We start from the raw sequence: 45,908 nt of genomic DNA, 5'->3' as shown, positions 1-45,908 counted from the left end.
CGCCCCCCCCCCCCCTCCCCCCCCCCCCCCCCCCCCCCCCCCCCCCCCCCCCCCCCCCCCCCCCCCCCCCCCCCCGCCGGACTCACGTCAGCGCTTGCCGAACGACTGCCAGGTACCCGCGAGGCCCTGCTGCCCGGCCCCGGGCGCGCTCCAGTCGCAGGTCCCGCCGGGGAAGATCTTCCGCAGCCGGTCGAGCTGGGGCTTCGTCAGGGGTGTCCCGTACTCGGCGGGATCGATCGGCCGCAGCCGGCACTTGACGATGTCGTTCGCCATCGTGCCGCCCGCGACGAGCCGCGGCGAGGTCCACACCGGGTACAGCGTGTTGCAGGTGGTCGTGCCGTTGCCCGCGACCTGCGGTTCGGTGATCTTCCGGGGTTCGGGGTCACGGGTCCAGCAGGCGTCCGTGAGCTCGCGCGGCTTGTTCCGCACCACCCTGTCGGCAGGGCGGCCGGCGCCGTGATCGGCGGCGATCGCGGTGAGCCACCGGTCCATCTGCGTCAGCGCGTCCAGGAGGACGGGGCTGTTGAGCGAGAACCCGCCGTACCGGTTGTCCTCGACGAGCATGACCTGGTTGTCGAACGTGCCGTTCGCCTTCAGCAGCCGCTCCCGGGTCGAGAACGACTGGAACCGCATGTGGATGTCCCCGCCCGGCGCGTCGTCGGTGTAGGCGCGGTAGTCGATCATCGGCATGCGCGCCAGGCCGGCGCCCGCGTTGAGCAGCCGCCCGCTCCGGTACGCCGCGCGCGTCGCGGCCAGGTCGGCCCGCGTCCGCTCCGGCACGTGGTTCGCGTCGGCGTCGAAGCCGCCGATCCGCTCATTGAGGTCCAGGAACTGCTCGACCGTGATCGCCTTGTCCCGCAGGGCGCCCAGCCCGTACTGGATGCCGGTGTTGTCCAGCGGCCGCCGGGCGAACCCGGTCCGCGGGTCGCGGCCGTAGACGTTCACGGTGTGGTCGTACACGTCGCACCGGGCGCCGGTCGGGTTGCTCTCCGGGTGGTAGCGCAACGGCGCGGGCAGCTGGCCGGGGCAGAAGATCCGCGGGTCGATCCGGCCGCCGCCCCGGCCGAGGTTCGCGATGCTCTCCCAGCGCCCGAAGCCGGAGACCGCCTGCTGCTGCTCCCGGCTGAAGGCGTCGGGCGCGATCTCGCGGAAGTAGTGGTCGAGCAGGCGCGCGTCGGTGATCGTGTTGACCGTGCCGAAGCCGACCTCGGGGAAGCTGCATCCCGAGACGATGCCGTCGAGCAGGCCGGGATAGTTGTCGCCGATCTGGTGCGTCTGGTACGACCCGCCCGAGCAGCCCCAGCCGATCGTGAACGCCGGGGCGCCGTACGCCTCGACGAAGCGTTCCTTGACCATGCTCGTCGTCTCGGCGGCCAGGAGATCGTTGCAGTTGTTGCCGAAGACGTTGAGCGAGGACGACGCCACGGCATACCCCTGGCGCAACATCCTGTCGTCCATCACGTGGCCGGTGTTGCGGCCCTGGACGTACCATCCGCTGGAGCAGCCGCCGCCGAAGGTGTAGATCAGCCGGCCGTTCCAGCCGGGCGAGCGCCGCCACGGATCCGGCTCCTCGGCGGCGGGATCGGCCAGCATCGACATCTCGTAGACGGCCCGGTTGACGGTGCCGGTCTCCACCCGCACGATGTACGGCACCCGGCGGCCCTCGCTCGTCGTCGTCCAGGCGAGGTCGGCCGGACGGGTCTGGCCCGCGGGCAGCGGTGCGAACTTCCCGGCCGTGGTGCGGTACACGTGGTCGACCCGGGTGGCGATCGAGCAGTCATCGTCCGCCGGCGGGCCGAGCTTGCTTCCGGTCACCGTGGTGAACTCGGCCGTGTCGCAGATGAACGGCTGCTCGTGCGGCCCCGAGAACACCGGTCCCGTCACCGGGTGGTCGTCGAGAACGATCCGCGCCGGCCGGACGCCGCGCGCCGACGCGGTGAGAACGTTGCGCCCGGCCCGCAGGTCCGTCACCAGCCCTTCCAGCGCCCTGCCGCCGTCGACGGGCCGGAAGCTCGAGGTCACGTCCGTCCCGTCGCGTGTCACCCGTACCTTCTGGGCGGATCCGTCCGGGACGTCGAGCCGGACCAGGGCGTTACCGGCTGAGACGACCTGCGGGCGCGACGAGAGCACGGTGAAGCGCAGGCCGTCGCCCCCTTCGGGGGTCGTGGCGGCCACCGGGCCCGAGGCGAGGGTCACTGCGACGACCCCGGCGGCCGACAGGGAAGATAAACGACGCGCAAACGATCTCATATGGGCTTTTTACGCCATAAACGATCTCCACGCCAGAGACCGTCCAGCCGCGGCCGGTTCAGCGCCGTGGGTCGATGTGTATCTTCGGGCCGGGGCCTGCGCCGGGAGGACGGTGGCCGGCGAGGACTCCGGCGGTCTCGGCGAGGCCGACCGTGGCCGCCACGAGCGGGCGGGCGTCCACCGAGCCGCGGGCGTAGGCGGCGATGGCTCCCTCCAGCCCGGCTGAGCCGCCCAGGATGCCGACGGCGGTGACGTCCTTGAGCACCAGCTCGCGGGTGTCGATCGTGGACGGGGCGCCGGCCAGCCCGATGCAGACCACGCGCCGCGCGGGTTCGACCAGCCGCGCCGCGAGGCCGGGCGACCCGGCCGCGTTGGAGGCGTCGACGACGGCGTCCCAGCGCAGCGACGGAAGCGAGGGGCGGGTCCAGACGTTGGCGAAGCCGAGCCGCCGGGCCGGAGACAGGGCCTCCTCGTCGCGGCCCATCAGGTGAACGTCGACTCCCTCAGCGCGCGCGAACAACGCCACGAGCAGGCCGATCGTGCCCGTGCCCAGGACCAGCAGCCGCTCGCCCGAGCCGAGCTCGGCGGCGCGGACGGCCCGTAGCGCGTTGCCTCCCGGCTCGACGAGCGCGCCGAGCGTGGGATCCACGGTGTCCGGCAGGGGATGCAGGGCCGTGACGGGGACCGCGAGCCGTTCGGCCAGCGCGCCCGGGCGGCCCCGGCTGATGCCGATCTCGGCCGAGTCGGCGCAGACGTGATGGCGGCCGCCGCGGCAGCGTTCGCAACGTCCGCAACCGAGCATGGTGTCGCCCGTGACGCGGCGGCCGAGCCAGTCGCCGTCCACGCCCTGCCCGGCCGCGGCGACGCGCCCGCACCACTCGTGGCCGGGGCGTAGCGGATACCAGGACCGGCCGCTGCGCAGGTAGCTCATCCCGCCGGTGAACAGCTCGACGTCCGTCCCGCACACGCCGACCCGCTCGACGTCCACGATCACTTCCCCAGGTGCCGCGGCCGGCGGCTCGACCTCGTGGACGTCGGCCTGGCCCGGGCCGGTCAGCACCAGCGCGCGCACCGGCGTGGCCTCCCACCCGATGTCCGAGCTTTCATGCCGCCTCAGGAGAGAGCGCCTGGTGCCAGCGGGCGGTGCCCCGGTAGTGCCCGGACCGCTCGACCACAGCGGTCGTCGTGGACATGTCATCCCCTTTCTAGTAGCGACATTCTAGAATCTGTCAACTCATATCCGCGCAGCAGCCGCCCCGCGCCTCGCGCTCGCCCCTGGTGTCCGCCTGCCGCGCCGTGCTCACGTAGGTCCACGGAAGCCAGGACCGTGGCGGCGGCGCTTCACGCCTACCGCCGCCTTGATCACCGGTCGCCGGCCGGCCGTTGGATGACACACAAGGAGCTTTCCCGCGGAAAGGGACTTTGGTCCCTGTTCTCCGCCGCGGCCGGGGCGGCAGGGTGGTGGGGTGACGTACCACTCCGGCGAACGGCTCGACGGCGCGAGCGCTCGGCGCCTGCGGGAACTGTCTGAGGGCGAGGCGATGCGCCTGCTGGCGGGCGTGCCGTTCGGCCGGATCGTCTTCACCCGCCACGCCCTGCCCGCGGTCCGGCCGGTGAACCACCTCGTGGTGGACGGGCGGATCGTCATCCGGTCCAACCCGGGCACGATCGTGAGCACCCATGTGGCGCCCGCGCAGGCCGTGGTGGCCTTCGAAGCCGACGAGCTGGACGGGCACGAGCGCCTGGGCTGGAGCGTGATCGTCACCGGGGTGGCGCGCCTCGTGACCGATCCCCGGGAGGCCACCCGGCTCAAGGCCATGCTGCTCCCGTGGGTGGCGGGCGAGATGGACCAGGTGATCCGCATCGAGCCGGAGATCGTCACGGGGTTCATGCTGGTTCCCGCCGCGGCTCTCGCGGACCGGAGGGCCGACGGCCCTCCAGGCCGGGACCTTCGGCCCTGACCGGGCACCCCTCCCGCGTGATGCGCTGAGCCTGACCCCCCTATGGAGGTGAGAGTCATGGCCATCCCTTCGGCGAAGCGGGTGCTTGACGCCGCGGTGGAGGCGGCGCGCTGGGCACCGTCCGTGCACAACACGCAACCTTGGACCTTCTCGGTGTCGGAGGAGACGATCAGCCTGCGGGCCGACCCGGACAGGAGACTGCGCGTCAGCGACACCACGGGCCGCGAGGTGCTGATCAGCTGCGGGGCTGCCCTGTTCACGATGCGTACGGTGCTGCGCCACGAAGGTTTCGAGCCCGTCGTACGCGTCCTGCCGGACCCGGACCGCCCGTCGTTGCTCGCCACGCTCCGGCCGGGCGCCGGGATCCAGCCCGACGAGTCCACCGCGGTGCTGGCCGGCGAGATCCGGCACCGCCGTACCCACCGGGCGGGCTTCGCCGACGTGCCGGTGCCCGACAGGCTCATCGACCGGCTGAGCGCGGCGGCACTGAGCGAAGGGGCCAAGCTGACGCCCGTCCGCGCCCCGGAGGCGGTCGACGTGCTCGCCGCGCTCACCCAGGCCGCCCAGGGCGTCCAGGCGCAGGACCGGCGCTTCAGCCTTGAGGTGATCCGCTGGGCCAGGCCACCCGGCAGCAGCCGCACCGACGGGGTGCCCGCGGACGGCTACCCCCGCGCGGCGGCGCCGACCGAGCCGCGCTTCCCCCAGCGGGACTACGCCTGGCGGCATGACTGGGGCTACGACGCCGACCCGCGCGGCGCGGCGGCCGTCGGAGTCGTGGCGCTGCTCACCACGCGGGGTGACGGCCGCCAGGAGTGGATCGCCGCAGGGCAGGCGCTGCAGCACGTTCTGCTGCGTGCTTCGGCGTACGGCGTCAGCGCCGCCTTCCACACCCAGGCGTTGGAGATGGGCCTGCTGCGCGAGTTCATGAGGCAGGGGCTCTGCTCGGGCGAGCACCCGCAGATGCTCATGAGGTTGGGCGTCACCTTCGACGAGAAGGGCTCGGTGCGCCGTCCCCTGTCCGAGGTCGTGTGGTGAGGGCCGAGCGGGGCTGACCCCGGGGATCCTCAGAGGCCGTGGATGCGGCGGCCGGTGACCTGGTGCGGGACGACGCGGATGTACAGGTGGCGCTCGCCGCCCGCCCACGGGGTGATGTCGGCATCCGGCGTCTCGTCGTGCGGCACATGGTGGGCCGGACCCTGGATGAGGACGCTCCAGCCCTCCCGCCGGGCCACGTCGATCTGGTCCACCTGGAAACCGATCTTGATGTCCACGCCCTCCAGGCCCGTGCGCAGGTCCTGGTCCATCGGCCCGCCGTAGGAGGTGCGGAAGACGATGGCGCCGTCGTGGACCGTGTAGTTGACGGGCAGCACCGTCGGCCCCTGCGAGCCGGTGAACGCCACGCGGCCGATGCCGCCGGGCGCCACCAGTCGCAGGCACTCCTCGCGATCGAGCACTTCCGGTGGGGATCCGGCCGTACCCGTGCGCGACGTCCCGAAGTCGCCACTGCTTGTCATGCGGGTGTCTCCCTTCCGGTGGTGGTCACGACGATGACGCTACCCACGTGCCCCCGCGGCAGACAGGGTCCTTCGGCCCGGGGAAAGCCGACCTCCGGCCCTGCACCCTGCCGGGGCGGGCGGGTTCCGATGGAGGTGCGACGAAGGAGGACACGTCATGATCATCGTGGGAGTGGACGGCTCCGTGGCCGCACGAGCCGCCGTGGAATGGGCGGCGGGCGACGCCTTCCGCATGGGGGTGCCGCTCCGGATCGTGTACGCGGTCGACCGCAGCCCGTACCAGATCGGCAAATATGCGAGCATCGGCCTGCCCGATCTGCTGCTGCGCGAAGGGTTGACGATCCTGCGCGAGGCGGAGGAGCTCGTTCACGAGCGCCGGCCCACCGTCGAGGTGACCATCCGGCACGTCGAGGGCAGGCCCGCCGCGGTCCTGCGCGAGCAGGCCGCAGGCGCCACCGAGGTCGTGGTGGGCAGCCGCGGTCTCGGCGGATTCGCCGGCGCCCTGGTGGGCTCGGTCGGCACGCACGTGGCCGGGCACGCCCACTGCCCCGTCGTGGTCGTGCGCGGCGAGAACCGCCCGGTGCACGGGGAGGTCGTCGTGGGCGTGGACGACACACCCGAATGCGAGCCCGCGCTCGCCTACGCCTTCCAGCAGGCGGAACTGCGGGGAGCCGCCCTGCGCACGGTGCACGCCTGGCAGCTCCCGGTGCACGTCTACGCGCCGGAGCTCGTCTACGACATGGACGAGATCCGTACGGCGCAGCACCAGGTCGTGCGCGTCCGGCTGGCAGCCTTCGCCGAGAGCCATCCGCACGTGAAGACCATCGAGGACGTTCCCTCCGCGCATCCCGTGGACGCGCTCACCGACGCCTCCGAACGAGCGGACCTGCTGGTGGTGGGCTCGCACGGACGCGGCGCACTGAGCGCGATGTTGCTCGGCTCGGTCAGCAGGGGCGTCCTGCACCACGCCCGATGCCCGGTGGCGGTCGTCCGCGCCTGACCTCGCCGCCCAGCCCGTGGCCCGCGGTGGGCGACGTGCCGTCCAGGTGCGAAACTGAGCGGTATGTCGGAGAGCGAGCAGCATCCGCTGCTCCCCCAGATGCGGCTCGACGAGTTGCTGGCCGAGCTGCAGACGAGGCTGAACGCCGTGCTGGCCACGCGCGATCGGGTGCACGCCCTCCTGGAGGCGGTCGTGTCCGTGGGCAGCGACCTGGACCTGGAGACCGTGCTGCGGCGGATCGTGGAGACCGCGACCAGGCTGGTCGACGCCGGCTACGGAGCGCTGGGGGTGATCGGGGAGGAACGCACGCTCATCCAGTTCATCCCGGTCGGACTGAGCGAGGAGGAGATCGCGAGGATCGAGCACTGGCCGCACGGGCTCGGCCTGCTCGGTCTGCTGATCAAGGACGCGCGGCCGCTGCGGCTCGGCCGCATCTCGGACCACCCGGAGTCGTACGGCTTCCCGCCGGGCCATCCGCCGATGGGCACGTTCCTCGGAGTGCCGGTACGCGTGCGGGACGAGGTGTTCGGCAACCTCTACCTGACCGAGAAGCGCGGCGGCGGCGAGTTCGACGAGGAGGACGAGGCCGTCGTCGTCGCGCTGGCGGCCGCCGCGGGCGTCGCGGTGGAGAACGCCCGCCTGTACGAGGAGTCGCGCAGGCGCGAGACCTGGCTGCAGGCGTCCACGGAGATCACCACGAGCCTGCTGTCCGGCGTCGGCTCCCGCGAGGTGCTCACCACCATGGCGGCGCGCGCCCGCCGGATGTGCGACGCGGACCTGGTCCAGCTCCTGCTTCCCGAGCCGTCCGGCCAGGCACTGACCGTGGACGTGGCGGAGGGCGAGGGAGCGGACGAGTCGCTGGCGATGAGATTCGAGGTCGGCGCGACGCTGGCCGGCGAGGCTTTCACCCGGGGCGAGCCGAGGTCCGATCCGGATCTGGCCGCCTACCCCGACTCGCCGCTGCGACGGCCGGGATACGGGCCCGGCCTCGCGGTGCCGCTGGGGACGCCGCCGCGGGTGCGAGGCGTCCTCATGCTGGCCAAGCGGAGCGGACGGCTGCCGTTCAGCAGGGCCGACCAGCAGATGGTCGAGTCGTTCGCGGGCCAGGCGGCGCTCGCGCTGGAGCTGGCCGAGGCCCGCCAGGACGCCGAACGGCTCGGCCTGCTGGAAGACCGGGACCGCATCGCCAAGGACCTCCACGACGTGGTCATCCAGCGGCTGTTCGCGACCGCGATGACGCTGATGAGCACCGTCCGGCTGGTGGAACGGCCGGAGGCGGCCAAGCGGCTGCAGCACGCGATCGACGAGCTGGACGAGACGATCCGGCAGATCCGCTCGTCCATCTTCGCCCTGCAGACTCCGCGCGAGGAGGCGGCTCCGAGCCTGCGTGCGCGGATCGTCGACCTGGTGGAGGGAGCGAGCGGCCACCTGGGTTTCATGCCGGGGCTGCGCATGGAGGGCCAGATCGACGCCCTGGTGCCCGATACCGTGGCCGAGCACCTGCTCGCCGTGCTCCGCGAAGCCCTGTCCAACGTCGTGCGCCATTCCCACGCCACCCGCGCGGAGGTCTCAGTCGAAACCTCCAAGGGCCGGCTCGCCCTCGTGGTCACCGACAACGGCGTCGGCCTGGGAGACAGCGCTCGCCGCAGCGGCCTGCGCAACATCGGCGAACGGGCCGGCCGCCTGGGCGGGACCGCGGAGCTGGAAGCTCCGGACGACGGCGGCACCAGGCTGCGCTGGCACGTCCCCCTCCCTTGACGCGTGCCGGGCCGGCGCCCAGTGAGGCAACGCAGTGAGGCAACCAGTGAGGTGCTGAGCACGGCGCCAGGCTCATTCGCGCTTGCCGGCCCGCAGCCGGGCCGACAACGCGGCCGCCTGGGTGCGGCGCTGCATGTTGAGCTTGGACAGCAGGTTGGACACGTAGTTCTTGACCGTCTTCTCGGCCAGGAACAGCCGCTCGCCGATCTGCCGGTTGGTCAGCCCTTCGCCGATGAGGTCGAGGATGTGGCGTTCCTGTTCGGTCAGTTCGGCCAGCGGGTCCTTCCTGGCGGCCTGCTCGCGTAGCCGTTGCAACATCGCCGCGGTGGTCTGCGGGTCGAGCAGGGACTGCCCGGAGGCGACCGTGCGGACCGCGCCGACCAGGTCGGAGCCGTGGATCTGCTTGAGCACGTAGCCGGAGGCGCCGGCCATCACCGCGTCGAACAGAGCGTCGTCGTCGGCGAACGAGGTGAGCATCAGGCAGGCCAGCCCGGGCAACTGCGAGCGGACCTCCCGGCACACGTCGACGCCGTTGCCGTCGGGCAGGCGCACATCCAGCACCGCCACGTCCGGCCGGAGCGCGGGAATGCGGGCGGTGGCCGACTCGGCGGTTCCTGCCTCGCCGACGACCTCGATGTCGTCCTCGGACTCCAGCAGGGCGGCCACCCCGCGTCGTACGACCTCGTGGTCGTCAAGGAGGAACACACGAATCATGCCTCCGACACTAGTCAAAGACGCGGGACCGCCCAAGCTTCACGTCAACCCGCCTGCCGGGGCCACGGCGGGACGAAGGTCCTTCGTCCCCGGGGCCTACGGCACTGCTTCGCGAGGGCCGCCAACGGTGTGATGGAGGTGCGACAGGGACGACGAGTCAGCACCGAAAGGGGACCGCCATGGCCGCCGCCGACACCAGGCCCATCGGGGAGACGGGCGCCACCACCGCCGCACGCCGGCCGGTCGACCACGTCTGGGCGATCGCCCGGATCTCGATCGGCTGGATCTTCCTCTGGGCGTTTCTGGACAAGACCTTCGGCTGGGGGTTAGCCACCCCGGCCGGACGCGCCTGGATCGCGGGCGGCAGCCCCACGACCGGCTTCCTCAAGGGCACCGGCGACCACGCGCTCGGCGGCTTCTTCTCGATCCTCGCCGGACAGGCGTGGGTGGACTGGCTGTTCATGGCCGGCCTGCTCGGAGTCGGCCTGGCGCTCGTCCTGGGCGCCGGCACCCGCATCGCCGCCGGCGCGGGCAGCCTCATGCTCGTGCTGATGTGGGCGGCGGAGCTGCCCCTGGCCACCAACCCCTTCATGGACGACCACATCGTCTACTCGATCGTCCTCGTCGGCCTCGCCCTCGCCGACGCGGGCACCACGCTCGGACTCGGCAACCTGCCGATCATCCGGCGCAACCCCTACCTGAAGTAGGGCGAACGCCCGCGCGCCACCTCCGGCGACCGGAGGTGGGCGCCGGTCCGTGCACCGGGTGCGCCGCGGGCGGCCGGTGAGGACCAATGGCCCTGCTGGTCGGGGACCTCGTGCTCCTGCGCCGGGCGCCGGCGCCGCGCGAGGCTGGAGGAAAGCGGAGGAGGTGCGTGATGGCCGGACACATCGTGGCAGGCGTGGACGGGTCCGTACCGGCGAGGGCGGCCGTGGAATGGGCCGCCGCCGACGCCCAGCGCAGAGGGCTGGGCCTGCGGATCGTGCACGTGTGCGAGCAGTGGCGCTACGGGGATGAGGGGACGAAGTACTGTGCCGGGACGCTGGCCGCGGCCGCCGACCGGGCACGGGGCCTGACGCGCGACGTCGAGGTCACCACGGAACTGCTGCCCGGCAACGTGATCGACACCCTGATCGGTGAGTCGGTGTCCGCGGACAGCGTGGTGCTGGGCAGCCGGGGACTCGGGGGGTTCGCCGGGCTCGTGCTCGGCTCGGTCGGCCTGGGGGTCGCCGGGCACGCCACCGGACCGCTCGTGCTCGTCCGCGGGCCGTCCGTCGTGCAGTACGGGCGGGTGGTCGTCGGGGACGACGGCTCCGACGACTCCGAGGCCGCCATGAAGTACGCCGTCGACCAGGCCCGCGTCCGCGGCCTGCCGCTGCACGTCGTGTTCGCCTGGCAGATCCCGATCGCCCCGCCGCTGGTGGCCGGATACGGCATGCTCATCGAGAGCAGCCGCGAGGAGGACATCCGCAGGGCGGCCGAGCGCGTGGCGCCCTGGCAGGAGAAGAACCCGGACGTCGCGATCGTCGGCGAGCAGGTGGTCGGCCATCCGGCCGACGTCCTGATCCGGGCGGGCGGGACGGCGGATCTGCTGGTGGTGGGCTCGCGCGGCCGGGGCGGCTTCGCCTCCGCGGTGCTCGGCTCGGTCAGCCACGCGGTGCTGCACCACGTGACCTGCCCGGTGGCCGTGGTACGCCCCCGGACGCGCCAGGCGTGAGCCGCCGGTGGCGGTTGCCGCCCGGCGGTCATCAGGTCCGTTGCGGCGCATGAGGCGTCCGCGGCCTGGTCGACGGCCCGGCGAGTCTCGCAGAGAGTAACGAAAGGCTGCCTGTAGTGTCGATCGCCGGCACCTCCACCATGCCGGAGGTCTTCGTCACGGACCGGACCCAGCTGTCGGCGGTGGGCGTGGTCGACACGGCCAGAGGTGAGAGACGACATGAGCGCGACGATCGCGGCTCTCGGGGGCGCGTTCACATCCGTCGACCAGGACTACCTGTTCGAGGCGCGGCAGATGCAGGCGCTGTCGCTCGCCGTGCACATCCCGCTGGTGTGCTTCGGGATCGCCTTTCCCGCGATGGTCCTGTTCTGCGAGTGGCGTTACCTGCGGACCGGGGACATGCTCTTCCGCACGCTCGCCAGGCGCTGGTCGAAGGTGATGCTGGCGCTGTTCGCCATCGGCGTCGTGACCGGGACGATCCTCAGCTTCGAGCTGGGGCTGCTGTGGCCGGGTTTCATGGCCGGCTTCGGCGACGTGTTCGGGCTGGGGTTCACGCTGGAGGGGTTCTCGTTCTTCACCGAGGCGATCTTCATCGCCATCTACGTGTACGGCTGGGACCGCCTGCGGCCACTGCCGCACTTCCTGGCGGGCATCCCCGTGGCGATCGCCGGGGTCATGGGGTCACTGTTCGTGATCTCCGTCAACGGCTGGATGAACCACCCGGTGGGGTTCAGGATGCAGGACGGTCGCGCCGTCGACGCGCACCCGTGGTCGGCGTTGTTCGCCAACGGCTATTTCTGGCACGAGTTCGTCCACATGTATTTCGCGGGCTTCATCGTCGCGGGGTTTCTCGTTGCCGTCCCGTACGCGTGGGGTTTCCTGCGCGGACGCCGGGACCGTTACCGCCGCACGGCCCTGACGGTCGCGCTGTCGGCCGCGGCGGTGGCCGCGCCGCTGCAGGTGATCATCGGTGACTGGGCCGCGCGGGAGGTCGCGCGGCACCAGCCGGTGAAGCTGGCCGCGCTGGAAGGGCTGGGGCAGACCACCCGCGGTGCGCCCGAGCACCTGCTGGGCTGGTACGACGGCAAGGAGGTCGACTACGGCATCGCGATCCCGCGCCTGCTGTCGCTGCTGGCCTTCCACGACCCGGACGCGACGGTTCAGGGCCTCAACGCGGTGCCGGTCGAGGACCAGCCGCCGGTCAACGTCGTACGCCTGGCCTTCCAGGGCATGGTCGGCATCGGGACGCTGCTCGCCCTGCTCAGCCTCGTCTACCTCTATGTCCGGTTGCGTCACAAACGGCTGCCCCGCTCACGCTGGTTCTTCCGCGCGGTCGTCCTGGCCGGCCCGCTGTCGGTCGTCGCGCTCATCTGCGGGTGGATCACCACCGAGGTCGGGCGCCAGCCCTGGATCGTGTACGGGATCATGCGAACCAGCCAGGCGGTCACCGACGCGTCCGGGATACCCGTCGGCTACGGCACCCTGATCGTGGTCTACCTGGGACTCGCCGGCGGCGTCGCATGGCTGCTGCACCGCTTCAGCCGCGTGCCGATCGAGGACCACGATGGCTGAGATCCCCATGGTGTTCATCCTCGCCGGCCTTGCCGCCTATACCGTGCTGGCCGGCGCGGACTTCGGCGCGGGGCTGTGGACGCTGCTGGCCGGCCGGGGAGAGGCCGGTCACCAGGCGATCCGGCACCACGCGCGCCACGCGATGGGACCCGTGTGGGAGGCCAACCACGTCTGGCTGATCTTCGTGCTGGTCGTGTGCTGGACGGCATATCCCGTGGCCTTCGGCTCGATCACGTCCACGCTGGCGGTGCCGCTGTTCGCCGCCGCGGTCGGGATCATCCTCCGGGGCGCCTCATACGCGCTGCGCGGCCAGTTGGAGGGCGCCGCCGGCGAGCGGCCGATCGAGTACCTGTTCGCCCTCTCCTCGATCCTGACGCCGTTCGCGCTGGGCACGGTCGCGGGCGCGATCGCCTCCGGCCGCGTCCCGGTGGGCAACGCCGCGGGGAACCTCGTCACCAGCTGGCTGAACCCCACCTCACTGCTCATCGGCGGGCTCGCGGTCGCCGCCGGGGGATATCTCGCCGCCGTCTACCTCGCCGCCGACGCGCGCCGGTTCGGTTCCAGACGCCTGGAGCACGACTTCCGCGCCCGCGCCCTCGTGTCGGGCGGGTGCGCGGGCGCGTTCGCGCTGGCCGGTCTCATCGTCGCCAGGTACGACGCCCCGCTGCTGTTCGCCGGCCTGACCAGCGACGGCGGCGCCGTGATGGTCGCCGTCTCGGGCGTGGCCGGGATCGCGACCCTGCTGCTCGTCTGGCGCGAGCGCTTCGGCCTGGCCCGGGCCTCGGCTGCGGTCGCCGTGGCCGCGATCGTGGCGGGCTGGGCGATGGCGCAGAGGCCGCGCTTCCTGCCCGGTCTCACGGTCGAGCAGGCAGCCGCCGGCCCGTCGACGCTGCTCGCCGTCGTCGTCGCCGTCGCCGGCGGAGCGATCGTGCTGGTTCCCTCGCTCGTCCTGCTGTTCCGCCTCTTCCTCCGCGGCACCCTGGACCCCGGCGCCGCCACCGACACCGGAACCCCCTCCCCGCCCGCCGCCGCCCGCCGAGCCGGACGCCGCCGGCTCGCGGGCTTCGCCCTCGCCACCCTGCTCGTCGGCGCGGGCGCGACCGTGCTCGCCGAACCCGGCTGGCTCTTCGCTCTCGGCGTCATCTGCCTGTTCGCCTGCGCGGTGGCGACCTTCGCCCTCGTGACGGCGGAGCCGGACCAGCGGGCCTGACGGCCGTACCGGCCGTCAGGCGACGGGGGATCGAGGCCACCGCGTGGCGATCTCGCGCGCCGGCGGGCGAGCCGTACCGGTCATTCCGCGACGATCTCGCGCACGACCCGCACGAACTCGCCCACCAGCGGGTTCACCGTGCCGGGCGGCCACGCCAGCGCGATCCGGAGCGGCTCCACGTCGGTGATGGGCAGCCACGTCAGCTCGGGATGCGCGTAGTACTCCGCCATCGAGCGGGCGCCGATGCACACCGCCGCTCCTGCGGCCACGTGCTCGAGCATCTCGTCGACGTTGTCGTTCTTGGGCCCCCAGACCGGCGCGGACCCGTCCGGCCGGGGGTTCACCGCCCACCAGTCGACCCACGCGGCCGGCGCCACCTCGGTCCACCCGATCGGCTCGTCACGCAGGTCGGCCATGTCCACGGACTCCCGCCCCGCCAGCCGGTGGTCCGCGGCCACCGCCACCCACCTGCGCTCCCTGGCGACCACCTCGCTGCGCAGCCCGGACAGGTCGGCCGGCAGCCACACGAAGGCGACGTCCACCTGCCCGTCCCGCAGCGCCCGCGTCTCACCCGCCCACTCGAACCGCTTCGGCTCGACGGCGGCCTCCGGGCGGCGGACGGCGAACGCGGCCCGCGCCCGCCGGGCGAGTGGGCCGCCGCCCGCGACGACGAACCCGACCCGCAGCACGTTCCGCGTGGCCGCGGCGGTGGTCCGTACGAGCCTCGTCGTCTCCTGCCACTCGGCGATGTGGCGGCGTGCCGCGGTCAGCAACTGCTCGCCGGCGGGGGTGAGCCGGACCTCGGGCCGGGTGAACAGGTCGGCGCCGAGCCGCTCCTCCAGCTGCCGGATCTGCCGGGACAGCGACGGCTGCGCCACGAACAGCTCCTTCGCGGCCTGCGTGAAGCTCAGCCGCTCGGCGACCGTGACGAAGTAGCGCAGCACCCGCGTGTCCACGTCCATGCCTGAAATGTATGGGCACAGGTATTGGCCCGTGGAGTCCCCCGGCTGGTTGCCTGTCGGCATGACCACGCGCAAGCCAGACCTCCGCACGCCGTCGAGAAGGGCCCTGCTCACCGCGGGCGCCACCGCGGCGGCGGCCACAGCCCTCACCCCCGGCGCCGCCGCCCGCACGCTCCAGCAGCCACGTGACCGGTTCGCCGGCAAGGTCGTCCTGATCACGGGCGCCACGTCCGGTATCGGAGAGGCCACCGCCCGCGCGTTCGCGGCCGAGGGGGCGGCGGTGTTCTTCTGCGGCCGGCGCGAGGCGCTCGGCGACAAGGTCGCCGCGAGCATCCGTGCCGCGGGCGGCAGGGCCACCTTCCGGCGGGCCGACGTCCGCGAGGAGGGCCAGGTGCGCGACTTCGTCGAAGCCTGCGTACGCCGCCACGGCCGGATCGACATCGCCGTCAACAACGCCGGGATCGAAAGCCCCCGCGCGGTCCGCGTGCACGAGCAGACCCTCGCCGACATGGAGGCCGTGTGGCGCACCAACGCCGCGGGCGTCTTCCTCGCCATGAAGTACGAGGTCCCGAGGATGCTGGAGCGGGGCCGCGGCGCCATCGTGAACACCGCGTCGGTCTCCGCCGAGGTCGGGTGGGCCACGATCGCGCCGTACAACGCCAGCAAGCACGCCGTCGCGTCGCTGACGAAGGTGGCGGCCCTGGAGTACGCGGCCGACGGCATCCGGGTGAACGCGCTGGCGCCGGGCGCCGTGGACACGCCCATGTTGCGGCGTGCGGCCGAGGCGTTCGGGGTGACGTACGAGCAGATCGCCCAGGACTACCCCGTCAAGCGGATCGTCGCGGCCGAGGAGATCGCCAGGGTCGTCATGTTCCTCGCCTCGGACGACTCGAGCGCCGTCGTCGGTCACGACCTCGACGCCGCCGGCGGCTACCTCGCCGGCTAGGCCGAACCCCTGCCGCGCTGGTGACGCCGCGCCCGGCGCCGGCTTCCTTGCCGCGCCGGAGGGGTGAGAGCTAGCTTAACCATCTAAGACGGTTAAGAGGGACGGGGGCACCATGGGCGGCGCCGTGACGACGACGGGCGTGGCTTTCGTGAACGGAATCCGCGTGCACTACACCCGAGCGGGTTCCGGCCCGCTGATCCTGTTGCTCCACGGGTGGCCGCAGACGAGCCACTGCTGGCGGGCGGTGCTCGGGCCGCTGGCCGCCGATCACACGGTCGTCGCGCCCGACCTGCGCGGATACGGGCTCAGCGACAAACCGGCCACCGGCTACGACAAGCGCCAGATGGCCGCCGACATGGCCGCGCTCGTCCAGGAGCTCGGCTTCGAGCGGGCCGTCGTCGTGGGGCACGACCGTGGTGCCCGCGTCGCGCATCGCTGGGCGCTCGACCACCCCGGGCAGGTGGAGCGGCTGGTCGTGCTGGACGTGGTCCCGACGCGGGAGATGTTCCGGCGGCTGGACGCCTCGGTGGCCTCCGGTTACTGGCACTGGCTGTTCCACATGCAGCCGGACCTGCCGGAACGCCTCGTGGCCAACGACGTACGCGGATATCTGGAGTACTTCTTCGAACGCTGGACGTACAACCGTCACGGCCTGGACCCCGATGCCGTGGACGCCTACGTCCGCGCGTTCTCCCGGCCGGGCGCCCTGCGGGCCGGCTTCGACGACTACCGCGCCCAGGAGCAGGACCTCGTGGACGACGACGCCGACGCGGCCATGGGGCGCAGGCTCGCCATGCCCGTGCTGGCCCTGTGGGGCTCCGCCGGGTTGCCCGCCCGCCTTCCGACGCTGGAGATCTGGCGCGAGTACGCCGACGACGTGACGGGTGGCCAGATCCCCGCCTGCGGTCACTTCATCCCCGAGGAGCGACCGGACATCCTCCTCGACCACCTTCGCGGATTCCTCACCCGGGGGAGTCACCCGTGAGCGCAGGACGCTCGCCCGTCCCGGCGTGCGTCCCCAGACCGGGAGGAAGAGGATGCGCCTTCGTGAAAGGCCTCGTGGTCCCACGCGTGGGCGATCAGGATCGTGTCCCGGAGAGGACACGGTGCGCCTCCGTCGATCTGGTGGACAGGAGGCACAGGTGACCGCGGACGACGAGTGGCTCTGGCACGGCGGCAGCGTGTGCCTCGACTTCGTCAACACCCTGCGCGACCGCTGGAAGGAACCTCGTGAGACGCTCCGGGAGCCCGGAGACGTGCTGCGCTGGCTGTACACCGCGGGAGTGGCCGGCGAACCGGCCCTGCCCCACGCGGAGCCCGAGGGCGTGCTCGTACTCGCCCGGCGACTGCGCGAGGCCATCGACCGGGCGGTCATGGCGGCCGCGAGCGGCGAGCTTCCCCACGCGGGAGACCTGTCCCTGATCAACGAAGCGGCCATGGCGGCCCTCCGTCCGGCACCCCAGGTCGCCATCGTGGACGGGCGCCTGGCGCCGGGGGAGTCGCGCGACAGGGCCGAGGGCGCCGCGGCAGGGCTGGGCCTGGTCGCGCATGACGCGGTGGACCTGCTGGTGTCGGACGAGGTCCGCCGGGTCCGCCTCTGCGGCGCGGACCGCTGCGCCCTGCGCTTCGTCGACCGTTCACCCGCGCACAACCGGCGCTGGTGCGCGATGGCGCGCTGCGGCAACCGGACCAAGGTGCGCGCCCACCAGCGCCGGCAGCGCGAACAGCCTCCCCCGGGCCCTCGCGGAAGAGCGTGACGGCGTAGAACTCCGGCTGCCCGAACCGGGGGCGGAACTCCGTCGGTGTCAACGCCCGACGGCCACGGTGAGCCCTTCGACCGGGCAGGCGGGCGCCGCCGTTCCCGCGCGCTCACGCCGTCCGGAGATCGGACGATCACATGCGCATATCAGGTGTGCCGTCACCCTTGCCCCCGCCCCGCCGGGCCCCGAAGGTCTAAACATCGGGGAAGGAGAGAGGAATGCGGGGGCCGCTGGTCGTCAAGCGGGCGCTCGGCGAGCCGCTGCTCCTCCTGGCCGCGCTCTGCTCGATCCTGCTGACGACGACCACGCTGGTGGCGCTGACGATGTACGCCTCCTCCATCGCCGGCGCGGGTGTGCGCAGGGCGATGGAGACGGCCTCGTACCGCCAGACGACCACCACGATCACCGCCCAGGTCAACGCCGGGACCTTCCCGGAGTACGACCGGATGGTGCGCGACGAGCTCGCCGCGGCCCACGGGGCCCCACCGGCTGCCCCACCGGCTGCCTCACCGGCCGTCACCACCAGCCTGCGCTCCGACTCGTACGTCATGCCGGGCCAGGACGGCGAGGAGCGGCCCGAGCTGCTGCGGTTCGGCAGCCACGACGGGCTCGACCGGCACGCCCGGCTGGCCGCGGGCAGGTGGCCGCGGGCCGGCGGGCCGGCCGTCGAGGCGGCGATCTCGGAGCCGGCCGCCGCCGCCACCGGGTTCGAGATCGGCGAGGAGCTCGTCACGAAGGCGCGGCTCGACGGGCGCCCGGTCGAGGTCCACGTCGTCGGCGTCTTCCGGCTCGACGACCCCGTGGGCGAGCGGTGGGCCGGTGAGGAGCTGCTGAGCAGGGGAGTGGAGCGTGGCGAGTACACCACGTACGGGCCCCTGATGGTGACGCAGGAGACGTTCGTCGCGCGCTTCGCCACCGGCGTGCGGGCCGTGTGGGCGGCCGAGCCGGAGCTCGGCGCGCTGACGCCCGAACGGCTGCGCCCGCTGGCCGAGGCCGTCGGCCGGGTGGGCGAGCGGCTGGCGGCGGCCGGATGCGTGAACTGCCTGACCGCCGGCGACCTGCCCGAACTCCTCACCCAGCTCGACACCGCGTCCCTGGTGGCCCGCTCCACGGTGCTGATCCCGGTGTTGCAGCTGCTGGTGCTGGCCGCGTACGCGCTGATGCTCACCGCGCGGCTGCTCGCCGACCACCGGCGCATGGAGATGGCGCTGCTGCGCTCGCGCGGCGCGGGCACGACGCGGCTGGCGAGCCTGGCCGGGGGCGAGGCGCTGCTGGTGGCGGTGCCGTGCGCGATCGTGGCGCCGTTCCTCGGGCCGCCGCTGCTCGCGCTGATCGGCCTGCTGCCCTGGATCAGCGCCTCGGGAGTGCGGCTGGCGCCGCGGGTTGACGCGGGCACGTTCCTCGTGTCGTCCGGGGTGGCGCTGGCCGCGGCCGCGCTGCTGGCGCTGCCGGCCGTGGCGGGCGCGCGGCGCACGTACGTGGAGGAGCAGTCGGCGCGCGGGCGCGGCGGCCGGCGCGGGCTGGTCCAGGGGGCGGGCGCGGACCTGGCGCTGCTGGTCGTGGCCGGGCTGGCGATCTGGCAGCTCCAGCGTTACGGCGCGCCGGTCACCGCGACGGCGGCGGGCGGGCTCGGCATCGACCCGCTGATCGTCTCCGGCCCGGCCCTGGCCCTGCTCGCGGGCGGCCTGCTGGGGCTGCGGCTGGTGCCGCGCGTGTCGCGGCTGGCCGAGCGGCTGACCTCGCGCCGGCCTGACCTCGCGCCCGCTCTGGGGGCCTGGCAGGTCAGCAGGCGGCCGCTCACGTACGCCGGCCCCGCGCTGCTGCTGACCCTGGCGATCGCCATCGGCGTCGTCTCCATGGCCACCACCGCCACCTGGCAGGCCTCGCAGCGCGACCAGGCCGACCACCGGGCGGCGGCCGACCTGCGCCTGTCGGGCCCGTCCGAGGGGCCCGAGCTGGGGACGCTCGGCCGCGGCACGGCGTTCACGGCGCTGCCCGGCGTCACCGCCGCCTCCCCCGCCTTCCGGGCGCCGACCGGGGTGGGCGGCGAGAGCGCGCTGCTCGTCGCCCTGGACGCGGGCAGGCTCGGCGAGCTGTTCCGCCTGCGCCCCGACCTGTCGGCGCGGACGGTGCCGCAGCTGTCCGCGGCGCTCGCCGGAGACCGGGCGGCCCGGCTGCAGCTGCCCGGACGGCCGCGCGCCCTCACCGTGCGGGTCGAGTCACGCGCCGCCGTGCCGGCCAGGCTGGTGCTGTCCGACGCGCTGGGCGTGTGGTTCGACCTGCCGCTCGGCGAGCTGCGGGAGGGCGGCAACCGGGTCGAGGCCGACCTGGCCCCGCTCGCCGGACGCGCCGGCACGATCACCTATCCGCTGTCCGTACGCGGTCTCGTGGCGGGCGAGCAGGCCGCCCTGAGGCTGACCGGGCTGAGCGCGGACGGCCGGGACGTGCCGGTGGCCGGGGCCGTCGCCCGCCCGCGGGGCGTGATCACCTTCGGCCCGCCGCGTGAGCCGGGCCCGCTGCCCGTGGTGCTCACGTCCGGCCTGGCCGCCACCCTGGAGCTGGACGTCGGGCAGGTCGGGACGGTTCGCCTCGCCGGCCGGGTCGTGCGGGTCGAGGTGGCCGGCATCGTGACGGGCATGCCCACGAGCGCCCCGGACCAGCAGGCCGTGCTCGCCGACTGGGAGACGCTGCAGGCGTACGAGCTGGCCGCGGCTCAGCCGCCCAGGCCCGCCACCGAATGGTGGCTCGCCGCCCCCGACACCGCTCCCGCGCGGGAGATCCTCCGCCGCAACCCCCAGTGGGACGTGACCGCGGTCGACCGCCGGGAGCTGGCGGCGGAACTGCGCGACGATCCGCTGGCCGGCGCCCTGCAGGGCGCGCTGACCCTGGCGTTCGCCGCCGCGCTGGGGTTCGCGGTGCTCGGGTTCCTGGTGAACGCCGTGGTCGCGGCGCGGGAGCGGCGGGCCGAGTTCGCCGTGCTGCGCGCGCTGGGCACCGGCCCCCGCCAGGTGCTCGGGATGCTGGCCACGGAGCAGGCGTTCGTCATCGGGCTGTCGCTCGCCGCCGGCACCGCGCTCGCCGTGGTCGTCGGGAACCTGGTGGTCCCGCGCGTCGTCATGACCGGGCAGGCGTCGGCGGTCACGCCCGGCGTGCTGTTCCACATCCCGTGGGCGGCCGTCGTGGCGATGCTGGCCCTGGTGACGGCGGTGCTGGTCACGATCGTCGCCGGGCTGGCCCGGCGCATGTGGCGGGGGCAGACCTTGGAGGAGCGGTGAGGATCCCCCTGGGCGTCCGGGCGCACGCGGGCACGTCGGCGCTGCTCGTCGTGCTGACGGCGGTCGCCTGCCTGCTCGTCGCCGGGCTGCCGAGGACGATGCAGGCGTCGTTCGACGAGGCGCTGCGCCGCTCGCTGGCCGCGACCGTCGCGGTGCGGACCGACCTGACCGTCACCGCGGCTCCGGCCCTGCCCGCCGGGGAGCTGCACTCACGCGCGGAGTTCGAGGGCGCCGGCCTCCACTGGCGCCGGCTCCTCCCGGCGGAGCTGCGGCCCCTGGTCGGGCGCGGCGGCCACATCAGCGCCAAGACCTTCCGCACGCCCGTCAACGAGACGGGCGACACCCGAACCTTCGTCAACCTCGGCTGGCTGTCCGACGCCGATCGGCGGGTGGACTGGGTGCGCGGCCGCCCGCCCGGCAAGCCGTCCACCACGCGGTACCGGGGTGCGACGATCCCGGTCATCGAGGTGGGCGTCGTGGAGGAGGCCGTGGAGCGGATGGGGTTGCGCGTCGGCCAGACCAGGATGCTCGGCGAGAGCGCGCACACCGCCGCGAAGATCGTCGGCGTCTTCAGGGCCAAGGACCCGGCCGACCGATCCTGGAGCCACGACGCCGACGTCCTGCACGTCACCAGGGTCGTGCCGGCGGACGGGCCGGAGGAGTTCCACACCACGACCCTGATGTCGGACGACGGGCTCAGCGCGCTCACCAACAAAGCCCGTACGCTGGCCTACCGCTGGGTCCTTCCCCTCGACGGGCGGGCCGCGAGCGCCGCCGGCGTGCCGGGCGTCGAAGCCGCGGTCGCCGCGTTCCGGCGGCAGGTGGACGTCCAGGGGACCGGCAGCATCAGCTACCGCCTGGTCACCGGCCTGCCCCCTCTGCTCGCCGGCTTCCTGGCCACGCTGTCCGCCGCCCGGACCGTCATGTACCTGGTGCTCGGAGGCCTGTTCGCGGTCGCGCTCGGCGTGATCGCGCTGGGCGTGCGGCTGCTGACCGACCGGATGGAGCGCACGATGGCCCTGGCGCGGGCGCGCGGCGCCGCGCTGCGGCAGGTGGCGGCGGCCGGGGCCGCGCTGACCGCGCTCACCGTGGGGCCCGCGGCCCTGGCCGGGTACGCCCTGTCGTTCCTCCTGCCGGGGCCCGTGCCGCCGATCGTGCACCTCGGACCGGCGGTCGTGGTCGTCGCCGCCGTGACCTTCGCCGCGGCACGCCTGGTGCTCGCGCATCGCACGCCGCTGGGGGAGCGCCGTGCCGACCTGGTCACCGCCCGGCCGTCCGCGCGGCGGGTGACGGTGGAGGCGCTGGTCGTCGTGCTCGCGCTGGCGGGGGCGTACCTGCTGCGGGCGCGAGGACCGTCCGGCACGCAGCAGGATCCGTTCCTGCTGGTGATCCCGGTGGCGCTGGCGCTCGCGGCCGCGCTGATCACCTTGCGGTGTTACCCGTACCCGCTGCGGCTGCTCGTCCGGCTGACCGCGCGGGGGCGGGCGGCCGTGCCGTTCCTGGCGCTGGCCGGGGCGGCCAGAGGGCGATCCACGGGCGCGCTGACGGTGCTGGTCCTGCTGCCCGCGCTGAGCCTGTCGGTGTACGCCGCGGTGGTCCACGACGGGATCACCACCACGCAGCGGCTCGCGTCCTGGCAGAAGGTGGGCGCGCCGATCAAGCTGACGTCCGTCGCGGACATCCCGCCCGGCGCCATCGAGCGCGTACGCCGGGCCCCCGGGGTCGAGGAGGTGGCGCTCGCGCTGACGGGCCGGGTGCAGATCGGGGCCACGGGGGAGCGGCCGTACGCCGTCGCCGTGGACCTCGCGCGGTGGCGGCGGGTCAACGAGGACGCGCCCATCAGCCTGCCCGCGCTGTCCGGGGACAGGTCCGCGCTGCTCTCGCCCGCCCTGGGCGACCGGGACGCCTTCGACATCATGTGGCTGTCGCCGGTACGGTTGACCGCTCAGGGCCTGATCGACGCGGTGCCGGGTTTCTACTCCAGCGGGCAGTTCCTCCTCGTGCCGCGGGAGGTGCTGCCCTGGCCCGCGGCCAACACCCTGCTGATCAGGGGCGACGCCTCGCCCGCCGACCTGGCGCGGCTGGTCCCGTCGGCCACCGTGGAGACGCAGGAGGCGGCGCTGGCGGCCATCCAGGCCGACCCGCTCACCGGCACGGTCCGCACGACGATGGTCGTGGTGACGGTGGCGCTGGGGGCGTACGCGCTGGTCGCGATCGTCCTGTCGCTGGTCGCGGGGGCGGCAGGGCGGGCCAGGACGGTGTCGCTCCTGCGCACGCTCGGGCTGTCCGGCAGGCAGGCCAGGCGGCTGGTCCTGCTGGAGCTGCTGCCCGTCGTCCTCGTCACCGCGCCGGTCGGCCTGGCTCTGGGGCTGGTCCTGCCGGCCGCGCTCGGACCGGGCGTGGACGTGTCCGCGTTCGCGGGTGGCCTGCCCGTCGCCGGCCACACGCCGGGCCTGCTCACGCCCGTGGCGCTGGTGGCCGGGATGGGCCTGTGCGCCGTGCTCGGGGCGTACGCGCACATCGCCATGGGCCGGCGCCGGAACCTCGACGCCCTCCGCGTGGGCGACCCCTGACCACCAGAACACCCGGCCCGGGTCAGGTCGGCGCGGGGAGCGGCCGGGCCTTCGCCCGCGCGATGCGCGCCTTGACGTCGCGGAAGTGCAGCCGCATCGCCTCTCGGGCGGCCTCGGTGTCACGGGCGCGCAGCGCCGCCACGATCCGGCGGTGGTTGACGACGATCTCCGCGGTCCGCTCCTCCGGCGGGCCGAGCGTCGGCTCGACCTCGTGGTAGACGTCCCAGAACAGGCCGATCAGCTGCAGCACCAGCTCGTTGCCGCACGATTCGTACAGCAGCGCGTGGAACGCCCGATCGGCTCCAGGGTCCCGGTCCATGCCGTTGACCAGGGCGTCCAGCGCGGCGAGGCGGGTGACGCTGGTGCTCCGGGCCACCTGGCCGATCAGCCCGGTCTCGAGCAGCTCCCGAACCTCGACCAGATCGTGCAGCGCGCGGATCCCGCCGCCCTGGCCCGAACGCACCTGGAAGGCGAGCGACGGGGTCAGCACGTCGAGCGACGCGTGCCCGACGAACGTCCCATGTCCGTGCCGGATCTCGACGATGCCCAGCGCCCGCAGGGCCCGCACGGCCTCACGGACGCTGTTGCGGCTCGCCCCGAGCAGGTCCATCAGCTGCACTTCGGTGGGCATCGGCGCCCCGGGGGCCAGCCCGCGCTCGTGGATCAGGGCGATGATGCGCTCCTGAAGCGACGCGCCGTCACGCGTAGGCATGCTGCCTCCAGGCTCGTCGAAGACCTCGTGTCGAACATCCCACCTCTCGGTCTGCGAAAGCCAGGCGGTGGAGGAGATTTTACGCCGACTACACGGACGGGCCACCGGACGCACGCCGCTCGTTCAACCCGCTGGACGTCCTACGTCCCGGAGGCATGGTCGGGCGCGGCGGTGGCGCCCGCGGGTCTCCGCGGGCGCCGTCGCCGGGCGGCTCGCGCCCCTCAGCCGACGTGGTCGAACGGCAGCCGCAGCCCGAGCCGGCCGCCGATCGGGAGGTTCCGCTCCCGGACCAGGTCCAGCTCGGCGCCGGTGAGAGCGCGCCGGTAGACGCGTACCTCGTCCAGCGTCCCGCGGAACCGGTCCGCGCCGTCCAGCCGCTGCCCGACGTGGATCCCGTCGAGCCCGAACTCCTTGCCGAGCGTCAGCGAACCGGCCGGCACCGGCGCCGACGAGACCTGCACGCCGTCCACCAGGAGCCTGAGCTCGCCGCGTACCCGCTGGAGCGCCACGAAGTGCCACTGCCCGTCGTTGTACGCGCTCGGCGACTGCACGGTCACGTCGAACCGGTCGACGGCGAGGACCGCCCGGATGCGGTTGCTCGCCGGCTCCGCCCGCAGCCACAGCCCAGGCGGGTTGGTGCCCCGGTCCACGCGGTGGAACCAGAGGATCGCGTGCGAGCCGGCCGTCTCCGAGTACCGGATCCAGGAGGCCAGCGTGAAGTCCTTCGCGCCGAGGTCGATGGACGCGTCGAACGCCACCTCCGCCCGGTCGTCCACCCGGTCCAGGGCCAGCCCGCCGCCGAACCGCCCGTCGGCGGTCTGCGCGCCGCCGCGGACGTACGCCGTGTTGCCGTGCGGCGACCTGTCCGGCGTCGTCGGGCCGGGCGCGGGCGGCCCCGGGATCCCGGGCGGGGTGCCGTTCGGCGTCTCCAGGAACGCCTCGTTGAACCGGGCGAACCGGATCTGCTCGTACGGTGACACGTCGCCGGCCTCGTACATCAGGGCCGCCTCGGCGCCGTCCAGCCGCACCATGTCCGAGTACGCCGACGGCCCCCAGTGGAAGACCTTGCCCTCGTTCCAGCTCTCGAAGCGGCGCCCCTCGTCGTGGGACGACCGGATCCCCATCGCCTCCCGGGCGCCCGGGTGCATCGGCGAGGAGAAGAGGATGTGCTTCTCGCCGAACCGCAGCAGCGACGCCTGGACGTCGGTCGTCGCCAGGGCCGGCATGGTGCGGAACGGCGCGTCCCACGTCTCGCCGCTGTCGCTGCTGGTCGCGTACGCCCGGCTGCCCTCGTTGGTGCCGCGCTCGCGGGCCGAGGCGTAGATCCGCCCGTCGTCGAGCTCGACGACGGTGACCTCCTGGGCGATCATCGTGCCGTCGTCGGAGGACGTCTCGGCTCCGATGTTCCAGGTCACCCCGCTGTCGTCGCTGTAGAGCAGGTGCGTGCCGTAGGCGTGCGCGCCCACCCGGTCCCAGCTCTCGTAACTCGCCCCGACGACCAGCCGGCCGGCGTGCGGGCCGTGCCTGAGCTGGATGCCGTGCATGGGGCCCGTGGCGTACCAGTGGTTCCACTCCGGACGCTTGCCCTCGGTCATCTCCCTTGCGGCCGACCAGGTCGCCCCGTGGTCGTCGCTGACCTGCACCCAGGGATCGCGGTCACAGCCGTCCGGGCACGGCTCGGCGCCGTTGTGGGTGCTCACCAGCACGACCCGCCCCGTACGCTCGTCGACGATCGGCACCGGGTTGCCGTGGGTCGTGCCGTTCCCCTCCGAGACCACCTGCAGCGGCCCCCAGGTCCGCCCGCCGTCGGCGGAACGGCGCAGCACGAGGTCGATGTCCTCGTCGTCGCCGCAGTCCTTCACCCGCCCCTCGGCGAAGGCCAGCAGCGTGCCGTCCGCGGCCCGCACCACGGCGGGGATCCGGAAGCAGGCGTATCCGAAGTCGCCCCGCTCGTAGAGCACCTGCTCGTCCACGAACGGTGCGGTGCCGCCGGTCGCGGAGTCCTCTGCCGGCGCAGCCGCCGCGGGCGCGCCGAACACGCCGACGAGTAAGCCCGCGAGCACCAGCACGGCGCTCGCCCGGCGGCGCGGCGAGCGCCGGGCACGGCTTTGCGGGGGGTGACCATCGTGCATGTCTTCGCCCTTCCTGGCATGAGAGTGTGAGGGGACGTCCTACGTCCAACGGAGGATGTCAAAAAATCGGTGAACAGGGAATGGTCGCCAGTGAACGGATACGGCGCGGACCGGCAACGGCGTGCCCGGATGCCGTGGCTGTCGCAGGGTCGCTGACCTGGCGTTCCAGACCGTGCCGGGCCGGGGAAGGCGGCCACGGTGGCGCCGGCCGACAGTGGATGCTCTGCGGCGGGAGGTCGGACGTCCCCGTCCGGGCGTCAGGAACGCCTGAGAAGTTCCGGCGAGCGACCGTTACGCCTGGCGGGCCCGCCGCACCGCCGGCGCCCCGGCCCGGTGTTCACACGAGCCGGCGGGCGAGAGGCAGCCGGGTGCGGGTGATCAGGGCCGCCACGGTCGCCAGCGCGGGCAGTCCCACCACCACGGCGATCACGAAGGGCCACGGTACGGCGATCGTCGCGGGATCTCCGGCGCCGTGCGTCGTCATCGGCCGGGTCAGCGCCACGCCGGTCACCGTCCCCGCGACCAGCCCCACCAGCGCGCCGAGCCCGGAGATGTAGAGCGCCTGACCGGCCACGACCATCCGCAACGTCCCTGACCGCGCGCCGACGGCCAGCAACGTCGCGCGGTCGGGCCGCATGTCGGCGGCCGCCAGGCGGGTGGCGGCAAGCGTGCCGCCGACGACGAGGACGAGAGCTCCGGCCAGCCAGCCCCACAAGCCCGGCTCGGGCACGTTGCGGTAGCCCTGTTCGGAGGCGACCGTCACGCGAGGGGTCACCCTGGCCAGGTCGCGCGCCAGCGTCGAGCCGGCCGGCGGCTGGTGCATGGCATACAGCTGACGCTCCGCCGTCGCGAACCCGGCCCGCTCGACCAGCGCGCGTGGCAGCAGGGCTCCGCCCTGGTGCTCGTCGGCGGGTGTGGCCGCCACCGCCGGCACCTCGAGCCTGCGTGCGGGGCCGGACGTCGAGCTCGCCCGCAGCGCCAGCTTGCCGTCGCGCACCGCGGCCGGGTTGAACACCACGGCCTTGCCGCTCACCAGCGCGGCGGCCGCCCGCGGATCGTGGCGTCCCTGCAGCAGCCTCAGCAGAGCCTGGTCCCCGATGGCCGCCGTACGGCGCGTCCTGGTGCCGTTCCAACGCACCTTGTACCGCAACGCGTAGCGGTGACCCTGGGCGTCCTCGGCGTGGTAGCCGGCGGCCAGCGGCACGCCCGGCAACCTGCGGACCGCCTCGGCGCGCAGCCTGTCCCAGGTCGCGTCGCCCATGGGCCCGCCCCAGATCGCCAGCGTGCCGGTCGGACGCGCGGAGGTGTAGGCGTCGCGCTGGTCCATGAACTCGCTGTGGGCGCCGATGCCCATCGCCACCACCGTGGCCGTGACCGCCATGACGGCCGCCACGGCGCTCGCCGTACGGGATCGGTGGCGAACCGCGTCGCGGACGGCCATCCGCAGCGGCAGCCGCAACCGTGTGGCCACCCGTCCCGTGCAGCGGACCAGCCACGGCGTCAGCACCACCAGCCCGATCATGACCAGCAGCGCGGAGGCCCACACCCACACCAGGCCCGGCTGGCGCCGCGCCACCACGGTCGCTCCGAGACCGGCCAGCACCAGCACGGCTCCCGCCAGGGGCCACCCCGGCCGGTCGGCCACCCCGGACGCGCGTCCGGACAGCACGGTCACCGTGTCCTGCCGGGCCGCCTGCACGGCGGGCACCAGCGCCGCCGCGATCCCGGTGATCAACCCCAGGGTGGCGACGCCCAGCACCGGCGCCCACGGCACCTCCGTCGGGCCGACCTGGCCTCCCCATCGCGCGGCGACCTGGGCGCCCAGCACCCCGGCCCCGACGCCCAGCAGCGTCGCCACGACGGTGGCCGCGCCCCCGAGGACCAGCCCGTCGGCCAGCACGATCGTCCGCAGGTGCCGGGCCGAACCACCCTGCGCCGTGATCTCGGCCAGTTCGCGTCGCCGTCGTCTGAGCCCGACCGCGAAGGCGGGCCCGGCCAGCAGCGCCGTCTCCAGCACCAGCATGATCACCATGGCGCCGAGCCCGACCGTGTGCTGGACGTCCAAGGAGGAGAACCTGACGAGGGAGCGCGGAGAGTCAGGAAGCGCGGCGCGGGAGGTGACGTACAGGCCGGCCGCGTTCAGCGCGGGCACGTCGGCCCAGGTCACGGGCTCGGCGGTGTCGGCGAGCCAGCCCGGCCCGTACCTGGAGAAGGAGAAGCCGTCATCCATGGGCTCCAGCGGCAGATCCGGGCCCACCACCTCGCGGAGCGAGGGCCGGTGCGGATGCTCGACCACGCCCGCCACCGTGAGCGGCGCCGCGCCGGACGGCCGCAGGAGGTCGCCGGGGCGCAGGCCGAGCGCGGGAGTCACGGCGACCTCGCGGGCGGCGGGGAACCTGCCCTCGGTCAAGGCCAGCATCCCCCTGGTGAGGGGGTCGCGCAGGTCGGTCTCCACCGCGTCGACCCGTTCGGCGCCCAGCCGGAGCACGCCGGTGCTGAAGGGGACCAACCGGGTGCCAGGTCCCAGCAGGGCCGCCACCTCGGCGCTGCCGAGCTCCGGAGCGGCCGTTCCGTCGTCGCCGGCGGGGCTCCAGCCCGCTCCGTTCGGCTGCTGCCGGAGCACCGTGCCCTCGGGCGTCCGGACGAGGCGGGCGTCGGCCGTGCCGAGCTCGGCCACCACCCCCTCCCGCGCGGTGACGTACATGGTCTCGGTGAGGGTGAAGACTCCCGTGATCACCAGGACGGGCAGGCCGATCATCACCATGATGAGCGCGCTTCGTCCTCGGGAGCGCCACGCGGTCCTGCGGGCGATGCGCAGCGCGGCGACGAGCGCGCTCATCGGGCGCTCACCAGCGAGCCGTCCGTGGAATCCGTGATCTCCCCGTCGCGCAGGAACACCACCCGGTCGGCCCAGGCGGCGTAGCGCGGCTCGTGGGTGACGAGCAGGACCGCGGCGCCCGCGTCACAGCGGGCGCGTAATGTCCGCAGGATCTCGTCGCCGGTGCGCGTGTCGAGCGCGCCGGTCGGCTCGTCGGCCAGCAGCAGGCGCCGCTCGCCGACGAGAGCGCGGGCGATGGCGACCCGCTGGCGCTGGCCACCGGACAGCTCGTCGGGAAAGCGGTCGGCCAGGTGCTCCGCGCCTATCTCCCTCAACACGCCCAAGGCCTGCTCGCGGGCGGGACGTTGCCGCACGCCGTCCAGCTCGCGCGGCAGCATCACGTTCTCCGCCGCCGTCAGCGACGCGATCAGGTTGTGGTCCTGGAAGACGTAGCCGACGCCGCGGCGCCGCAGCGCCGCCAGGTCGCGCACGGTGGCCAGGTCGTGCTCGCCAATGTGCACCGTTCCCGACGTGGGCCGGTCGAGCCCGCCCGCGACGTGGAGCAGGGTCGACTTGCCGGACCCCGACGGGCCCATGACCGCGATCAGCTCTCCCTCGCCGACTTCGAGGCTCACGCCCTTCAGCGCGTGTACGGCTGCCGCCCCTTCCCCATGGACCCTGGCCACCTCGGCCAGCCGCAGGAACGTCATCTTTCCTCCTCGAGAACGGCCTCGCAGTGGTCCAGCCACCGTTGCTCGGCCTCGGCCTGGAAGATCATGGAGTCGAGCACCAGCCGCTGCGCCGCGCCTGCCGTGGCCGCTCGCTTGGCCATGGTCAGCTGCTGGAGAGCCCGCATGGTCGCCGTCCGCTGCCGGTGGATGACCTCGACGACGTCCACGTTCCTGGCCGCGACGGCCATGGCCAGCTTGATGACCAGCTCGTCCCGCGGCCGGTCGGAGTGGACGACCGGGGTGCTGAACCATCGCGCGGTCTCCTCCCGGCCGGCCTCCGTGATCATGTAGACGACCCGGCCCTGCTCGTCCGACTCGCCCGGCCTGACCAGGCCGTCACGCTCCAAGCGGGACAGCGTCGTGTAGACCTGGCCGATGTTGAGCGGCCAGGTCGCCCCTGTCGACGCCTCGAACTCGATGCGCAGCTGGTAGCCATGCCGGGGCCCTGTGCTGAGGAGGGCGAGCAACCCGTGTCTGACCGGCATGCGTACTAAGTATGCATACGCAGTATGCACTCATCAAGAGGGCAGGCACGTTCTTCGGATCCAGCGATCGCGCGGGCAAGGCACGCAGAAGAGCTGACTCACGTGAACGGCGTCAGGTCGACAGCGTCCGCCGGCGCCCTGCAGCCCGCGTCGTCACCCCGCCGGGGGAGCAGCCGTCCGCGGCGTCATCGCACCCTTCCCCCGTCGCCGGGTTGGTTCATCGCGTTCCGCGGCCGTTGTCCGTTCAGAGCCGCACGGACTTCCGAGAACACCTCCTGGGTGACGTCCGCCAGCGACTCTTCCGAATAGAAGCCCGCGTGCGGGGTCACGATCACGTTCGGCAGGGCGAGGAGCTCCTCGTGCGCGCCCGGCGGCTCGGTCGCCAGGACGTCGAGGGCCGCGCCCGCCAGCCGGCCCGCCCGCAGCGCCGCCAGCAGGGCCGGCTGGTCGACCAGGGCGCCTCGTGCCGTGTTGACGAGGTAGGCCGTCGGTTTCATCGCCGCCAACCTCGCGGCGGAGATGACCTGCCGGGTGGCGGGCGTCAGCGGCGCGTGCAGGCTGAGCACGTCGGCCTCCGCCACCAGCCGCTCGAGCGGCACCAGTTCGGCGAACGCCGCGTGCGGGTCGCCCGGCTCGACCACGGGGTCGGTCGCCAGGACGCGGAACCCGAGCGCGGCGGCCCGGGCCGCGACGGCGCCGCCGGCACGGCCCAGCCCGAACAGGCCGAGAACCTGCCCACGCGTGCGGCGGAGCGTCCCGGCCTGGCGGTAGTCCCATCCGCCGTGCCGTACGTGATCGTGGTATCTGACGATGCCCCGGGTCGACGCCAGGATCAGCGCCAGGGTGTGGTCGGCCAGCTCCTCGACGCAGTAAGACGGCACCCGCGAGACGTGGATCCCGGCCGCCGTCGCGGCGGCCACGTCGATGTTGTCGACGCCCACGCCGTACTCGCAGATCAGCCGGCAGCGCTCCATCCTGTCCACCAGCGCGGCGGTCACCGGGACGGCGTCGGTGACGACCACGTCGGCCGAGTGGCACAGCTCGAAGGCGTCGGCCCGCCCGGAAGCGTCGATCAGCTCCGCCTGGGAGCCGACCAGCGCGGGATCCAGCCCGTGCGGTTCCGGGTGATCGAGCACCACCACCCGCTGCAACGTGCCCATGCATGTCCCCCTGTTCTGGCGACGTCTTGTCCGAGGATCTCGTACAGGACGTACGCGTCGGCGATCCCATGCATTCCGCCAGGTCGTAACGTGTTGACCGGCAGGGGGCACGTTAGGATCGCCGGGTGGGACAGGCGCCTTCACGATCACGGGGTTGTCGCACCGCCGTCTCCTCGCGGACAGCGGGGGCGGGCACTGTGGCGCGCGGCCGCGGGATCGCCACTCGGGTCAGAGGATTCTTCCTCGACGGGCGCTTCTGGCATCCGCGGTTCCCCCGGCTGCGCGCGCTGATTCCCCGGCGGGTGGTGCTGGCCTGGCCGGAGTTCCTTCTCGATGGCCGGTGGGTGACCGCTTCCGAGCTCTACGGCGATCTCGGCATGCTGCGGGCGGGAGGCCGATTCACCAACGCGGGTGGGGAGACGCTCTTCGACGCGATCGCGCGCACGGCCGTGGACTGGGACGGCAGCACCTGCTCCTCATGTGACCTTTCAGGTCACGTCCTGGCCGACCTGGGCTTCTTCGGCTCCCGTGACGACCTGTTCGACGAGCACGGTCAAACCCTGTGCCTGCCGGTGCGCATCCCCGCGGATCTCCTCATGAGCCGCCGGGCGGCTTGAGCGCGCGTGGCGGGCGGCCTCCTCCACCGGGCGTGCCGGTCAGCAGGTGTCGGCTCCGTCGAAGGTGCGCGGGCCCCGAGCGACCTGCGAGTAGATGGTGCGTCCCGGGTCGACGGTGTGGCAGGCGCCGTCGGTGCCGCGCGCCCACTTGATCTTCAGCCGTAGCCGGCGGTCGCAGTCGTTGCGCGCGTATCCCTTCTTGGTGAAGGTGCCCGTGGTCTGCCAGACGGCCACACACGAGGGGGCGTTGCCCGCCGGCGCGGCGGCGGTGGCCGGAGGTGCCGCGGCGAAGGCGCCGGTGAGGGTGAGGGCGGTGAGGGCGGCTGCGGTCATGTGTCGCACGAGGTGGTGCTCCTGTCTCGGTTCGCCGTAGCGGGTCCGTGCCGGCAGGGCAGGGGCGCGGCAGGCACAGAAGCGAAGATCTCAGATAGGCCGACGGCCCGGGCATGGCCGGGCGGCACAGTGTCTGACCTGCTGTTTTGGGGGTGTCGTCGGTAACGTTTCCGAGGCGTCGCAGAGAATGCGGGCGCACTCGGTCAAACGCTCTCGAACCCGAGCCGGCCCGCTTGAGAGCCGCCCGCCGGTCCGGTGCGGCGTAAGGAGGCGTATCTCGAAGAGGCTTCAGCCGGTCGTGGTGCCGTCGGTCGGTCGGGGCGCGGCGATCCGCTGGGCGGCGTGGACCACGGCGGCACGGCGGCGGGCGGCTTCGGCGCCGTCCTGGACGTCGCTGCCGGACAACATCCGGGCGATCTGCGGCGCCGCGGACCAGTAGCTCGACAGCGCGATGACCAGGAAGATCAGATGGGCGGGGTCGAGGGTGTCGTCGATCAGCCCGGCCCGTTGCGCCGCTGCCACGGCCTGGGCCTTGCCGGAGTAGAGCTCGGTGCGCACGACCTCGTCCGACACGCTGCCGGTGTCCGACAAACCCTCCCACAGCACCAGCCGGGCCAGGTCGGGATGAGCCCGCTGGTAGTCGAACGTGCGGCCGGCGAACTCGCCGACGTCCGCGGCGCGGGTGATGACCAGCGGCACGGCGGCGGCGATCCTGTCCAGCTCGCTGCGGATCACCGCTGAGAACAGCTTGGGCTTGTCGCCGAAGTAGTTGTAGACCCGTTCACGGTTGATCCGGGCGCGCTTCGCGATCCGGTCGACGGTCGTCCCGTCCGGTCCGTGCTCGGCGAACTCGGCCAGCGCCGCCTCGTAGATGCGGCGCTTCGTACCCTCGACATCCCAGGCCATGCGGCACATCCTAGTCCAACACCAACGTTGCAGTTGGAACCGGCCCGGGTTAGGGTCGTAGTAACAACACGATTGTTGGAATTGCCCATGGCGTCGCGGACAGCACGACCTGGGTGTCCAGCAGGCTTCACCGTGGTGTGGGCGTCGATCAAGCTCGGGGCGCGGCGCGTCAAGCGGCTCGCGGCCCACCTCGGCCGCCGGCAGTCCGCCTGGCACGAGGAGACCGTCCGCGTGCCACCGGGGCGACGCCCCACCAGCAGACCGTCCACCTCCATCACCCGGGAGCATGTCCATGACCGGCAAGACCGTACTGATCACCGGCGCGACCAGCGGCATCGGCGCCCACACCGCACGGTTGCTGCTCGACCGCGGCCACCGCGTGGCCGTCACCGGCCGCGACGAGAGCAGACTCAGGGCCTTCCTCGACGAGACCGGCCACCCCGACCGGCTGCTCGGCGTCATCGCCGACGCGGCCGACTGGCCGGCCACCCAGGCCGCCGTGACCCGCACCGTGGAGCATTTCGGCGCCCTGCACGCCGCGGTGGCCAACGCCGGATTCGTCTCCAGCGACTACCAGCACACCGCGGGCGCGACCCTCGGCGACGGCGACCCGGAGTTGTGGCCGCCCATGGTCCTCACCAACGTCCTCGGCCCCGCCCTGCTGGCCAGGGCCGCCCTGCCCCACCTCGAGGCCACCGGCGGGCGGCTGGTGCTCGTCGGCAGCGTCGCCGGGCTGAAGAACAGCCCCGCCAACCTCTACTCGGCCACCAAGTGGGCCGTCACCGGGCTGGCCGAGAACCTGCGGATGTACGCCACGACCCGTGGCATCGGCGTCACCCTCGTCAATCCCGGCATGATCGACACCCCCTTCTGGCCAGGCGACAGCGCACCCTCCTTCGCCATGCCTCCCCACCACGTCGCCGAGTCCATCTGCTTCGCCCTCGACCAGCCGGCGGGCGTCGACCTCAACACCCTGACCATCCGGCCGATCGGGCAGCCCGTATGACCCACGGCCGGGTGCGGGCGGGCCGGCGGTCACCGGCCGGCCCAGTGACCGGCCCAGTGACCGGCCCAGTGACCGGCCCAGTGACCGGCCCAGTGACCGGCCCAGTGACCGGCCCAGTGACCGGTCAGAAGCGGAAGGTCTCGGCGAACCGGTGGAGAAGCTCGGGATCGCCCTCCACCCGCACGCTGCCGTCGGCCAGTGCCTGGCCGGCGGTCCTGGTGCCGGTCATCAGGGCGTGGATTCCCTGATCGGACAGCCTCTCGATGACGAGGTCCGGGGCGGGATGCGGGCCGCTGCCGACGGTCAGTGCCCCGTCGGTGATCTGCAGGCGGAGGGTGAAGCCACCCATGCGGACCTCGTAGCCGATGGTCGTGTCCCGGGCTGTTTCCGGCCGGTAGGTGGTGCGAAAGGCCATGGCCACCGACTCGGCGGTGACGATCTCGCCGGGGCGGGGCCCGGTCATCGTCCTGGCGCCCCAGCGGCCGAGCGCGATCAGCGCCGGTTGGAGCTGGAGCCCGTAGTTGGTGAGCTCGTAGACGACCGCGCGCTCGGGGTGGGGGAGCGCGCGGCGGACGGCCAGACCCGCCTCTTCGAGCTGTTTGAGGCGGGCCGCCAAAATGTTGGTCGGGATGGCGGGCAGGCCCTTGCGCAGGTCGGTGTAGCGCTGGGGCCCCGACAGCAGGTTGCGGACGATCAGCAGGGTCCAGCGCTCGCCGACCATCTCGAGGGCACGGGCCAGGCCGCAGAACTGGCCGTATTCGCGAGCCGCCATACTGCAGATCGTACCGCTGGCTTGGATTGACCAAGCATGATTGTAAAAGACAAGCTTGCTGCATTCGGCGATGGCCGCTCGGGCGTCGACGGCTCGGTGCGCGGTCGGGTGGAGTCAGGCCGGCTTGGTGATGGCGGCCGTCAGGTGGGTCAGGCCGTACTCGAAGGCGCGGTCCACGTCGCCGCCGAGATTGAAGGCGGCGGCCAGTTCCATGCTGATGAAGCCGTGCGCCCAGGCGGTGATCGTGCGGGCCGCCTCGAGGGCCTGGCCGGGGCCGGTCAGGTCGGCGGCGATCTGCAGGAGGGGGGTCGCCGTGCGGCTCAGGAGGGCCGGATCGGGTCTGGCCGGGGCCGGAACGTTCGTGAAGATCAGGCGGTAGGCGGCCGGGCGGGCGTGGGCGAACGCGCGGAAGGCGCGGAGCAGGGCCGCCAGCGTCTCACGGGGATCGGTGGTCGCCGGGACGGCGTCGAGGTGCTTCTCCAGGTCGAGGAGGGTGGCCTCGGTGACGAGGCGGACGAGGGCGTCGCGGTTGCGCACCCGCTTGTAGAGCGAGGGGGCGCGCACGCCGACCCGGCCGGCGACCGCCTGCATGGTCAGTTGCGCGAGCCCGTGCGATTCCAGGATGTCGCGGGCTGCTTCGACGATGGCGTCCAGCGAGGTGCGGTCGGGCGTCGGCATACGTTCTCCTCCGGCGGTGCGGTGTCGCCTCCACAGTATAGCTATGGACATTAGCCATGATGGCTATGTACCGTAGCCATCATGGCGGATCGACGAGGAGACGGATCATGAGGCTTGATCGGCACCTGCATCGCATCGGAAACGACATCGTGGCGGTCTATCTGGTCGTCACCGACGATGGCGTGACGGTCGTCGACGCCGGGCTGGCCGGGCACTTCCGCGAGCTGACCGCCGAGCTCGCCGCCCTGGGCCGCACCCCGGCTGACATCCGCGGCGTCGTGCTCACCCACGGCGACACCGACCATCTCGGCTTCGCCGAACGGCTCCGCCGGGACCACGGCGTCCCGGTCTTCGTCCACAGCGCCGACGCCGCGCGCGCCCGGGGCGAGGTCAAGGTCAAGAACAGCTGGGGGCATGCCAGGCTCGGCGCCACGGCCGGCTTCCTCTGGTACGCCGCCCGCAAGGGCGGCCTGCGCACGACGTACCTGACCCAGGTGTCGGAGGTGGCCGACGGCGACGTTCTTGACCTGCCGGGCTCGCCCCGCATCCTGCGGTTGCCAGGGCACTCGCCGGGCAGCGTCGCCGTTCACGTGACCGAGGCCGACGCGGTGTTCGTCGGCGACGGGCTCACGACCCGGCACGTACTGACCGGACGGCGCGGGCCGCAGCCGGCGCCGTTCACCGACGATCGGGAGCAGGCGCTGGCCTCGCTCGACCGGCTGGCGGAGGTGCGGGCGAAGTGGGTGCTGCCGGGGCACGGCGCACCCTGGAGCGGGGGCGTGCAGGAGGCGGTCCGCCAGGTCCAGGCCGCGGCGCGACCGGATTGAGGATGGATGCCCGCCCCGCTATTGCCGGACGCCCATCTCGCTGTTCCGGCCCTCGGCCTCGCTGCCTCCCAGGTCGAAGGTCTGCCGGGTCCTGCCCTCGGCGTCGAGCCGCCAGAAGCGGGCGAGGTCCAGGCCGCCACGCCAGACGCGCAGCAACTCGTCCTTGCCGTCGCCGTCGTAGTCGGCCAGGGCCCAGGTCTTCACGGCGCCGCGCTGCCACTCCTTGAGGGGCTTGCCGGCGGAGGCGCGGTCGGGTCCGCCGTGGGTGGTGACCAGGCCGGGGCGGCGCAGGCCTTGCGGGGAGCCGGTGAGGATCTCGGCCTTGCCGGTGATGACGGCGTTCTTGCCGGTGACCTCGCCGGAGACGAGGTCGTCCCGGCCGTCGCCGTTCAGGTCGCCGCAGGCCAGGCTGCCCCGCAGGCCGGTGAGGATCTGCGGTTCGCGGTCGCGGCCGTAGAAGACGCGGGTGATGCCGTCGACGGACGGGGCCTCCGTGTCGCTGCCGGGCTCGTTGTTGCGCGCCCCGCTGTCGCCGATCGCCACGTCGCGGCGTCCGTCGCCGTCGAAGTCGCCGAACACGGCCGCGCTGCCCGTGGCCACCTCGCGGAACGCTTCGCCGGTCAGGAGCCAGGCGTCGGCCTGCTCGCCGTCGTCGGGCCCGTACAGGACGGCGCCGGACCCGCGCGGATCGGTGACCAGCCTGCCGGGCCATTCGCCTTCGGGGAGCGGGCGGCTCGCCTCGCGGGCCGGTCCGCCGGACCTGGTGAACGGGCCGTGGAGGAGGACGAGCCGGGAGCCGTCCGTGTCGCCTTCGCGCGACCTGGCCGCCAGGATGTCGATCGCGTCGTCCCCGTCGAGGTCGGCCAGGCCGGAGCGGCTGCCGTACGGCAGAACGGTGGCCGGGCCCAGGCCGCTCCAGAAGATCGACAGCGAACGGTCCGGGATGACGACGTCGGCGCAACCGTCGCCGTCGAGATCCGCGAGTTGGGGGAGCACCTCACCCGTCATGTTCGCCTCGCCGGCGACGTACGCCGTGGACGGGTCGAGCCCGCGCGCCGATCCGTGCACCACCACGAGCTGACCCCGCTCCAGCGATTGGCCCGTCGCGCCCGTCCAGACGAAGGCGAGGTCGGCGTACCCGTCGCCGTTCAGGTCACCGGGCTCCGCATCCCCGGCGCACCGCGGCGGCGCGGGCGGCGAAGCGGCAGGGGTGACCGCGACCGGGGTGGCCATAACCGGGCTAGCGACCACCGGGGTGGACGCGGCCGGAGAAGACGCGCCGGGCGACGGTACGGGCGGCGGTACGGGCGGCGACGGTGATGGCCGCGACGTGGCCGGGCCCGAGGCGGCGCAGCCGGTGAGCGCCAGCGACACGAGCAGGACGCCGAGCTTTCTCGCCATGGCCGCTCACCTTACAGGGGCGTGCCGACGAGGCGGACGTATGCGCCGGCGGCGATTCCAGCGGACACGGCCCGGACGCGGGAGAAGGCGGGAGAAGATCGCACGCCGGCGGCAGAACGCCCGGCTTCTTCCTGGCCGGCGTCCTGCGCCCGATCCACCGCGCGCTGCCGGACCTGCACTCTCCCCTGCGCGGGGGAAGGGACCGCCGGTGTTTCACACCGTCGGGGGATCCCGTCCGGACGACGATCCTGGGAGATTCGACGGCGTCCAGTTCGGTGGGTTCGGGAGGTTCGGGTGCGGGTGACGCAGGGTCGGGCGGGTTTCCCGCTGCTATGAGTACGGGTGCGCGATGGAGCGCGGTGCGCAGGCTCGCGGGCTACGCCGCGGCGTTCAGCATGTCGCTCTACCTGGCAGTGAAGATCGTCTGGATCGCCGCAGCTCTGCTCGGCCACGGGCCGGGCACCTACGGCACCGCCGGCTGGGTGCTGCTGAACGCCGTCACCGTGGTGATGGCGGTGACCGGGATCGCGCTGGGGCTGGCGCTGGCCCAGCGATGGGGCCGCCGGCTGCCCGCCGCTCCGGTGATCTTCTTCTCCTGGGTGGGTGCGGGCTTCCTGGTCCCGATGCTTCCTTACACGGTGATCAGCGGCGTCCTCGGCGTGCTCGAGGCCGATCCGGGTGGAGGCGACGGCATCGCATCGGCTGCGCGAGAGGATACGGTCTTCCTCACCATCGGCTTCACCGGGATGGCCGTGGGGCTGGCCGTGGCGTTGCCGATCTATCTGCGGGAACGGTGGCCGCGGGCCTTCCTCGGCCACGTCGAAGACGGCCCGTCCCGCTCATCGGGGCTGGTCACGGCGGCAGTGGTCGTGGCGGCCGGGCTGGGGCTGCTGTGGTCCTCCTGGGCGCTGGGCGGGACGCTGGGCCTCGATCCGGCTCACCGCGAACACGGGGATCTCCACGGGCGGCTGCTGAACGCGAGCGCGGGACTGTGGGCCTTGCTCGGAGCCTGGAGCATCTGGGCGATCATCCGCCGCCGGCCTGCCCGGCTTCGGCGGTGGGTGCCGATGACGCTGGCCTTCGGGGCTTCCGGCTCGATGTTCGCGTGGAGCGGTTGGAAGCTGCCCATGGTCATCCTCCGACCCGGAGGCTTCGTGACCGCCGAGTACACGATGCTCGCCATCGTTCAGCACTCCTTGAGCATCGGCGTGGGCCTGATCTTCATGGCCGTCGTCCTGCGGGCCGCCCGGAGGGAAGACGCCGCGCCGCCGGGGAGTGCCGCGGCCCTCGAATGACCTCGGCAGGGGGCCCGGCCGCCTTGGTGTCACGGCCCGCGTGCCCTACCCCGCCGACGGTCGCCGGGTCAGGACGAGAGAGGCCGCTCGTCGCGGGAGCGGCCGCCGCGGACCAGCCCGGCGCCCAGGTCGGTGATCTGGTGCACCATCATGTTGACGTGACGGGTGCTGGTGATCAGCCCGGCGCCGTGCAGCACCTGCGCGTGCTGGCTGGCGTTGGAGAGCGACGTTCCGGTACGCCGTGCGAGCTCGGTGGTGGTACAACCCATCCCCGAGGCGATGCACCGCAGGATCCGGGAACGGGTGGCCCCGAGGAGCACGGACAGCGAGTCCCGGGGAGCGGCCGCGGGCACGGGCTCCGGGCGGTTGACGGCCGGGTAGACCAGGACCGGGGGCAGCCGCTCGTCGACCAGCGCGACGGGGGTGATCTGGCAGAAGTACGACGGGATGAGAGTCAGGCCCCGGCCGCCCAGCTGGATCTCCCTGTCGCCGGCGGGATAGGAGGCCTCCAGCGCAGGGGGGCGCCAGCGCAGCGCCGGCGCCAGGCCCGCGAGCATGGACTCCACGCCGTGGTCCAGCAGCAGGCGGGCCAGCGTGGAGCGCTCGTGGCCGAGGACGCTTTCCAGCGTCGTGTACAGAGGGCCGAGCGCCGTGCGGCTGTAGCCGGCCACCAGGTCGGCCAGCCGGCGGATGGCTCGCCGATCGCCCCTGGCCAGGTCGTCCAGGCCGCCCGGCAGACCGGCGTGCGCGTGCAGGACGGTCATCTCCTGCCGGACGCGTTCCCGTGGCGTGTCGACCAGCGCCGCGATGCCGTCGTCGAATCCGCCCTGAGCCTCGATCGGGGTCAGGAAGTCGGGGAAGTACGCGCCCGTCGGGGCCAGCGGGACCAGGGTGCGCCGTACGGGTTCGAGCAAGCCCGCCGAGGCGAGGTTCGCGCGCGCCTGACGCCGCCAGCCGGTCATGTCCGGGCCGCCGCCACGGTCGCGCAGGCGGTAGAGGCTCATCACGGTCTCCCACATGACATCGACGCGGGAGGCGATGCGTACCCGGGCGAGATCCTCGGCGGTGAAAACGATCCTCAGCAGGCCACCCGTCATGCCTACCAGTATCTCCGCCCTCTCGCGTGACCGACTTATGCGAAATGTTCGGAAGGCCCCTTGCCGATGGGTAGCAAGAGGCGGGGTCTCACCGCTCGTGCGGCGCCACTCGCCTCGACGGCGGCAAGGCCGTGCCGTTGACCTGTGTGTTTTGGGCTCAACCGAAAGTTCTGGCCCGATCGGCCCGCGGGGCGGGACCATGTCAGGGCGGCGGGCAACCCGACGCTGGGAGAGCGGACGCGTTGCCTTACGGGGGAGACGCCGCTGTGCCGTGGATCCGGCGACGTCTCACGCTGCCACACGGGGGACCGGCGACGCGGATGACGGAACGACTGACAACGGGACGAGACATCGAGCCTTTCCGGCTGGACCGCCGACTCGCCCAGGGCGTACAGGGAACCAGGGCCGGCGGGCCGCCACCGATGAGATTCCGGGTGCTGGGCCCGGTGGAGGCCGAGCTCGCTGCCTTCGCCCCCAAACCACGTGGTCTGCTTGCCGCCCTGCTGGCCAGGGCCAACACCGAGGTCGCGATGCCGTCCCTGATCGACGCCGTGTGGCCGGAGGACCCGCCGGCCTCCGCGGTGCGCAGCGTGCGCATCTACCTGTACCGGCTGCGCAAGGACCTGGGACCGCGTCTGTGCTCGGGCGCGTACGGCTGGCGGCTGCGGATCGACGCCGACGAATGGGACGCGGGCCGGTTCCAGAGCCTGGTCCGCCGAGGCCGGGCGGCAGCCGAGGCGGGGCGGGCGCAGGAGGGGGGAGAGCTGCTGCGGCAGGCGCTGGACCTGTGGCGGGGGCCCGCTTTCCAGGGATGCGACGGGCTGCCACTGGTCCGGGAGGAGGCCGCGCGGCTCAACGAGCTGCGTCACACCGTGATCGAGGAACGGCTCGCGATCGAGCTCGACCTGGGCCGTCACCACAAGGTCGTCGACGAGCTCGCGGCGCTCGTGGCGGCCCACCCGTACCGTGAACGGCTGCGTGGTCAGCTCATGGTCGCGTGGTATCGCCTGGGCCGCGCCGCCGACGCGCTCGCCGCCTTCCGCGAGGGGCGCCGTCTGATGGCGGACGAGCTCGGCGTCGAGCCCGGGCCCGAGCTGCGCCGCCTCGAACACGCCATCCTCAACGACGCGCTCCCGGGCCCCGCGGCGGCAGCCCCCGAGTGGCGCGGCGGGGCGATACCGGCGGTGCCCGCCGCGTTGCCGCCTCCGCCCCTGACGTTCGTGGGACGCGAAGCCGAGCTGGCCCTGCTCGACGGGATGACGGCCGGGCGGGGCGGGCCGACGGTGCTCGCGGTGAGCGGCCCGGCGGGGGCCGGCAAGACCGGGCTCGCGCTGCACTGGGCGTGGCGCCAGCGTGGCGCGTTCCCGGACGGACAGCTCTACGCCGACCTGCGGGCCTGCGACGACACCACATCACCCGCGGAGCCCGGCATGGTGCTCGACGGGTTCCTGCGGGCCCTCGGGGTGCGGCCGCACGTGATCCCGCCCGACACCGAGCACCGGTCGGCGATGTTCCGCTCCCTGACCCGTGAACGCGGGCTGCTGATCATCCTGGACGACGTCGACTCCGCCGCCCAGGTCCGCCCGCTGCTGCCCGGAGGCGGGCCGAGCCGCGTGATCGTGATCTCCAGGCACATCCTCCCCGCGCTCACCGCGCTTGAGGAAGCCCGCGCCGTCCACCTCGGCGCCCTCACGTCCGGCGAGGCTCGCGATCTGCTCGTGACGATGCTGAACAGAACCGGCAGAACGCTCGACACCGCCGCGGCGGGGCGGGTCGCCGACCTGTGCGACCGGCTGCCGCTCGCCCTGCGGATCGCGGCCGCGCGGCTGTCGCACCGTCCCTCGTGGACCCTCGCCGAGCTGGCCGACCGGCTCGACGGCGAAGGCGACCGGCTGAACGAGCTGGACCTGGGCGAGATCGGCGTGCGCGGCAGCCTGCTGGCGTCGTACCGGCGTCTCGATCACCGGCAGCGGGCCGCGTTGCGCCGCTTCGCGATCGCAGCCAGACTCGACGGCGTCGCACCATGGCTGCTGGCCGCGTTGCTCGACGTCTCCCAGAACGAGGCCGAAGCCCTGGCGGGCGATCTGGCCGACGCCCAGCTGCTGCAGTACGCCGGCCACGACGTGACCGGAGCGCGCTACCGCTGTCACGACCTGGTACGCCTGTTCGCCCTGGAGCGCGCCGAAGCCGAGGATCCCGAGCCGGAACGACGCGCGGCCCGCGCGCGCGGCGTCGCGGCGCTGCTGGGGGTGCCCCGGCTCGAAGGGCGCCGTGCGGCAGCCGGCCGGTCTCCTGCGCTGGACTGACCGGGCCGCGTGCCGGCGCACGGCACCTCAGCCGCCCGTGAGCAGCGGTGCGTCCTGATCCTCCAGGTGCGGTGCACGGTGCAGCACCTGGACGTGCAGGCGCTCCAGGGCGTGGCCCGGCTCGACGCCCAGGCAGTCACGCAGCCGCCGCCGTACCTCATCATGGAGCGCGAGCGCGTCGGCGCGCCGCCCGGTCCGGTACAGGACGACCATGAGCAGACCCGCCAGCGGTTCGTCGAACGGATGCTGGATCATGGCCTCCGACAGCGGTCCGATCAGGGAGCCTGTACGGCCGAGCTTCAGCTCGGCGGAGAATCTCCGCAACAGCAGCGTCGCGTGCTCGCGCCTGAGTGCCTGCCTGGTGGCCGCCGCCCAATCCCCGTCGATGCCCGCCAGCGGGGTGGCCGTCCACTGAGCGCAGGCGGAGGCGAGCAGCGTCGCGGCGCGGGTGCGGTCGTTCTCGACACGTGCTCGCGCGGCCAGATTGCGTGCCCGGTACACGTCGACGCGGTGCGGCGGGAGGTCGAGGACGTAACCGCCGGCCTCCCTGACGATGTGCGCGGAGACGCCCTTCAGCGCGCCGCGTAACCGCGACACGTGCGTGTAGACGACGTTCCTGACGTGCATGGGTGGCTCCTGCCCCCAGACCCGGCCCACGATCGCCTCTATGGGCACCACCTGTCCTGGCGTCATCGCGAGTACGGCGAGCACGCATCGCTGCCGGGGCGTGCCCAGCGCGACCCGTCGCGGCGTGCCGACGAGTTCCACGGGGCCGAGCAGTCGGATCTCCATGGACACCACCCTGGTCGCGGGCGGGTGAGGAGTTGCTGCGATCCGGCTGAGCCGCACGTCGCGTCAGGTTTCGTCAAGGTTTGCGGCGAGGTCGCCGCAGCAGAGTGGGCGTCACATGTACCGATGCAAGGAGGCATGACATGGATGCCATGACGGCGCTGGACTTCGATGTCCGGCAGTTGCCGGTGGACGTCTTCGACGTGAGCGGCTCCGGGCTGGGACTGGACTCGCTCACCACAGGCCACGGCATGTTCGACAACGGCGCGTCCAGCTGCGGCATCTGCGGTGGATGCTCGGCCTGCAGCATGGTGTGCAGTTGCGGCGCCTGCGCCAGTTCGAACGGCAACTGCGTCGACTGGGACGAGGGCGAAGAGGAATAGGCCCCGCGAACGGAGGGCGCGATCCGGTGAATTCCTTCCGGGGTCTCGGCGCTGCTGCCCGGTCAGGGCGGACGGTCCCGAGCCGGGACGAGTGCCTGGTGGACCGCCTGGTCGCGCCCCCAGCGCCCTCAGCGCCCCCAGCGCCCCCAGCTCCTCCGGCCGCGCCGGTCGCGCCGGTCGTGCGCCTGGCAGGCCTGCCGGCGACGCTTCTCGACGGGCTCCGCACGGTGGACACGGCGAGAGCGGTCGACGAGCATCTCGCGCTGGGAGACTGGCTGGCGGCCGAGGGCGGCGCACTCGGCGATCTGCTGCACGAGGTGATCGGCCGGCTGGCGCCCGGAGACCCGGGCAGGCCGGCGCTGGTGGGCCTGCGGCGCGCGCTGCACGGACGGCGGGCCCCTGGGCCGCGCGAGTGGGGCGACGGGTCGGCCGCTCTGGTGCCGGACGACGTCGCGGCCCGGGTGGGCGTCTGGATCGCCCGGCGGGCGGCGTGGAGACGTGGCGAGGCGGAGATCGCCCTCGCCCTGGCCGCGGAAACCGACCGGGTGCCCGCTCGGCTGCGTGAGATCGTCGCCGCCCCCAACTTCCGCCGGGCACTGTGGCACTCCAGCCCGGCGTTGTCGGCGGAGCTGGACAGGTGGCTGGCGGACGAGTCCCGGACCCCGCGCCACCAGTCGATCACGGCGCTGACCCGCTACGCCGTCCGTGCGGCCACGAAGACCAGCCCGTACGGCACGTTCATGGTGTCGGGCACGGGGGAGTGGACCCGCGACGGCGCGCCCCTGACGGTCACGGGCGATCCCTGGCACTCGGCGCACTGCGTCACGGAACTGTTCGACCAGGTCAGCGCCGACCTGGTGGCCGCGCGGCTGAGCGATCCCGCCGTGCGCGAGACGACACCGGTGCTGGCCACGCCGGCCTGGACGCGGGACGGCGACGTTCTCCGCTACGTCGGGTCGCCGCCGGAGGAGCCCGTGGTGCGCGTCGAGGAGACACCCGCGCTGAGGGCGTGCCTGCGTGCCGCGGCCGAACCCGTTCCCCTCGCACGGCTGCGCGACCGGCTCGCGGCCACCGGCGGCGCGCCGCCCGAGAAGGTGGTCGCCTTCCTGGATCGCCTGCTCGCCATCGGGCTGCTGCGATACGTGCCGTCCGTCGAGCCGGCGGGCGCGGAGACCGCCGTCGCCGACCTCGCGGGACACCGGAGCAGGCACCGTGACCTGCGCGAGCGCGTGGCCCTGCGGGGCGTCACGGTGCGGAGGGCCGGACGCGAGCACGCGGGGGTGGCGCTGGAGACCGCGGTCAGCCACCGCCCGCTGGCCGGCCTCGCGCTGACCGCCTGGCAGCCGGTGCTCGACGACCTGCAGGCGGTGCGGGCCTGGCTGTCGCTGTTCGACCTGGGCCTCGGGGCGCGGCTCGCGATGGCCGAGTGGGCCCGTGGCGCCCTCCCCGGTGGCGGCCCCGTCCCGTTCATCACCTTCTACCGCGCCGTCGCGGAGGAGACACGATCCGGCTCGCCCGCCGGTCGGGCGCTGCGTTCCCTGCTGTCGGCCCGCGCCTCCGATCAGGACCACCAGGCCTTTCCCGTCATCGAGCAGCTCGACGGGCTGCGCATGAAGGAGATCGCCGAGGTCGCGGGAGCGGGCCGGGTCGAGCCGGGCGTCCTCGCCGCCGCCGCGGCGCGGCGTCCCGGCTGGGCCGGCCGCCTGCACTCCATCGGCGTCTACGGCCAGCTCCTGCCCGGCGGAGGAGCCACGGAGTTCGCCGTCAACGCGGTCGACATCGGATTCGGGCGGGGCCGCGCTCGTGTCGGGCACCTGGTGCGCACCGGCGGTGGCCGCTGGCCTGAGCAGGGACGGAGCCGCCTCGATGACGGCCCGGCCTTCGCCGGGTTCGGCGGAACGTTCGGGTTCTCGCTCAACGAGCGGCTGCCCAGCCTGCCGTACGAGCTCGACTACCCCTTCGGGACGGTACCGCGGCCCGGCGTGGCCCGGCTGCCGCTCAGGGACCTGCTCGTCACCCGCGAGGAGGAGAGCGGCCGGCTCCGGCTGAGCCACCCGGCCGGTCCGGACGACATCCGGGTGCTGCATCTGGGCATGTGCGCCACGTCCATCCTGCCGCCGGTGGCGCGGGTGCTGCTCGGCGCGTTCGGCGAGCAGGCCCCGCTCACGCCCGCCCGGCTGGCCCCCTCAGAACCCGTGCCCGGCAGCCCGACGCGGGTCGTGCCGCGCCTCACCGCCGGGCACGTCGT

General features: G+C 73.3%; 38 protein-coding genes (1 of these 38 cut by a window edge). 20 read left to right on the top strand and 18 right to left on the bottom strand.

All coding sequences use genetic code 11. The features are described 5' to 3' along the window. Positions 1-87 precede the first annotated feature (87 nt). Positions 88-2,250: a DUF6351 family protein gene (locus tag ACZ6SA_RS15975; RefSeq protein WP_465828539.1), complete on the bottom strand. Its 2,163-nt coding sequence runs from the start codon at positions 2,248-2,250 to the stop codon at positions 88-90. A gap of 58 nt (positions 2,251-2,308) precedes the next feature. Next, positions 2,309-3,322, bottom strand: a complete 1,014-nt coding sequence (locus ACZ6SA_RS15970; RefSeq protein WP_465828537.1) for a zinc-dependent alcohol dehydrogenase — start codon at positions 3,320-3,322, stop codon at positions 2,309-2,311. 394 nt (positions 3,323-3,716) lie between these two features. On the opposite strand from ACZ6SA_RS15970, the gene ACZ6SA_RS15965 reads away from it, so the two are divergent. Then, a complete protein-coding gene (locus ACZ6SA_RS15965; RefSeq protein WP_465828535.1) occupies positions 3,717-4,211 on the top strand; it encodes a pyridoxamine 5'-phosphate oxidase family protein in 495 nt (164 codons plus the stop codon). A gap of 57 nt (positions 4,212-4,268) precedes the next feature. Beyond that, on the top strand, positions 4,269-5,246 hold the full coding sequence (locus ACZ6SA_RS15960; RefSeq protein ID WP_465828533.1) for an Acg family FMN-binding oxidoreductase: 978 nt from the start codon (positions 4,269-4,271) through the stop codon (positions 5,244-5,246). A gap of 29 nt (positions 5,247-5,275) precedes the next feature. Here ACZ6SA_RS15960 and ACZ6SA_RS15955 read toward each other — a convergent pair whose 3' ends face one another. Further along, positions 5,276-5,725 carry a pyridoxamine 5'-phosphate oxidase family protein gene (locus tag ACZ6SA_RS15955; RefSeq protein WP_347642338.1) on the bottom strand — a complete coding sequence of 150 codons (450 nt, stop codon included), beginning with the start codon at positions 5,723-5,725 and terminating at the stop codon, positions 5,276-5,278. A 157-nt stretch (positions 5,726-5,882) separates the two neighbouring features. Between ACZ6SA_RS15955 and ACZ6SA_RS15950 the strand changes: the two genes are divergently transcribed. Both ACZ6SA_RS15950 and ACZ6SA_RS15945 read left to right on the top strand, forming a co-directional pair. After that, positions 5,883-6,725 (top strand): universal stress protein, encoded by an 843-nt coding sequence (locus ACZ6SA_RS15950; protein ID WP_465828531.1) that lies wholly within the window; start codon positions 5,883-5,885, stop codon positions 6,723-6,725. Between the two features lie 63 nt (positions 6,726-6,788). Next, a complete protein-coding gene (locus tag ACZ6SA_RS15945) occupies positions 6,789-8,483 on the top strand; it encodes a sensor histidine kinase (protein ID WP_465828529.1) in 1,695 nt (564 codons plus the stop codon). Positions 8,484-8,555: 72 nt separating this feature from the next. Here the strand turns inward: ACZ6SA_RS15945 and ACZ6SA_RS15940 are convergent, their stop codons facing one another. Continuing rightward, positions 8,556-9,197: a response regulator transcription factor gene (locus tag ACZ6SA_RS15940; RefSeq protein ID WP_347642341.1), complete on the bottom strand. Its 642-nt coding sequence runs from the start codon at positions 9,195-9,197 to the stop codon at positions 8,556-8,558. 179 nt (positions 9,198-9,376) lie between these two features. Between ACZ6SA_RS15940 and ACZ6SA_RS15935 the strand changes: the two genes are divergently transcribed. From ACZ6SA_RS15935 to ACZ6SA_RS15920, 4 genes are all read left to right on the top strand, one after another. After that, the gene (locus ACZ6SA_RS15935; protein WP_347642342.1) at positions 9,377-9,904 is read left to right on the top strand and encodes a hypothetical protein; all 528 of its coding nucleotides are present in this window, start codon (positions 9,377-9,379) and stop codon (positions 9,902-9,904) included. 170 nt (positions 9,905-10,074) lie between these two features. After that, positions 10,075-10,914 (top strand): universal stress protein, encoded by an 840-nt coding sequence (locus tag ACZ6SA_RS15930; protein WP_347642343.1) that lies wholly within the window; start codon positions 10,075-10,077, stop codon positions 10,912-10,914. Between the two features lie 219 nt (positions 10,915-11,133). Continuing rightward, the gene (locus ACZ6SA_RS15925) at positions 11,134-12,486 is read left to right on the top strand and encodes a cytochrome ubiquinol oxidase subunit I (RefSeq protein ID WP_347642344.1); all 1,353 of its coding nucleotides are present in this window, start codon (positions 11,134-11,136) and stop codon (positions 12,484-12,486) included. Next, positions 12,479-13,696: a cytochrome d ubiquinol oxidase subunit II gene (locus ACZ6SA_RS15920; RefSeq protein WP_347642345.1), complete on the top strand. Its 1,218-nt coding sequence runs from the start codon at positions 12,479-12,481 to the stop codon at positions 13,694-13,696. The genes ACZ6SA_RS15925 and ACZ6SA_RS15920 overlap by 8 nt, the downstream gene beginning before the upstream one ends. Positions 13,697-13,776: 80 nt before the next feature. On the opposite strand, the gene ACZ6SA_RS15915 is transcribed toward ACZ6SA_RS15920, so the two are convergent. Then, positions 13,777-14,658, bottom strand: coding sequence for a LysR family transcriptional regulator (locus ACZ6SA_RS15915; protein WP_465828527.1), 882 nt, complete (start codon positions 14,656-14,658; stop codon positions 13,777-13,779). 61 nt (positions 14,659-14,719) lie between these two features. Here ACZ6SA_RS15915 and ACZ6SA_RS15910 point away from each other — a divergent pair, with 61 nt between their 5' ends. From ACZ6SA_RS15910 to ACZ6SA_RS15890, 5 genes are all read left to right on the top strand, one after another. Beyond that, on the top strand, positions 14,720-15,604 hold the full coding sequence (locus ACZ6SA_RS15910) for an SDR family NAD(P)-dependent oxidoreductase (RefSeq protein WP_465828525.1): 885 nt from the start codon (positions 14,720-14,722) through the stop codon (positions 15,602-15,604). A 112-nt stretch (positions 15,605-15,716) separates the two neighbouring features. After that, complete coding sequence (locus ACZ6SA_RS15905; protein WP_347642348.1) at positions 15,717-16,589, top strand: alpha/beta fold hydrolase; 873 nt, start codon at positions 15,717-15,719, stop codon at positions 16,587-16,589. A 157-nt stretch (positions 16,590-16,746) separates the two neighbouring features. Next, on the top strand, positions 16,747-17,361 hold the full coding sequence (locus tag ACZ6SA_RS15900; protein ID WP_347642349.1) for a CGNR zinc finger domain-containing protein: 615 nt from the start codon (positions 16,747-16,749) through the stop codon (positions 17,359-17,361). 221 nt (positions 17,362-17,582) lie between these two features. Continuing rightward, positions 17,583-20,639 carry an FtsX-like permease family protein gene (locus ACZ6SA_RS15895; protein ID WP_465828522.1) on the top strand — a complete coding sequence of 1,019 codons (3,057 nt, stop codon included), beginning with the start codon at positions 17,583-17,585 and terminating at the stop codon, positions 20,637-20,639. Beyond that, positions 20,636-23,212 carry an FtsX-like permease family protein gene (locus tag ACZ6SA_RS15890; RefSeq protein WP_465828520.1) on the top strand — a complete coding sequence of 859 codons (2,577 nt, stop codon included), beginning with the start codon at positions 20,636-20,638 and terminating at the stop codon, positions 23,210-23,212. The genes ACZ6SA_RS15895 and ACZ6SA_RS15890 overlap by 4 nt, the downstream gene beginning before the upstream one ends. Before the next feature lie 22 nt (positions 23,213-23,234). Here the strand turns inward: ACZ6SA_RS15890 and ACZ6SA_RS15885 are convergent, their stop codons facing one another. From ACZ6SA_RS15885 to ACZ6SA_RS15860, 6 genes are all read right to left on the bottom strand, one after another. Beyond that, positions 23,235-23,924 carry a FadR/GntR family transcriptional regulator gene (locus tag ACZ6SA_RS15885; RefSeq protein ID WP_347642352.1) on the bottom strand — a complete coding sequence of 230 codons (690 nt, stop codon included), beginning with the start codon at positions 23,922-23,924 and terminating at the stop codon, positions 23,235-23,237. Between the two features lie 221 nt (positions 23,925-24,145). Further along, entirely contained in the window at positions 24,146-26,056 is a 1,911-nt protein-coding gene (locus ACZ6SA_RS15880) for an exo-alpha-sialidase (protein WP_465828519.1), read from the bottom strand. 337 nt (positions 26,057-26,393) lie between these two features. After that, positions 26,394-28,895: an FtsX-like permease family protein gene (locus tag ACZ6SA_RS15875; RefSeq protein WP_465828518.1), complete on the bottom strand. Its 2,502-nt coding sequence runs from the start codon at positions 28,893-28,895 to the stop codon at positions 26,394-26,396. Continuing rightward, on the bottom strand, positions 28,892-29,584 hold the full coding sequence (locus tag ACZ6SA_RS15870; protein WP_347642355.1) for an ABC transporter ATP-binding protein: 693 nt from the start codon (positions 29,582-29,584) through the stop codon (positions 28,892-28,894). The genes ACZ6SA_RS15875 and ACZ6SA_RS15870 overlap by 4 nt, the downstream gene beginning before the upstream one ends. Then, positions 29,581-30,090, bottom strand: coding sequence for a PadR family transcriptional regulator (locus ACZ6SA_RS15865; RefSeq protein ID WP_465828516.1), 510 nt, complete (start codon positions 30,088-30,090; stop codon positions 29,581-29,583). Before ACZ6SA_RS15865 ends, ACZ6SA_RS15870 begins: the two co-directional genes overlap by 4 nt. Before the next feature lie 185 nt (positions 30,091-30,275). Then, the gene (locus tag ACZ6SA_RS15860; RefSeq protein WP_465828515.1) at positions 30,276-31,250 is read right to left on the bottom strand and encodes a C-terminal binding protein; all 975 of its coding nucleotides are present in this window, start codon (positions 31,248-31,250) and stop codon (positions 30,276-30,278) included. Between the two features lie 197 nt (positions 31,251-31,447). Here ACZ6SA_RS15860 and ACZ6SA_RS15855 point away from each other — a divergent pair, with 197 nt between their 5' ends. Then, positions 31,448-31,867 carry a hypothetical protein gene (locus ACZ6SA_RS15855; RefSeq protein WP_465828513.1) on the top strand — a complete coding sequence of 140 codons (420 nt, stop codon included), beginning with the start codon at positions 31,448-31,450 and terminating at the stop codon, positions 31,865-31,867. A 39-nt stretch (positions 31,868-31,906) separates the two neighbouring features. Here the strand turns inward: ACZ6SA_RS15855 and ACZ6SA_RS15850 are convergent, their stop codons facing one another. Both ACZ6SA_RS15850 and ACZ6SA_RS15845 read right to left on the bottom strand, forming a co-directional pair. Next, complete coding sequence (locus ACZ6SA_RS15850; RefSeq protein ID WP_347642359.1) at positions 31,907-32,200, bottom strand: hypothetical protein; 294 nt, start codon at positions 32,198-32,200, stop codon at positions 31,907-31,909. Positions 32,201-32,488: 288 nt separating this feature from the next. Next, positions 32,489-33,106 (bottom strand): TetR/AcrR family transcriptional regulator, encoded by a 618-nt coding sequence (locus ACZ6SA_RS15845; RefSeq protein ID WP_443150786.1) that lies wholly within the window; start codon positions 33,104-33,106, stop codon positions 32,489-32,491. A gap of 292 nt (positions 33,107-33,398) precedes the next feature. On the opposite strand from ACZ6SA_RS15845, the gene ACZ6SA_RS15840 reads away from it, so the two are divergent. Then, the gene (locus ACZ6SA_RS15840; protein ID WP_347642361.1) at positions 33,399-34,112 is read left to right on the top strand and encodes an SDR family oxidoreductase; all 714 of its coding nucleotides are present in this window, start codon (positions 33,399-33,401) and stop codon (positions 34,110-34,112) included. Between the two features lie 124 nt (positions 34,113-34,236). Here ACZ6SA_RS15840 and ACZ6SA_RS15835 read toward each other — a convergent pair whose 3' ends face one another. Together ACZ6SA_RS15835 and ACZ6SA_RS15830 are read right to left on the bottom strand one after the other, a co-directional pair. Beyond that, entirely contained in the window at positions 34,237-34,884 is a 648-nt protein-coding gene (locus tag ACZ6SA_RS15835) for a winged helix-turn-helix transcriptional regulator (protein ID WP_465828512.1), read from the bottom strand. A 114-nt stretch (positions 34,885-34,998) separates the two neighbouring features. Then, complete coding sequence (locus ACZ6SA_RS15830) at positions 34,999-35,562, bottom strand: TetR/AcrR family transcriptional regulator (RefSeq protein ID WP_347642363.1); 564 nt, start codon at positions 35,560-35,562, stop codon at positions 34,999-35,001. Positions 35,563-35,669: 107 nt separating this feature from the next. On the opposite strand from ACZ6SA_RS15830, the gene ACZ6SA_RS15825 reads away from it, so the two are divergent. Then, positions 35,670-36,389 carry an MBL fold metallo-hydrolase gene (locus tag ACZ6SA_RS15825; protein WP_465828510.1) on the top strand — a complete coding sequence of 240 codons (720 nt, stop codon included), beginning with the start codon at positions 35,670-35,672 and terminating at the stop codon, positions 36,387-36,389. Between the two features lie 18 nt (positions 36,390-36,407). On the opposite strand, the gene ACZ6SA_RS15820 is transcribed toward ACZ6SA_RS15825, so the two are convergent. Next, positions 36,408-37,790 carry an FG-GAP repeat domain-containing protein gene (locus ACZ6SA_RS15820; RefSeq protein ID WP_465828509.1) on the bottom strand — a complete coding sequence of 461 codons (1,383 nt, stop codon included), beginning with the start codon at positions 37,788-37,790 and terminating at the stop codon, positions 36,408-36,410. A gap of 359 nt (positions 37,791-38,149) precedes the next feature. On the opposite strand from ACZ6SA_RS15820, the gene ACZ6SA_RS15815 reads away from it, so the two are divergent. After that, on the top strand, positions 38,150-39,085 hold the full coding sequence (locus ACZ6SA_RS15815; RefSeq protein ID WP_347642366.1) for a hypothetical protein: 936 nt from the start codon (positions 38,150-38,152) through the stop codon (positions 39,083-39,085). A gap of 68 nt (positions 39,086-39,153) precedes the next feature. Here the strand turns inward: ACZ6SA_RS15815 and ACZ6SA_RS15810 are convergent, their stop codons facing one another. Continuing rightward, positions 39,154-40,182 carry an ArsR/SmtB family transcription factor gene (locus tag ACZ6SA_RS15810; protein ID WP_465828507.1) on the bottom strand — a complete coding sequence of 343 codons (1,029 nt, stop codon included), beginning with the start codon at positions 40,180-40,182 and terminating at the stop codon, positions 39,154-39,156. A gap of 434 nt (positions 40,183-40,616) precedes the next feature. On the opposite strand from ACZ6SA_RS15810, the gene ACZ6SA_RS15805 reads away from it, so the two are divergent. Continuing rightward, the gene (locus ACZ6SA_RS15805) at positions 40,617-42,488 is read left to right on the top strand and encodes an AfsR/SARP family transcriptional regulator (protein ID WP_465828506.1); all 1,872 of its coding nucleotides are present in this window, start codon (positions 40,617-40,619) and stop codon (positions 42,486-42,488) included. Between the two features lie 27 nt (positions 42,489-42,515). Here the strand turns inward: ACZ6SA_RS15805 and ACZ6SA_RS15800 are convergent, their stop codons facing one another. Continuing rightward, positions 42,516-43,280, bottom strand: coding sequence for an AfsR/SARP family transcriptional regulator (locus ACZ6SA_RS15800; protein WP_465828505.1), 765 nt, complete (start codon positions 43,278-43,280; stop codon positions 42,516-42,518). A gap of 140 nt (positions 43,281-43,420) precedes the next feature. Here ACZ6SA_RS15800 and ACZ6SA_RS15795 point away from each other — a divergent pair, with 140 nt between their 5' ends. Both ACZ6SA_RS15795 and ACZ6SA_RS15790 read left to right on the top strand, forming a co-directional pair. Further along, positions 43,421-43,660 (top strand): thiomuracin/GE37468 family thiazolyl RiPP peptide, encoded by a 240-nt coding sequence (locus ACZ6SA_RS15795; protein ID WP_443150796.1) that lies wholly within the window; start codon positions 43,421-43,423, stop codon positions 43,658-43,660. A gap of 179 nt (positions 43,661-43,839) precedes the next feature. Then, positions 43,840-45,908 carry the 5' portion of a lantibiotic dehydratase gene (locus ACZ6SA_RS15790; RefSeq protein WP_465828503.1) on the top strand. The gene runs 364 nt beyond the window's last position, so the window shows 2,069 of its 2,433 coding nt (coding positions 1-2,069); its start codon is at positions 43,840-43,842; its stop codon lies off the right edge, out of view.

It is taken from the genome of Nonomuraea sp. NPDC049378, assembly GCF_055586745.1.
The sequence above is the reverse complement of the archived record's forward strand: the minus strand, read 5'-3'. Positions and strand labels throughout refer to the sequence as shown.

Excerpts from the sequence above, each read along its gene's own strand:
- ACZ6SA_RS15975 (WP_465828539.1), bottom strand. The coding sequence starts at position 2,250 with ATGAGATCGTTTGCGCGTCGTTTATCTTCCCTGTCGGCCGCCGGGGTC.
- ACZ6SA_RS15960 (WP_465828533.1), top strand. The coding sequence starts at position 4,269 with ATGGCCATCCCTTCGGCGAAGCGGGTGCTTGACGCCGCGGTGGAGGCG.
- ACZ6SA_RS15955 (WP_347642338.1), bottom strand. The coding sequence starts at position 5,725 with ATGACAAGCAGTGGCGACTTCGGGACGTCGCGCACGGGTACGGCCGGA.
- ACZ6SA_RS15950 (WP_465828531.1), top strand. The coding sequence starts at position 5,883 with ATGATCATCGTGGGAGTGGACGGCTCCGTGGCCGCACGAGCCGCCGTG.
- ACZ6SA_RS15945 (WP_465828529.1), top strand. The coding sequence starts at position 6,789 with ATGTCGGAGAGCGAGCAGCATCCGCTGCTCCCCCAGATGCGGCTCGAC.
- ACZ6SA_RS15940 (WP_347642341.1), bottom strand. The coding sequence starts at position 9,197 with ATGATTCGTGTGTTCCTCCTTGACGACCACGAGGTCGTACGACGCGGG.
- ACZ6SA_RS15935 (WP_347642342.1), top strand. The coding sequence starts at position 9,377 with ATGGCCGCCGCCGACACCAGGCCCATCGGGGAGACGGGCGCCACCACC.
- ACZ6SA_RS15930 (WP_347642343.1), top strand. The coding sequence starts at position 10,075 with ATGGCCGGACACATCGTGGCAGGCGTGGACGGGTCCGTACCGGCGAGG.
- ACZ6SA_RS15925 (WP_347642344.1), top strand. The coding sequence starts at position 11,134 with ATGAGCGCGACGATCGCGGCTCTCGGGGGCGCGTTCACATCCGTCGAC.
- ACZ6SA_RS15920 (WP_347642345.1), top strand. The coding sequence starts at position 12,479 with ATGGCTGAGATCCCCATGGTGTTCATCCTCGCCGGCCTTGCCGCCTAT.
- ACZ6SA_RS15915 (WP_465828527.1), bottom strand. The coding sequence starts at position 14,658 with ATGGACGTGGACACGCGGGTGCTGCGCTACTTCGTCACGGTCGCCGAG.
- ACZ6SA_RS15910 (WP_465828525.1), top strand. The coding sequence starts at position 14,720 with ATGACCACGCGCAAGCCAGACCTCCGCACGCCGTCGAGAAGGGCCCTG.
- ACZ6SA_RS15905 (WP_347642348.1), top strand. The coding sequence starts at position 15,717 with ATGGGCGGCGCCGTGACGACGACGGGCGTGGCTTTCGTGAACGGAATC.
- ACZ6SA_RS15895 (WP_465828522.1), top strand. The coding sequence starts at position 17,583 with ATGCGGGGGCCGCTGGTCGTCAAGCGGGCGCTCGGCGAGCCGCTGCTC.
- ACZ6SA_RS15885 (WP_347642352.1), bottom strand. The coding sequence starts at position 23,924 with ATGCCTACGCGTGACGGCGCGTCGCTTCAGGAGCGCATCATCGCCCTG.
- ACZ6SA_RS15880 (WP_465828519.1), bottom strand. The coding sequence starts at position 26,056 with ATGCACGATGGTCACCCCCCGCAAAGCCGTGCCCGGCGCTCGCCGCGC.
- ACZ6SA_RS15875 (WP_465828518.1), bottom strand. The coding sequence starts at position 28,895 with ATGAGCGCGCTCGTCGCCGCGCTGCGCATCGCCCGCAGGACCGCGTGG.
- ACZ6SA_RS15870 (WP_347642355.1), bottom strand. The coding sequence starts at position 29,584 with ATGACGTTCCTGCGGCTGGCCGAGGTGGCCAGGGTCCATGGGGAAGGG.
- ACZ6SA_RS15865 (WP_465828516.1), bottom strand. The coding sequence starts at position 30,090 with ATGCCGGTCAGACACGGGTTGCTCGCCCTCCTCAGCACAGGGCCCCGG.
- ACZ6SA_RS15860 (WP_465828515.1), bottom strand. The coding sequence starts at position 31,250 with ATGGGCACGTTGCAGCGGGTGGTGGTGCTCGATCACCCGGAACCGCAC.
- ACZ6SA_RS15850 (WP_347642359.1), bottom strand. The coding sequence starts at position 32,200 with ATGACCGCAGCCGCCCTCACCGCCCTCACCCTCACCGGCGCCTTCGCC.
- ACZ6SA_RS15845 (WP_443150786.1), bottom strand. The coding sequence starts at position 33,106 with ATGGCCTGGGATGTCGAGGGTACGAAGCGCCGCATCTACGAGGCGGCG.
- ACZ6SA_RS15840 (WP_347642361.1), top strand. The coding sequence starts at position 33,399 with ATGACCGGCAAGACCGTACTGATCACCGGCGCGACCAGCGGCATCGGC.
- ACZ6SA_RS15835 (WP_465828512.1), bottom strand. The coding sequence starts at position 34,884 with ATGGCGGCTCGCGAATACGGCCAGTTCTGCGGCCTGGCCCGTGCCCTC.
- ACZ6SA_RS15830 (WP_347642363.1), bottom strand. The coding sequence starts at position 35,562 with ATGCCGACGCCCGACCGCACCTCGCTGGACGCCATCGTCGAAGCAGCC.
- ACZ6SA_RS15825 (WP_465828510.1), top strand. The coding sequence starts at position 35,670 with ATGAGGCTTGATCGGCACCTGCATCGCATCGGAAACGACATCGTGGCG.
- ACZ6SA_RS15820 (WP_465828509.1), bottom strand. The coding sequence starts at position 37,790 with ATGGCGAGAAAGCTCGGCGTCCTGCTCGTGTCGCTGGCGCTCACCGGC.
- ACZ6SA_RS15810 (WP_465828507.1), bottom strand. The coding sequence starts at position 40,182 with ATGACGGGTGGCCTGCTGAGGATCGTTTTCACCGCCGAGGATCTCGCC.
- ACZ6SA_RS15800 (WP_465828505.1), bottom strand. The coding sequence starts at position 43,280 with ATGGAGATCCGACTGCTCGGCCCCGTGGAACTCGTCGGCACGCCGCGA.
- ACZ6SA_RS15795 (WP_443150796.1), top strand. The coding sequence starts at position 43,421 with ATGGATGCCATGACGGCGCTGGACTTCGATGTCCGGCAGTTGCCGGTG.